53 protein-coding genes and 1 pseudogene (2 of these 54 running past the window's edge) are annotated in these 57671 nt (G+C 60.6%); 26 read left to right on the top strand and 28 right to left on the bottom strand.

From position 1 onward, the window contains the following. On the bottom strand, positions 1-9 hold the 5' end (the start) of the coding sequence (locus Q8X48_RS01340; protein ID WP_407799221.1) for an iron-sulfur-binding ferredoxin reductase. It extends 927 nt beyond the left edge of the window; the window shows 9 of its 936 coding nt (coding positions 1-9); the start codon lies at positions 7-9; the stop codon falls past the left edge of the window. Further along, complete coding sequence (locus Q8X48_RS01335; protein WP_407799220.1) at positions 2-1108, bottom strand: GGDEF domain-containing protein; 1107 nt, start codon at positions 1106-1108, stop codon at positions 2-4. The genes Q8X48_RS01340 and Q8X48_RS01335 overlap by 8 nt, the downstream gene beginning before the upstream one ends. Positions 1109-1617: 509 nt before the next feature. Between Q8X48_RS01335 and Q8X48_RS01330 the strand changes: the two genes are divergently transcribed. From Q8X48_RS01330 to Q8X48_RS01305, 6 genes are all read left to right on the top strand, one after another. Then, on the top strand, positions 1618-3141 hold the full coding sequence (locus Q8X48_RS01330) for a fumarate hydratase (protein WP_015096634.1): 1524 nt from the start codon (positions 1618-1620) through the stop codon (positions 3139-3141). A gap of 144 nt (positions 3142-3285) precedes the next feature. Continuing rightward, positions 3286-5052: a sensor histidine kinase gene (locus Q8X48_RS01325; protein ID WP_407799219.1), complete on the top strand. Its 1767-nt coding sequence runs from the start codon at positions 3286-3288 to the stop codon at positions 5050-5052. Beyond that, entirely contained in the window at positions 5046-6380 is a 1335-nt protein-coding gene (locus Q8X48_RS01320; protein WP_407799218.1) for a sigma-54-dependent transcriptional regulator, read from the top strand. The genes Q8X48_RS01325 and Q8X48_RS01320 overlap by 7 nt, the downstream gene beginning before the upstream one ends. Before the next feature lie 298 nt (positions 6381-6678). Continuing rightward, entirely contained in the window at positions 6679-7998 is a 1320-nt protein-coding gene (locus Q8X48_RS01315) for an MFS transporter (protein WP_007978480.1), read from the top strand. Between the two features lie 223 nt (positions 7999-8221). Further along, positions 8222-8413 carry a hypothetical protein gene (locus Q8X48_RS01310; RefSeq protein WP_218482116.1) on the top strand — a complete coding sequence of 64 codons (192 nt, stop codon included), beginning with the start codon at positions 8222-8224 and terminating at the stop codon, positions 8411-8413. A gap of 263 nt (positions 8414-8676) precedes the next feature. Beyond that, entirely contained in the window at positions 8677-9306 is a 630-nt protein-coding gene (locus Q8X48_RS01305; RefSeq protein ID WP_095965424.1) for a flavin reductase family protein, read from the top strand. On the opposite strand, the gene Q8X48_RS01300 is transcribed toward Q8X48_RS01305, so the two are convergent. Both Q8X48_RS01300 and Q8X48_RS01295 read right to left on the bottom strand, forming a co-directional pair. After that, a complete protein-coding gene (locus Q8X48_RS01300) occupies positions 9307-9537 on the bottom strand; it encodes a hypothetical protein (protein WP_015096640.1) in 231 nt (76 codons plus the stop codon). It lies immediately after the preceding gene. A gap of 41 nt (positions 9538-9578) precedes the next feature. Beyond that, a complete protein-coding gene (locus tag Q8X48_RS01295) occupies positions 9579-9932 on the bottom strand; it encodes a putative quinol monooxygenase (RefSeq protein WP_218482114.1) in 354 nt (117 codons plus the stop codon). 338 nt (positions 9933-10270) lie between these two features. Here Q8X48_RS01295 and Q8X48_RS01290 point away from each other — a divergent pair, with 338 nt between their 5' ends. Next, positions 10271-11200 carry an AraC family transcriptional regulator gene (locus Q8X48_RS01290; RefSeq protein ID WP_007978490.1) on the top strand — a complete coding sequence of 310 codons (930 nt, stop codon included), beginning with the start codon at positions 10271-10273 and terminating at the stop codon, positions 11198-11200. Positions 11201-11330: 130 nt separating this feature from the next. Here Q8X48_RS01290 and Q8X48_RS01285 read toward each other — a convergent pair whose 3' ends face one another. From Q8X48_RS01285 to Q8X48_RS01260, 6 genes are all read right to left on the bottom strand, one after another. Continuing rightward, entirely contained in the window at positions 11331-12386 is a 1056-nt protein-coding gene (locus Q8X48_RS01285; RefSeq protein WP_102675244.1) for an ABC transporter ATP-binding protein, read from the bottom strand. A gap of 18 nt (positions 12387-12404) precedes the next feature. Then, positions 12405-13253, bottom strand: coding sequence for an ABC transporter permease (locus Q8X48_RS01280; RefSeq protein WP_007978496.1), 849 nt, complete (start codon positions 13251-13253; stop codon positions 12405-12407). Beyond that, positions 13250-14158 carry an ABC transporter permease gene (locus tag Q8X48_RS01275; protein WP_095965428.1) on the bottom strand — a complete coding sequence of 303 codons (909 nt, stop codon included), beginning with the start codon at positions 14156-14158 and terminating at the stop codon, positions 13250-13252. The genes Q8X48_RS01280 and Q8X48_RS01275 overlap by 4 nt, the downstream gene beginning before the upstream one ends. A 166-nt stretch (positions 14159-14324) precedes the next feature. Then, a complete protein-coding gene (locus tag Q8X48_RS01270; protein ID WP_007978499.1) occupies positions 14325-15428 on the bottom strand; it encodes an extracellular solute-binding protein in 1104 nt (367 codons plus the stop codon). A gap of 320 nt (positions 15429-15748) precedes the next feature. After that, on the bottom strand, positions 15749-17197 hold the full coding sequence (locus Q8X48_RS01265; protein ID WP_407799216.1) for an aldehyde dehydrogenase family protein: 1449 nt from the start codon (positions 17195-17197) through the stop codon (positions 15749-15751). Then, entirely contained in the window at positions 17194-18831 is a 1638-nt protein-coding gene (locus tag Q8X48_RS01260; RefSeq protein ID WP_407799215.1) for a 5-guanidino-2-oxopentanoate decarboxylase, read from the bottom strand. The genes Q8X48_RS01265 and Q8X48_RS01260 overlap by 4 nt, the downstream gene beginning before the upstream one ends. 159 nt (positions 18832-18990) lie before the next feature. On the opposite strand from Q8X48_RS01260, the gene Q8X48_RS01255 reads away from it, so the two are divergent. Next, positions 18991-19872, top strand: coding sequence for a LysR substrate-binding domain-containing protein (locus Q8X48_RS01255; RefSeq protein ID WP_407799214.1), 882 nt, complete (start codon positions 18991-18993; stop codon positions 19870-19872). Between the two features lie 110 nt (positions 19873-19982). Here the strand turns inward: Q8X48_RS01255 and Q8X48_RS01250 are convergent, their stop codons facing one another. Further along, positions 19983-20597 carry an NAD(P)-dependent oxidoreductase gene (locus Q8X48_RS01250; protein WP_407799213.1) on the bottom strand — a complete coding sequence of 205 codons (615 nt, stop codon included), beginning with the start codon at positions 20595-20597 and terminating at the stop codon, positions 19983-19985. 195 nt (positions 20598-20792) lie between these two features. Next, on the bottom strand, positions 20793-21677 hold the full coding sequence (locus Q8X48_RS01245) for an MBL fold metallo-hydrolase (protein WP_407799212.1): 885 nt from the start codon (positions 21675-21677) through the stop codon (positions 20793-20795). A 227-nt stretch (positions 21678-21904) separates the two neighbouring features. On the opposite strand from Q8X48_RS01245, the gene Q8X48_RS01240 reads away from it, so the two are divergent. Beyond that, a complete protein-coding gene (locus Q8X48_RS01240) occupies positions 21905-22810 on the top strand; it encodes a LysR family transcriptional regulator (RefSeq protein ID WP_407799211.1) in 906 nt (301 codons plus the stop codon). A gap of 218 nt (positions 22811-23028) precedes the next feature. Continuing rightward, positions 23029-23205: a hypothetical protein gene (locus tag Q8X48_RS01235; RefSeq protein ID WP_007978514.1), complete on the top strand. Its 177-nt coding sequence runs from the start codon at positions 23029-23031 to the stop codon at positions 23203-23205. A 10-nt stretch (positions 23206-23215) separates the two neighbouring features. Here the strand turns inward: Q8X48_RS01235 and Q8X48_RS01230 are convergent, their stop codons facing one another. Next, entirely contained in the window at positions 23216-24112 is an 897-nt protein-coding gene (locus Q8X48_RS01230; RefSeq protein ID WP_407799210.1) for a helix-turn-helix domain-containing protein, read from the bottom strand. 191 nt (positions 24113-24303) lie between these two features. Here Q8X48_RS01230 and pobA point away from each other — a divergent pair, with 191 nt between their 5' ends. Next, a complete protein-coding gene (pobA, locus tag Q8X48_RS01225) occupies positions 24304-25488 on the top strand; it encodes a 4-hydroxybenzoate 3-monooxygenase (protein ID WP_407799585.1) in 1185 nt (394 codons plus the stop codon). 78 nt (positions 25489-25566) lie between these two features. Beyond that, complete coding sequence (locus Q8X48_RS01220; RefSeq protein WP_407799209.1) at positions 25567-27084, top strand: MDR family MFS transporter; 1518 nt, start codon at positions 25567-25569, stop codon at positions 27082-27084. A gap of 123 nt (positions 27085-27207) precedes the next feature. Here Q8X48_RS01220 and Q8X48_RS01215 read toward each other — a convergent pair. The 4 genes and pseudogenes from Q8X48_RS01215 to Q8X48_RS01200 all read right to left on the bottom strand — a co-directional run bounded on the left by Q8X48_RS01215 (position 27208) and on the right by Q8X48_RS01200 (position 31283). Continuing rightward, positions 27208-28056 (bottom strand): annotated as a pseudogene (locus Q8X48_RS01215) (cache domain-containing protein). A gap of 249 nt (positions 28057-28305) precedes the next feature. Beyond that, positions 28306-29178 carry an ATPase gene (locus Q8X48_RS01210; protein WP_126047341.1) on the bottom strand — a complete coding sequence of 291 codons (873 nt, stop codon included), beginning with the start codon at positions 29176-29178 and terminating at the stop codon, positions 28306-28308. Positions 29179-29294: 116 nt separating this feature from the next. After that, positions 29295-30287, bottom strand: coding sequence for an NAD-dependent epimerase/dehydratase family protein (locus Q8X48_RS01205; protein ID WP_102675253.1), 993 nt, complete (start codon positions 30285-30287; stop codon positions 29295-29297). 96 nt (positions 30288-30383) lie between these two features. Further along, positions 30384-31283 carry a LysR family transcriptional regulator ArgP gene (locus Q8X48_RS01200; protein ID WP_116581099.1) on the bottom strand — a complete coding sequence of 300 codons (900 nt, stop codon included), beginning with the start codon at positions 31281-31283 and terminating at the stop codon, positions 30384-30386. Between the two features lie 96 nt (positions 31284-31379). On the opposite strand from Q8X48_RS01200, the gene Q8X48_RS01195 reads away from it, so the two are divergent. From Q8X48_RS01195 to Q8X48_RS01185, 3 genes are all read left to right on the top strand, one after another. Continuing rightward, complete coding sequence (locus tag Q8X48_RS01195; RefSeq protein ID WP_407799207.1) at positions 31380-31781, top strand: ACT domain-containing protein; 402 nt, start codon at positions 31380-31382, stop codon at positions 31779-31781. Positions 31782-31787: 6 nt separating this feature from the next. After that, positions 31788-32390: a LysE/ArgO family amino acid transporter gene (locus Q8X48_RS01190; RefSeq protein ID WP_015096661.1), complete on the top strand. Its 603-nt coding sequence runs from the start codon at positions 31788-31790 to the stop codon at positions 32388-32390. A gap of 164 nt (positions 32391-32554) precedes the next feature. Continuing rightward, positions 32555-33151, top strand: coding sequence for a superoxide dismutase (locus Q8X48_RS01185; RefSeq protein ID WP_008022038.1), 597 nt, complete (start codon positions 32555-32557; stop codon positions 33149-33151). Positions 33152-33328: 177 nt separating this feature from the next. Here the strand turns inward: Q8X48_RS01185 and Q8X48_RS01180 are convergent, their stop codons facing one another. Next, a complete protein-coding gene (locus Q8X48_RS01180) occupies positions 33329-33592 on the bottom strand; it encodes a DUF6124 family protein (protein ID WP_407799206.1) in 264 nt (87 codons plus the stop codon). A gap of 876 nt (positions 33593-34468) precedes the next feature. Between Q8X48_RS01180 and Q8X48_RS01175 the strand changes: the two genes are divergently transcribed. The 8 genes from Q8X48_RS01175 to Q8X48_RS01140 all read left to right on the top strand — a co-directional run bounded on the left by Q8X48_RS01175 (position 34469) and on the right by Q8X48_RS01140 (position 46712). Next, complete coding sequence (locus Q8X48_RS01175) at positions 34469-34780, top strand: hypothetical protein (RefSeq protein WP_407799205.1); 312 nt, start codon at positions 34469-34471, stop codon at positions 34778-34780. A 4-nt stretch (positions 34781-34784) separates the two neighbouring features. After that, on the top strand, positions 34785-36836 hold the full coding sequence (locus Q8X48_RS01170) for a putative bifunctional diguanylate cyclase/phosphodiesterase (protein WP_095965447.1): 2052 nt from the start codon (positions 34785-34787) through the stop codon (positions 36834-36836). A gap of 232 nt (positions 36837-37068) precedes the next feature. Then, entirely contained in the window at positions 37069-38412 is a 1344-nt protein-coding gene (locus Q8X48_RS01165) for an imelysin family protein (protein ID WP_102673344.1), read from the top strand. Between the two features lie 277 nt (positions 38413-38689). After that, entirely contained in the window at positions 38690-40117 is a 1428-nt protein-coding gene (locus Q8X48_RS01160) for a di-heme oxidoreductase family protein (protein WP_407799204.1), read from the top strand. Positions 40118-40144: 27 nt separating this feature from the next. Further along, on the top strand, positions 40145-41209 hold the full coding sequence (locus tag Q8X48_RS01155) for an imelysin family protein (RefSeq protein WP_407799203.1): 1065 nt from the start codon (positions 40145-40147) through the stop codon (positions 41207-41209). Positions 41210-41223: 14 nt separating this feature from the next. Continuing rightward, the gene (locus Q8X48_RS01150) at positions 41224-42324 is read left to right on the top strand and encodes a DUF1513 domain-containing protein (RefSeq protein ID WP_015096667.1); all 1101 of its coding nucleotides are present in this window, start codon (positions 41224-41226) and stop codon (positions 42322-42324) included. A 199-nt stretch (positions 42325-42523) separates the two neighbouring features. After that, positions 42524-43672, top strand: coding sequence for an efflux RND transporter periplasmic adaptor subunit (locus Q8X48_RS01145; RefSeq protein ID WP_407799202.1), 1149 nt, complete (start codon positions 42524-42526; stop codon positions 43670-43672). 13 nt (positions 43673-43685) lie between these two features. After that, complete coding sequence (locus Q8X48_RS01140; protein ID WP_407799201.1) at positions 43686-46712, top strand: multidrug efflux RND transporter permease subunit; 3027 nt, start codon at positions 43686-43688, stop codon at positions 46710-46712. Positions 46713-46893: 181 nt separating this feature from the next. Here the strand turns inward: Q8X48_RS01140 and Q8X48_RS01135 are convergent, their stop codons facing one another. The 5 genes from Q8X48_RS01135 to colR all read right to left on the bottom strand — a co-directional run bounded on the left by Q8X48_RS01135 (position 46894) and on the right by colR (position 50611). Continuing rightward, positions 46894-47121, bottom strand: coding sequence for a hypothetical protein (locus Q8X48_RS01135; RefSeq protein ID WP_407799199.1), 228 nt, complete (start codon positions 47119-47121; stop codon positions 46894-46896). 2 nt (positions 47122-47123) lie between these two features. Then, the gene (locus Q8X48_RS01130; protein ID WP_407799198.1) at positions 47124-47837 is read right to left on the bottom strand and encodes a lipopolysaccharide kinase InaA family protein; all 714 of its coding nucleotides are present in this window, start codon (positions 47835-47837) and stop codon (positions 47124-47126) included. Between the two features lie 4 nt (positions 47838-47841). After that, a complete protein-coding gene (locus tag Q8X48_RS01125; RefSeq protein WP_407799584.1) occupies positions 47842-48510 on the bottom strand; it encodes a class I SAM-dependent methyltransferase in 669 nt (222 codons plus the stop codon). 153 nt (positions 48511-48663) lie between these two features. After that, positions 48664-49938: a sensor histidine kinase gene (locus Q8X48_RS01120; protein WP_015096673.1), complete on the bottom strand. Its 1275-nt coding sequence runs from the start codon at positions 49936-49938 to the stop codon at positions 48664-48666. Beyond that, on the bottom strand, positions 49928-50611 hold the full coding sequence (colR, locus tag Q8X48_RS01115) for a two-component system response regulator ColR (RefSeq protein WP_007985839.1): 684 nt from the start codon (positions 50609-50611) through the stop codon (positions 49928-49930). Before colR ends, Q8X48_RS01120 begins: the two co-directional genes overlap by 11 nt. 217 nt (positions 50612-50828) lie before the next feature. On the opposite strand from colR, the gene Q8X48_RS01110 reads away from it, so the two are divergent. Further along, a complete protein-coding gene (locus tag Q8X48_RS01110; protein ID WP_407799197.1) occupies positions 50829-51572 on the top strand; it encodes a phosphatase PAP2 family protein in 744 nt (247 codons plus the stop codon). Positions 51573-51762: 190 nt separating this feature from the next. On the opposite strand, the gene groL is transcribed toward Q8X48_RS01110, so the two are convergent. The 4 genes from groL to Q8X48_RS01090 all read right to left on the bottom strand — a co-directional run bounded on the left by groL (position 51763) and on the right by Q8X48_RS01090 (position 55275). Further along, positions 51763-53409 (bottom strand): chaperonin GroEL, encoded by a 1647-nt coding sequence (gene groL / locus Q8X48_RS01105; RefSeq protein ID WP_015096675.1) that lies wholly within the window; start codon positions 53407-53409, stop codon positions 51763-51765. 49 nt (positions 53410-53458) lie between these two features. Continuing rightward, positions 53459-53752 (bottom strand): co-chaperone GroES, encoded by a 294-nt coding sequence (locus tag Q8X48_RS01100; RefSeq protein WP_007985847.1) that lies wholly within the window; start codon positions 53750-53752, stop codon positions 53459-53461. Between the two features lie 248 nt (positions 53753-54000). Next, positions 54001-54477 carry an FxsA family protein gene (locus Q8X48_RS01095; RefSeq protein WP_015096676.1) on the bottom strand — a complete coding sequence of 159 codons (477 nt, stop codon included), beginning with the start codon at positions 54475-54477 and terminating at the stop codon, positions 54001-54003. A 66-nt stretch (positions 54478-54543) separates the two neighbouring features. Then, positions 54544-55275, bottom strand: coding sequence for a HugZ family pyridoxamine 5'-phosphate oxidase (locus Q8X48_RS01090; RefSeq protein ID WP_015096677.1), 732 nt, complete (start codon positions 55273-55275; stop codon positions 54544-54546). 166 nt (positions 55276-55441) lie between these two features. Here Q8X48_RS01090 and Q8X48_RS01085 point away from each other — a divergent pair, with 166 nt between their 5' ends. Next, positions 55442-56200: an SDR family oxidoreductase gene (locus Q8X48_RS01085; RefSeq protein ID WP_407799196.1), complete on the top strand. Its 759-nt coding sequence runs from the start codon at positions 55442-55444 to the stop codon at positions 56198-56200. A gap of 137 nt (positions 56201-56337) precedes the next feature. Here the strand turns inward: Q8X48_RS01085 and apbC are convergent, their stop codons facing one another. Then, positions 56338-57432, bottom strand: coding sequence for an iron-sulfur cluster carrier protein ApbC (apbC, locus tag Q8X48_RS01080; RefSeq protein ID WP_407799195.1), 1095 nt, complete (start codon positions 57430-57432; stop codon positions 56338-56340). A 213-nt stretch (positions 57433-57645) separates the two neighbouring features. Between apbC and metG the strand changes: the two genes are divergently transcribed. Then, a protein-coding gene (gene metG, locus Q8X48_RS01075; protein ID WP_095965459.1) for a methionine--tRNA ligase crosses the window boundary here: on the top strand, positions 57646-57671 show its beginning. The gene runs 2026 nt beyond the window's last position; only the first 26 of its 2052 coding nucleotides appear in the window; it begins with the start codon at positions 57646-57648; its stop codon lies beyond the right edge, outside the window.

The raw sequence follows: 57671 nt of genomic DNA, 5'->3' as shown, positions 1-57671 counted from the left end.
CTCAGGCATCGACGTTCTCCCACGCCGCCGCGCATCGGTTGCGGCCGTCACGCTTGGCACGATAGAGCGCCTGATCGGCCCGTTGCAGCGCGTCATCGAGATCGTCGCCCAGCTCCAGCAGGGTCATGCCGGCGGACAGGCTGAGATTGCGCACATTCAGACCGATCAACTCGACATCGGTGAAGGCGATGCGCAGCCGTTCGCAGCACGAAATCAGACTGTCGGCATCGCAATCGGGCAGCAGCACCACGAATTCTTCGCCGCCGTAGCGAGCCAGAACATCGCTGTCACGCAGGCACGCGGTGGCAACGCCAGCAAAGGCTTGCAGCACCTGATCGCCGGCGGCATGCCCGTGCAGATCGTTGATGCGTTTGAAATGGTCGAGGTCGATCAACGCCAGGCCATGCACGACTCCGGCTTCCATGGCGTTCAACTCGCGGGAAGCCAGGCGCAGGAAATGCCGGCGATTGAACAGGCCTGTGAGTTCGTCGGTGGCCACCAGGTCTTCGAGCTGGCGCATCATCCCGCGCAAGGTGTCCTGGTGCGCCTGCAAGGCAAAACGCCGCTGACGCATGCGTTGTCGTGAAGCCTGGACGTAGCGGGCATACAACACCAGCCACACCAGCACGATGAACAGCACGCATACCTGCAACACCGCCATGGCCGGGTCGGGCAACTGGAAGTGGTAGCCCTCCCACAGAGTGATCGTGCTGAAGCTGAAGAACACCAGCAATGCACATCGCACAAAGGATCGGCGTGACAGATGGAACAGGCCGAACAGCAGAATCAGCACGTAAAACACCAGGAACGCACCCCGGGCTTCGTCCAGATGGGCGATCAGCCAGGTTTGCCAGCCAAGCCCCAACAACACTTGCGCCTCGGTCAGGCTGGGGTCGGCGAAACGCAGGTTGCAGCCGCTGTAGAACACCGCGAACAGGATGGCCTGGCTGGTCACGACCAGTGCGCTGCCGATGGCGACACTGGTCAGCGGCGCGTCGTAGTGACCGGTAAAAAACGCCAGCCACAGCAACAGCAATACCAGGGCATAGGTGCCGGCCGCGAGGGCGAAACGTTTGAGCAACAGGCGCTGGATGGCGTTATGGGTCAATCGTTGACTCACCAATTGAAAGGAGACTGACAGAGCGTCCTACTCTACAGACCGCATGTCACTTTAGTGGCGTGGCCGATAAATGACCATTCAATTTTCGGGATCGACGGTCTGAGCCTTGCGCGACTCTGTGGCGAGGGGGCTTGCCCCCGTTGGACTGCACAGCAGTCCCGGTAACAGACAGGTCGTTGTGTCAGGCGGATTGTTTTCACCGGTTTTGCGGCTGCTTAGCAACCGAACGGGGTGGTGCGGCGGTCCGACAAGCCCCCTCGCCACAAAAGCCACTTACTCCTCTTGCAGCTTCAAACTTACAGCTTGTAGCAGCGCCTATGCGACCAACGATTGACTACCGGCGCGTGTGCCGGCCTTTGATGCGCGGTATACTGCCGCGCCTTTTTAGCGTCGCGCCAGCATGCCCGGCGTGCCTTGAAAGGTGCTTGCAACCGACCGATGCACCCAAGCTGCAAGCACCTTATTGTATGTTCCCGTCTTTTAGAGGAGCGCGACTCATGACCGTGATCAAGCAAGACGACCTGATTCAGAGCGTTGCCGACGCCCTGCAGTTCATTTCCTACTACCACCCCGTGGATTTCATCCAGGCGATGCACGAAGCCTACCTGCGCGAAGAATCGCCAGCGGCCCGTGACTCCATGGCGCAGATCCTGATCAACTCGCGCATGTGCGCCACCGGCCACCGCCCGATCTGCCAGGACACCGGCATCGTCACCGTGTTTGTCCGTGTCGGCATGGACGTGCGCTGGGATGGCGCCACCATGGGCCTGGACGACATGATCAACGAAGGCGTGCGTCGTGCCTACAACCTGCCGGAAAACGTCCTGCGCGCTTCGATCCTCGCCGACCCGGCGGGCGCTCGCAAGAACACCAAGGACAACACCCCGGCAGTCATCCACTACTCCATCGTTCCGGGTAACACCGTGGAAGTGGACGTGGCGGCCAAGGGCGGCGGTTCCGAGAACAAGTCGAAAATGGCCATGCTCAACCCGTCCGACTCGATCGTCGACTGGGTGCTGAAAACCGTCCCGGAAATGGGCGCCGGCTGGTGCCCACCGGGCATGCTCGGCATCGGCATCGGCGGTACCGCCGAGAAAGCCGCCGTCATGGCCAAGGAAGTGTTGATGGAATCCATCGACATTCACGAACTCAAAGCCCGTGGCCCACAGAACCGCATCGAAGAAATGCGCTTGGAGCTGTTCGAGAAGGTCAACCAGTTGGGTATCGGCGCCCAGGGCCTCGGTGGCCTGACCACCGTGCTCGACGTGAAGATCATGGACTACCCGACCCACGCCGCTTCACTGCCGGTGTGCATGATCCCGAACTGCGCCGCCACCCGTCACGCACACTTCGTGCTTGACGGTTCCGGCCCGGCCTCGCTGGAAGCGCCACCGCTGGACGCCTACCCGGAAATCGTCTGGGAAGCCGGCCCGTCGGCCCGTCGCGTCAACCTCGACACCCTGACCCCGGAAGACGTGCAGAGCTGGAAGCCGGGCGAAACCGTCCTGCTCAACGGCAAGATGCTCACCGGTCGCGACGCTGCGCACAAACGCATGGTCGAGATGCTGAACAAGGGCGAAACCCTGCCGGTGGACCTCAAGGGTCGCTTCATCTACTACGTCGGCCCGGTCGATCCGGTCGGTGACGAAGTGGTTGGCCCGGCAGGTCCTACCACCGCGACGCGGATGGACAAGTTCACCCGTCAGATCCTCGAGCAGACCGGCCTGCTGGGCATGATCGGCAAGTCCGAGCGAGGTCCGACCGCAATCGACGCGATCAAGGACAGCAAGGCCGTGTACCTGATGGCCGTCGGCGGCGCCGCTTACCTGGTCGCCCAGGCGATCAAGAAGTCCAAGGTGCTGGCGTTTGCCGAACTGGGCATGGAAGCGATCTACGAGTTCGAGGTCAAGGACATGCCGGTGACTGTTGCCGTCGACAGCAAGGGCGAGTCCGTACACATCACCGGTCCTGCCATCTGGCAGAAAAAGATCAGTGAAAGCCTGGCGGTGGAAGTGCAATAAACGGCACTGATGTCTGCTGAAAAAACCGGTTTGTCGGCGACGACAGGCCGGTTTTTTTTCGGCTGGATATCGATACTCCGGCGAGAGCAGAGCGCCCTTCGCATGCTATGGTGCCTTCCCCTATTTTGGCCTGTTGCTCACTGCATGTTGCCGACCTCCCGAACCCTGCGCCTGGCGCTCTACACCCTGCTCATCATCGCCGGCGCCGCCATCGCCGCGACCCTGGCCATGCGCCACGCCGTGCGCCAGTCAATGGTCGAAGACGCCGCCCGAGCCAATCAGCAACTGGCGCTCTATGCCTCGTCGCTGCATACCCTGATCGAACGTTACCGCGCCCTGCCCGCCGTGCTGGCGCTGGACCCGGAGTTGCGCTCGGCACTCAAGGGGACGGTGAGCCCCGGGCAGCAGGATGCGTTGAACCGCAAACTGGAAAAGATCAACGGCGCCGCCGAGTCCTCGACCCTGGAATTGCTCGATCGCACCGGTCTGGCCGTGGCGGCGAGCAACTGGCGTTTGCCCAGCAGTTATGTCGGCCACAACTACGGTTTCCGTCCCTATTTCAACCAGACCCGCACCCAGGGCACCGGGCGTTTTTACGCGGTAGGCGTGACCAGCGGGATTCCCGGCTACTTCCTCTCCAGCGCGGTCAGCGATGACGACGGGCAGTTCCTCGGCGCCATGGTGGTGAAACTGGAATTTCCCGAACTGGAACGCGAGTGGCGCCAGGGCAGCGACACGCTGTTGGTCAGCGACGCGCGCGGGATCATCTTCATCGCCAACCAGCCGGGCTGGCGCTATCGCCTGCTCAAGCCGCTCGGCGACAGCGATCACGCCGAACTCAAGGCCACCCGCCAGTACGACAAGCAGCCCCTGACGCCACTGGAGTTTCAATCATTGCGGCGCTTCGACGACAACAGTGACCTGGTCCGGGTCAATGGCCCGGACGGCAAGGCGGACTACCTGTGGGAGTCCCTGCCGCTGACAGCCGAGGGCTGGACCCTGCATCTGCTGCGGCGCCCGCAAGTCGCCTTCGAAGACAGCCGCAATGCCGCCCTCGCTGCTGCCGGCTTGTGGCTGACCCTGGTGTTCCTGCTGCTGTTTCTCAATCAGCGCTGGCGTCTGGCCAGACTGCGTCAGCGCAGTCGCGAAGAACTCGAACGACTTGTAGAAGAACGCACCCGCGACCTGCGCACCGCCCAGGAGGGCCTGGTGCAGTCGGCCAAACTCGCGGCGCTGGGGCAGATGTCCGCTGCCCTGGCCCATGAGATCAACCAGCCGCTCACCGCCCAGCGCATGCAGTTGGCGACCTTGCGCCTGCTGCTCGACCACGGCCGGGTCGACGACGCCTACAAAGCGCTCAAACCGGTGGATGAAATGCTCACGCGCATGGCCGCCCTCACCGGCCACCTGAAAACCTTCGCCCGCAAAAGCCCCAGCGGTTTGCGCGAACGCCTGGACCTGGCGACGGTGGTGGACCAGTCGCTGCAACTGCTCGACACCCGGCTGCGCGACGAACAGGTCAGCACTGTGTTGCACCTGACCCGCCCGGCCTGGGTGCGCGGCGATGCGATTCGCCTGGAACAGGTGCTGATCAACCTGCTGCGCAACGCCCTCGATGCGATGCAGGACAAACCCTGCAAACGCCTGGAAATCCGCCTCGAAGCCGACGAACAATTGTGGCGCCTGAGCGTGATCGACAACGGTGGCGGTATCGCCGAAGAGAACCTGTCCAAGGTGTTCGATCCGTTCTTCACCACCAAACCGGTGGGCGATGGCCTGGGCATCGGTTTGGCCGTATCGTTTGCCATCGTTCACGAATCCGGCGGGCGCCTGACTGCCGACAATCATGACAAAGGTGCCGTGTTTACCCTGACCTTGCCCATCGACCAGGAGGTGCATGAACCATGCTGAACTCAGTGATGGTGGTGGACGACGAAAGCAGCATCCGCAGTGCCGTCGAGCAATGGTTGAGCCTGTCGGGTTTCGAGGTGCAGCTGTTCAGCCGCGCCGACGAGTGTCTGGCGCAGCTACCGAAGCACTTTGCCGGGGTGATTCTCAGCGATGTGCGCATGCCCGGCATGACCGGCCTGGAACTGCTGGCCGAGGTGCAACGCCGGGATGCCGATTTGCCGGTGATCCTGTTGACCGGCCATGGCGACGTACCGATGGCCGTCGAGGCCATGCGCGACGGCGCCTACGATTTCCTCGAAAAGCCCTTCAGCCCGGAAACCCTGCTCGGCAGCCTGCGCCGCGCCCTCGACAAGCGCCGGCTGGTGCTGGAAAACCGCGCACTGCACGAGCAGGCGGACAACCGCGCCAAACTCGATGCCACGCTGCTCGGCGTGTCCCGTGGCCTGCAAACCCTGCGCCGGCAGGTGCTGGACCTGGCAGCCCTGCCGGTGAACGTGCTGATTCGCGGGGAAACCGGTAGCGGCAAGGAGCTGGTCGCACGCTGCCTGCATGACTTCGGGCCGCGAGCCGACAAGCCCTTTGTCGCACTCAATTGCGCGGCCATCCCGGAGCAACTGTTCGAGGCCGAACTGTTCGGTCACGAGAGCGGTGCATTCACCGGGGCGTCTGGCAAGCGCATCGGCAAACTCGAATACGCCGACGGTGGCACGCTGTTTCTCGATGAAATCGAAAGTATGCCGCTGGCCCAGCAGGTGAAATTGCTGCGGGTGTTGCAAGAGCAAAAGCTTGAGCGACTGGGCTCGAACCAGAGCATTCGCGTGGATTTGCGCATCATTGCCGCGACCAAACCGGACCTGCTCGACGAAGCGCGGGCCGGACGTTTTCGCGAAGACCTGGCCTATCGCTTGAACGTCGCAGAACTACGCCTGCCGCCCTTGCGCGAACGCCGTGAAGACATCCCGCTGCTGTTCGAATCCTTCGCCCAAAACGCCGCCGAACGGCTGGGACGTAAATTTCCACCATTGAGCGGTGCGCAGTTGAGTCACCTGCTGAGCCACGACTGGCCAGGCAATGTGCGCGAACTGGCGAATGTCGCCGAGCGTCAGGTGTTGGGGCTCGGTGAGCCTGTACCGGCGGGGATCGAGCCCGGCCAGTCACTGGCGGCGCAGCAGGAAGCCTTTGAAGCACAGTGCCTGCGCGCGGCGTTGACCCGGCACAAGGGTGATGTCAAGGCGGTGCTTGAAGAGCTGCAACTGCCGCGGCGGACCTTCAATGAAAAGATGCAGCGGCATGGGTTGAGCAGGGAGATGTTCCTGCAAGAGACCTGAGTTTGCAGTGTCTGTCCTGGCCCCATCGCGAGCAAGCTCGCTCCCACAGTGGATCTGTGTACGCCGAACATTGTGGGAGCGAGCTTGCTCGCGATGAGGCCGGCAAAGGCAGTACAAACACACCGCCAGATGAGCAACTTTCCGCTCACCACCACCCACAGATAAGCGGATTTCCGCTCACCAAACCTTCTTCCCCCCTCTAGACCGGCCCTCTCCCCCTTGGCACAGCTCCTGCTATAGCCCCTGCAGGCTGCGTTTAAACGCGCTCCACAAAAACAATTAAACGAAGGATCCTTCAATGGATAACTCCAACTCCCTGCCGCTTGGGTCGGCTGCCGTGCCGGCCAAAGAAAGAACCACGTCCAGCCGCATCAAATCGATCTTCAGCGGTTCCGTCGGCAACATGGTCGAGTGGTACGACTGGTACGTCTACGCCGCCTTCTCCCTGTACTTCGCCAAGACCTTCTTCCCCAAAGGCGACACCACCGCCCAACTGCTCAACACCGCCGCGATCTTCGCCGTGGGCTTCCTGATGCGTCCGATCGGTGGCTGGCTGATGGGGCTGTATGCCGACAAGGTCGGGCGCAAAAAGGCCCTGATGGCCTCGGTGTACCTGATGTGCTTCGGCTCGCTGCTGATCGCCCTGAGCCCGAGTTATGAAGTCATTGGCATCGGTGCGCCGATCCTGCTGGTGTTCGCGCGCTTGCTGCAAGGCCTGTCGGTGGGCGGCGAATACGGCACCTCCGCCACTTACCTCAGCGAAATGGCGACCAAGGAACGTCGCGGCTTCTACTCCAGCTTCCAGTACGTGACCCTGATCTCCGGCCAACTCATCGCCCTGGCGGTGTTGATCGTGCTGCAACAACTGCTGACCACCGAAGAGCTGTACGCCTGGGGCTGGCGCATCCCGTTCGCCATCGGCGCGCTGTGTGCCGTGGTGGCGTTGTACCTGCGTCGCGGCATGGAAGAGACCGAGTCCTTCACCAAGAAGGAAAAAGCCAAGGAAAGCGCCATGCGCACCTTGATGCGTCACCCCAAGGAACTGATGACCGTGGTCGGCCTGACCATGGGCGGTACCCTGGCGTTCTACACCTACACCACGTACATGCAGAAATACCTGGTGAACACTGTCGGCATGAGCATTTCCGACTCCACCACCATTTCCGCCGCCACGCTGTTCCTGTTCATGTGCCTGCAACCGATCGTCGGCGGGCTGTCGGATAAAATCGGTCGCCGGCCGATCCTGATTGCCTTCGGCATCCTGGGAACCCTGTTCACCGTGCCGATCCTCACCACCCTGCACACCATCACGACCTGGTGGGGTGCGTTCTTCCTGATCATGGCGGCGCTGATCATCGTCAGCGGCTACACCTCGATCAACGCCGTGGTGAAAGCCGAACTGTTCCCGACCGAAATCCGCGCCCTGGGCGTGGGCCTGCCATACGCACTGACCGTTTCGATCTTCGGCGGCACCGCTGAATACATCGCGCTGTGGTTCAAGAGCATCGGCATGGAGACGGGTTACTACTGGTACGTTACCGCCTGTATTGCCGTGTCGTTGCTGGTGTACATCACCATGAAAGACACCCGCAAACATTCGCGGATCGTCACCGACTGATCACCGACCGGCGCTCACCGCAACGGTGAGCGCCAGGCCCTTCGCGGACGGTTTCGCGAAGGGCACCATTCGTCTCCCCCTCCACCAGGATAATCATCGGTTAATGCACCGGCAGCAGCCTGCAGCTGAGTGCATCCAGATCGACAGGACGCACGTATATCCGTTACAGGCCTCGAATGAGTGCCTGAACGTATCCATAGCGAACGTACCTGGAGTACCTGCCATGAAAACCCGATTGATCCTTGCCCTGACCCTTTCCGTGCTGGCTGCCAATGCCTTTGCTGCCGACGGTTACGACAAGACCGGTTCGGCCTCCTACGGCTCCGGCACCAGCGCGGCCATTGAACACGCCCATTCGGGCACCTATGCCGCCGATGGCTTCGACAAAACCGGCAGCGCAGAAGCTATCGGCTGAATGTGGAGGGAAATTCACAGCCCGGCTTCGGTCGGGCCTGGTCAATTTGGGGGGAACACAAAGTCTGGCAATCACATAAAACCTGTGGGAGCGACGGTGCGACGATTCGACTTGCTCGCGATTGCGAACTGATATTCAACATAAATGTCGACTGAAAGTCAGTCATCGCGAGCAAGCTCGCTCCCACAGGGTTCTGCATGACTGGAAATCTGCGCCGCGTGCTTGCACCATGAGCGTCTCCCGCAAGTTCCGGTACTCACTCCATGCCCGACGACATCCACTTCTACGAACCCGCCAACGGCCACGGCCTGCCCCACGATCCGTTCAACGCCATCGTCGGCCCGCGCCCTATCGGCTGGATCTCTTCACAGGATGCCGAAGGCCGCTTGAACCTGGCGCCCTATAGCTTCTTCAACGCCTTCAACTACATTCCGCCGATCATTGGTTTTTCCAGCGTCGGACGCAAAGACAGCCTGAACAACATCGAACAGACCGGCGAGTTCGCCTGGAACCTGGCCACGCGGCCGCTGGCCGAGCAGATGAACCAGAGCAGTGCCATGGTCAGGCCTGAGGTCAACGAGTTCGAACTGGCCGGCCTGACGACCGTTGCCTCGAAAGTCATTCAGGTGCCACGGGTGGCCGAAAGTCCGGTGTCCTTCGAGTGCAAGGTCACGCAGATCATTCAGTTGCAGCGAGCGGACGGCAATGTGGTGCCGAGCTGGCTGATCCTCGGCGAAGTGGTCGCCGTGCATATCGCCAAATGGCTGTTGAAGGATGGGGTATACGACACCGCCGCGGCAGAACCGATTCTGCGCGGCGGCGGGCCGGCGGATTATTTCCAGCTGGGGCCTGAGGCGTTGTTCAAGATGTACCGCCCGGGGGCGGTGAAGTGATCACCAGAGCAGGTCGGCGTCTTCTTTGACGTCCTTGAGGTGGGTCAGCTCTTTGGCCGCTGCCAGGTCGGCGTCATGGGCGGTCTTGAAGATCTGGCCTTCCAGCACTTTGTGAAAACGCGGAGCGCCGGAACCACCCAGCGCCTTGACGGCGATAGCGGCGTGGTAACCACCCTCGCCCGGTACTACAGCGGAAACAGCTTCGAAGTGATCAAAGGCTTTACGTGCCATGTCGCGCATCCTGGCTGATTGAGAATGCCGTCATTAAACCCTCAACCGGCCAGTTTGTGTACCTCCAGTGCGGACTGTCCCAGGGCCTGCGCCGCCGACACCTCCTTGAAGGTGTGGAAATCCAGACTGTTGACCACCAGTTCCTGCACCAGCTCGGCAAAAATCTCCATCGCCGGCGTGTTGAAGTAGGCGGTCATGGCCTGTTGATCACTCCAGAAACCGGACACCAGCCACAACTCCGGATCGCATTGCGAATGCTGCAAGCTAAAGCTCAGGCAGCCTGGCGCTGCGCGGGACGGTTCGATCAGGGCGCTGAGACGCACACCGAGTTCCGCAGAGCGCCCGGCGCGCGCTCGAACGAAGGCCATATGACTGACGGGGATTTGCGTGGACATGTTCAACCCTCCCGGGGAGTCGCGTGGCAGCCGGGGGACGGGCTGCGACAGGATCAAAGGTTAAGGGCCGCGACGCCTGTCTCGTTAGTCGATTCCTGCCGGTGCGTTGCACAATCCTGCGAAACTGCATGACAAGCCTGTAACAAGCTGTAAAACCCTGTCACGGTTCTGCCCTACGAGTTTCAAGCAAGTTCTTGCGGCTCAAGGCTCTAGTGGCTACACCGCCAGTCGCCACCAGGCAGAATCAGGCAAGCATCCGGCAGGATGTGTCTACCGCTGCCACTTGCACAAACTTATGCTCTGCTCCATTCCCTCCATGCCTGCCGAGGATGCCGCGCATGACGTCACTCGATCACTTTCAAGCCCCGCTGGACACCGACATGGAAAAGCAGCGCGCGGAACTGGCGGCGATCATCCGCCGCAACACCGCCGAAGATGGCAGTTATGCCACGGCCATCGGCTCGCTGTTCATGTCCCGCCACAGCCAGTCCCACGAGTTTGCCCCGGTGCTCGCGCAACCGGCACTGTGCATCATGGCCCAGGGGCGCAAGGAAGTTCAGTTGGCCAACGAGTATTTCAACTACGACCCGTTGAACTACCTGGTGGTCTCGGTCTCGATGCCGCTCAGTGGACGGGTGGTGGATGTCTCGGCCGAGGAGCCTATCCTGGCCCTGCGCCTGGACATCGATCCGGCGGAAATCACCGCGCTGATCGCCGACGCCGGCCCCCTCGGCGTGCCCTCCCGGCCGACCGGGCGCGGGCTGTATGTCGAGCGGCTCGACACGGCCATGCTGGATGCCGTACTGCGCCTGGCAAGGCTACTGGACACGCCGAAGGACATCGCCATGCTCGCGCCGCTGATTCGCCGCGAGATCCTCTATCGACTGCTGCGCAGCAAACAGGGACATCGGCTGTACGAAATCGCCATCGCCAACAGTCAGAGCCATCGCGTCAGCCAGGCGATCAAATGGCTCAATGGCAACTTTGAACAGCCGTTGCGCATCGATGATCTGGCGAAGGAAGTGAACCTGAGCGTATCGACCCTGCATCACCGCTTCAAGGCGATGACGGCGATGAGTCCGTTGCAGTATCAGAAGCAGTTGCGCCTTCAGGAAGCGCGGCGGTTGATGCTGGCCGAAGGGCTGGAGGCTTCGGCGGCGGGGTATCGCGTCGGGTATGAAAGCCCTTCGCAGTTCAGCCGGGAATACAGCCGGTTGTTCGGCGCGCCGCCGTTAAGGGATCTGGCGCGGTTGCGGTTGTCAGTCTGAACTTGTTTCTTTGCAAGCAGTACTGGCCTCATCGCGAGCAAGCTCGCTCCCACAGGGTCCAGCGTACACCGTCCAATGTGGGAGCGAGCTTGCTCGCGATGAGGCCAGTACAAACAACATCAAACCGGGATCAGGCCCCAAGTACCCGGCAAGCCTCCGCCGGCAAGGTCACCGACACCGGGTGACCGACGCTCAGGCCAAAGCCCTGGCACGGCGTACTCAGCGCGGTGAATGACACCCCGGAACACTCAACCGTGGTCTCGATGGTCGCGCCGATATCGCGCACGAAGGTCACCTTGCCCAGCAAGCGGTTGCCCGCCGTCGCCTGCGGCGCCGACAGTTGCAGGTCTTCCGGACGAATCAGCATCTTCACCTTTTCCCCTGCCGCAACGCTCGTACAGATCGGCACTTGCAGCGCATCGCCACCCGGCAGGCTGACCTTGCCGTTGCCCAGCGCCGTGGCCGGGAAGATGTTGCCCGAACCGATGAAGTCCGCGACGAATTCGTTGGCCGGGTGCCGGTAGATTTCAATCGGCGTACCCACTTGCTGAACCCGGTGTTCACCCAGCACGACCACGATATCGGCCATGGTCATGGCCTCGCGCTGGTCGTGGGTCACCATGATGGTGGTGATGTTCAGGCGCTGTTGCAGTTGACGGATTTCCACCTGCATCGATTCACGCAGCTTGGCGTCCAGCGCCGACAACGGTTCGTCGAGCAGGAGGATTTTCGGGTGATTGGCAATCGCCCGGGCAATCGCCACGCGCTGGCGTTGCCCGCCGGAGAGCTTGGCCACCGGACGATCAATCATTTGCTGCAACTGGATCAACTCCAGCAACTCCACAACCCGCGCCTGCTGGTCGGCCTTGCTGACTCCGCGCAGTTTCAGCGGATAGGCGATGTTCTCACCCACGGTCATGTGCGGGAACAGCGCCAGGGACTGGAACACCATGCCGAAGTTGCGCAGGTGCGCCGGGGTGTGGCCGATGTCTTCACCGTCCAGGCGGATCTCGCCGCCGGTCAGGGTTTCAAGGCCGGCAATCATGCGCAGCAGCGTGGTTTTGCCACAGCCCGAAGGGCCGAGGAAACACACCAGTTTGCCCTCAGGCAAATGCAGGTTCACATCGGTTACCGCGCAGGCCGAGCCGTAATGTTTCTCGACGTTTTCCAGAATCAGACCAGACATTTGAAGTACCTCAAGAAATCAGAACGAAACGCCACCTTCACCAACCAGCTTCTCCAGCGCCCAGATCAGGACGAAGTCGATCAGCACGATCAGCACGGCAAACGAAAATACAGTTGGGTCGAGTGAAGACACGGTGCGGCTGTACATCCAGATCGGCACGGTCATCACATCAATGGTGTAGAGGAAGTAAGTCACGGTGAATTCGTTGAACGAGACGATGAACGCCAGCAGCATGCCCGCCAGGATCCCCGACTTCATCAACGGCACCACCACATCGACAATCGCCCGCAGCGGTGAAGCACCGAGCATCTGCGCGGCCTCCTCGACTTCGCTGCCGATGGAGAGCATCGCTGCCGTGCAGTTCTTCACCACGAACGGCAGCGCCAGGATCACGTGGGCAATCACCAGGCGCGAGGTGGTCATGTGGAACGGCAGGCTGTCGAACACCAGCAGCAATGCCAGACCCAACACCACCATCGGGAACACCAGCGGCAACGACATCAGTTGCAAGGCCACGGCCTTGCCGCGGAACTCGCAACGGGTCAGCGCGTAGGCCGCCGGCACTGCGATGATCGTGGCGAAAATCATGGTCAGGCACGACACCAGCAGGCTGGTGCTCATGGCCTGGCCGAGGCTCAGCACATCGCTGGCGTCCGGCGACACGAAGGTGTGCCAGGCGGCCTTGTACCATTGCAGACTGTAGCTGCTCGGCGGGAAGTCGAGGTTCGACGCGCCGCTGAACGACATCACGATCATGGTCAGGATCGGCAGCACCGCCAACAGCAGGATGAAGCCCGAGAGGATGCCGGCGAACTTGCCGGTCTCGCCGGGCAACAGCCCATAACGTTTCTTGGTCAGGGTACTCATTGGGAAGCCTCCAGCATGCGCCGACGACGGCCAGTGACGTATTCGGACAGGGTCATGATCGCGAGGGTGGTGACGATCAGCACCACGCCGGCAGCGGATGCGGCAGGCCAGTTCATCAACGGCGCGATCTGGTCATGCACCATCACCGCCAGCATCGGCACGCGCCGGCCACCGAGCAGCAAGGGCACCACGAAACTGCTGGCGTTGTAGGCGAACACCAGGGTCGCACCGGTAATGATCCCCGGCAGACTCATCGGCAACACCACCTGGCGGAACACCTGGAAGCGACTGGCGCCGAGGGTGGCAGCGGCTTCTTCGTAGCTGCGGGCGACGCCGCGCATGGCGCTGGCGATCGGCAACACGGCCAGCGGGAAGGCGGTTTGCACCAGGCCCATCAACACACCGTTCTGGTTGTACAACAGCATGATCGGGCGCTTGATCAGGCCCAGGCCCATCAGGGTCTGGTTGAGCATGCCGCCTGGGCCGAGGATCACCAGCCAGCCGTAGCTTTGCAGCAGCAGGTTGACCAGCAACGGCAGCAACACCGCCGCCAGGAAGATCCGTCGCACGAACGGCGAGGTCAGGCGCGACATGGTGTAGGCCACCGGGATCGCCAGAATCACTGCGATCACCGCGCTGATCAGCGCCAGGCGCAGGGTCAGCATCAGGGATTTGAGGTAATAGGGTTCCAGCAACTGGGCGTAGCTGGCCAGGCTGAACCCGGACCATTCCGCGCCTTTGGTGCCCACGCTCATGCGCAGTACCAAGAGGCTGGCGGCAATCAGTACGCCAAGAAACAGCATCGACGGCGAGAGGAAAAGCCAGGCGCGCGTCGTTGGCGAAACACCCCGAGCGGCGCGCACGGGAGCGGCACTCACCGGATGGGTCAGAGGTTGGTGTTCCATAGCAAAGGGTCTCGTCAATGGAGGATCAATGGCACACGGAAGCGGGGTGTCAACCCCGGCCCCCTGTAGGAGCGAGCTTGCTCGCGAAGGACGTGAAGGCGCCGCGCTCATTCAGGCAGCCCTCGTCATCGTTAACGTCCATCGCGAGCTAGCTCGCTCCTACAGATCAGGAAGAAAAGATTTCCGTGTAACGACGAATCCATTGGTCATGCACAGTCGCCAGGAAGGCGTTGTCGTGCATGATCGCCTTCTCGGCAATCTGCTCCGGCGTGAGGATGTACGGGCTCTTGCGCGCTTCGGCGGAGATGATCGCCTTGGCGTTGACCGGGCCGTTGTAGATGTCTTCAGCCATCTTGCCCTGCACCAATGGGTCCAGAGAGTGGTTGATGAAGGCATAGGCCATGTCGGTATCGCCCGGACGGTTCTTCGGCATCACCGAGAGCATCAGGTCGGTGTAGAAACCTTCCTTCATGCCAAAGGTCGCGCCCAGACCGTAGTTCGGATCGCGGATCTGTTTCGGAAAGAACGCCGGTGCGTACAGGCCGCCCATGTCCAGGGAACCGGTGCGGAACAGCTCGGCGATCTGGTTCGGGTTTTCACCCAGGGTCACCACACGATCTTTCAGCTCGGCGAGTTTCTTGAAGCCAGGTTCGATGTTGTGCTCGTCACCACCGGCCAGTTTGGCGGCGATGATGATCAGGTCCATGGCCTCGGTCCAGTTCGGCGGCGGCAGGAAGATGTTCGGCGCCGCGTCGGCATCCCACAGGGAGGCGTAGCTGGTCGGGGCTTCTTTCTGGGTGCGGGTGCTGTAGACCAGACTGTTGCACCACAGCAGGTAACCGATACCGTGGCCATTGGCGCCGGTGCGGTACTTCTCCGGTACATCGACCAGGTTGGGAATGCGGTTGAGGTCGGGTTTTTCCAGCAGGTTGGCGGCGGCCAGACCTTCGGCGCCAACGCCTGCCAGGGTGATGATGTCGTACTGCGGACGATCACCGCCGGCCTTGAGTTTGGCAACCATTTCCGAGGTACTGCCGGTGCGGTCAGCGATGACCTTGCAGCCGTACTTGTCTTCGAACGTCGCGGCGATGTTGCGCAGTGCAGCCAAGCCGGTGTCATCGGACCAGGTCAGCAAACGCAGGGTCTTGCCGGCAAAACGTGTGTCGCTGGCATTGGCCTTGATGAACGGCATGCTCATGGCTGCCGCTGCAACCGAGGCTACGCCCACGGTCTTGATAAATTGACGTCTGTTCAGATCATGCTCGCCCATTACGGACTCCCTTTGTTTTTGTAGGTATAAGGCAGGTCGAAACTGTTGCATCCGCGCGACCGGACCAGCGTTGGCCCCTCTATTTTCGGGGGTTGGCTGAGCCAGCGATTTCATCCTGAGGTCGTGTAAAACAGCTGACTATCGATAAAAACTCATTGAAGCCATGACGCCAGCGCATGCCTACTTTCGGGGCATGCGGATGGGTTTTCTGTAGGAGCGAGCCTGCTCGCGATGGACGCAAAGGCACCGCGCTCATTCAGGTACCCCGCGTTATCGTTGACGTCCATCGCGAGCAGGCTCGCTCCTACAGGTGATCGGTGTCAGACAGCCCGGATCACGTGTTTGATTTCCTGGAAAGCCTGCAAGCCCCAAGGCCCCAATTCGCGGCCTATGCTGCTCTGCTTATAGCCGCCCCAGGCGGTCTGCGGGAAGATCACCTGCGGTGCGTTGATCCACACAAGCCCCGCCTGCAGAGCGTTGGCGACGCGGTCAGCGGTCTCGGCATTGCGCGTGACCACACTGGCGACCAGGCCGAACTGGCTGTCGTTGGCCAGGGCAATCGCCTCGGCTTCAGAGGCAAAACTGCGCACGCAGATCACCGGGCCGAATATCTCTTCACACCACAGCGCACTGTCGAGGGGCACTTCGGTGAAAACCGTCGGCTGCAAAAAATATCCGCGCGGCAAGTCCGCCGGGCGATTGCCACCGCAAACCAGTTTGGCACCGGCGCTCAAACCACGATCGATGTGGCCCAGGACACGCTGGTATTGCGCCTGATTGACCAGCGCGCCCATTTCCACGTTCGGGTCGAACGGGTCGGCCACGCGAATCGCTTCGGCACGGGCCTTCACGCGGCTGAGGAATTCATCGGCCAGTTCATCGGCGACCAGCACGCGGCTGGTGGCGGAGCACATCTGCCCGGCGTTGAAGAAACCACCGCCGCAAGCCACTTCCACCGCAAGGTCGAGATCGGCATCGGCCAGCACCAGCAGCGATGATTTGCCTCCCAGTTCCAGGCTCACGCCTTTGACGGTTTCCGCCGCCCGCTGCATGACCTGCACGCCAACGGCGTTGCTGCCAGTGAAGGAAATTTTCGCGATACGCGGATCCGCCGACAATGGCGCGCCAACAGCCAGGCCAGTGCCACACACCAGGTTGAACACGCCCGCCGGCAAGCCTGCTTCAGCGATGATCGTTGCCAGTTCCAACTCTGGCAGCGGCGTCACTTCCGAAGGCTTGAGCACCACGCAGCAACCGGCGGCCAGGGCCGGGGCGAGTTTCCAGGCGGTGGTGACCATCGGGAAGTTCCATGGCACGATCAGGCCGACTACGCCGCACGGCTCGCGGCGCAAACGCGCACTGAAGTCGTCGCTCGGCAGTTCGATGGCGCTATCCTGCTTCGCGTCCAGCCCTTCGGCCAGACCGGCGTAATACTCGAACGTGGCGATTACGTCATCGACGTCGATCGCGGCTTCGAATTGCGGCTTGCCGTTGTTGCTCGACTGCAAGTGCATCAGTTTTTCACGGTTGGCCTGCACGCCCGCGGCGATTTTGCGCAGGATGGCAGCGCGTTCGGCACCGGTGGTTTTCGACCAGCCGGCGAACGCCTGGGTCGCCGCGCTCACCGCTTGATCAACCGCACGCTCATCGCCGCCATTGACCGTGGTCAACAGGGCTTCGGTCGCCGGGTTGATCACGCGCAGGTGTTCATTGCCGGCCGACCATTGGCCGTTGATGTACAGGCCATCCAGGGTAGTCGGGAACGTCATTTCGACACCGCCTTCATCCACTCGGCCTGGTCGATTTCAATCAGGGTCGGGCCCTGGCGATCGTGGGCCACACGCAATGCGCCGCGCAATTGCTCGACACTGCTGACGGCTTCGGCCGCGCAGCCCAAGGCCTTGGCCACACCGATGAAGTCCGGGGTATAGATGTCCACACCGACCGGCTCGATGGCACGGTTAACCATGTATTTCTTGATCTCTTCGTAGCCCTGGTTATTCCACAGCAGCACGATGACCGGAGTGCGCGCTTCAACGGCGCTGGCCAGTTCCGGCAGGGTGAACTGCAGACCGCCGTCACCGATCAGGCACACCACTGGCGGGCGAATACCGTTTTTAGCGCTGCCGCCGAGCCAGGCACCAATCGCCGCCGGCAAGGCGTAACCGAGGGTGCCGTAACCGGTGGACGAGTTGAACCACCGACGTGGACGCTCCGGGTTGAACGTCAGGTTGCCGGTGTATACCGGTTGGGTCGAATCACCGACGAATACCGCGTCCGGCAGCTCGTGCAGGACGGTTTCGAGGAAACAGGTCTGGGCCAGAGTCGGTGCGTCCCAGGTCGCGGCCAGGTTTTCACGCAGACGAGCGGCCCGTACCTGGCCCCAATCGTTGCGGCGTTCGGCCAGGGATTTGTGCGACAAGGCGCTGAGCAAGGCCTGGGCAGCGTTGCGCGAGTCGGCCACCAGCGCCACGTGCGGCGGGTAGTTGCGCACGGTCTGGTCCGGGTCGATATCGACGCGCAGCAACTTGCCAGGAATCTCGAAGCCACCGGCGAAGGTCACGTCGTAGTCGGTCTCGGCCAGTTCGGTGCCGATAGCCAGGACCACGTCGGCCTCGGCGACCAGCGCACGGGTGGCGACCAGGCTCTGGGTCGAACCGATCAGCAACGGGTGGTTGGAGGCAAGCATGCCCTTGGCATTGATGGTCAGGGCGACCGGCGCGTCCAGCAGCTCGGCCAGCGCAGTCAGTTCGGCCGCCGCGTCGATGGCACCACCACCGGCGAGAATCAGCGGACGCTTGGCGTTGGCCAGCAATTCGGTCATGCGCGACACGGCACTCGGCGAAGCACCGGCGCGGTCGATGTTGACCGGCAGGCTGCTGAGCAGCTCGTCAGCGTCTTCGACCAACACATCCAATGGAATTTCAATGTGCACCGGACGCGGACGGCCCGCCTGGAACAGCGCAAAGGCTCGAGCCAGCACACCCGGCAATTCCGACGCCGACATCAGGGTGTGGGAGAACGCCGCGACACCGGCACACAGTGCGCCCTGGTTCGGCAGTTCATGCAGCTTGCCGCGACCGCCGCCCAACTGGCTGCGCGATTGCACGCTGGAGATCACCAGCATCGGGATCGAATCGGCGTAGGCCTGGCCCATGGCGGTGGTGATGTTGGTCATGCCAGGGCCGGTGATGATGAAGCACACGCCCGGTTTGCCGCTGGTGCGGGCGTAGCCGTCGGCCATGAAGCCGGCGCCCTGCTCATGGCGCGGCGTCACGTGGTTGATGCTCGAACGGGCCAGCCCGCGATACAGCTCCACGGTATGAACCCCCGGAATGCCGAACACCTGCTCGACTCCGTAGTTTTCGAGTAACTTGACCAATACTTCGCCGCACGTCGCCATGTCTTTGCCCTTTTTGTTCGTTTGAGACGCCGGGCATGCGCTGTGTTTATGATGGATTGGCAGGCCCGGGAATGGCCTCATTGGAACGGGCGACACGTAGCCGCAACAATGGATAAAAAGTCATACTAGCCATGTCCTCACGTCATACCTTGGATCCCAATGAAACGACTGCCTCCCCTGCCGGCGCTGCACACTTTTCTGATTACCGCGCAGTGCTGCAATTTCACCCGGGCCGCCGAACAACTACACATTACCCAGGGCGCAGTCAGCCGGCAGATCGCCGGGCTGGAAGATCACCTGGGTTATGAGCTGTTCATTCGCCAGGCCCGAGGCCTGGACCTGACTGCCGAAGGACGGGAGTGGTTGCCCCGGGTGCAGCAGATTTTCGGCCTGATCGATGAGGCCGTGGAACAGATCGGCGAGAAGCGCGAAACCCTGCAACTCAAGGCACCGACCTGCGTCATGCGCTGGTTGCTGCCGCGCCTGCTGCAATGGCAAAGGGAACGCCCGGACGTGCCGGTGGAGCTGACCACCACGGTCAAGCACGGCGTGGATTTTCATCTCGAACAGTTCGATGCGGCGGTGATGTACGGCGCACCGCCGGACCATTCATTGATGTCGCAAAAACTCTTCGATGAACAACTCACGCCGGTGTGTTCCAGACCGATGCTCGAAGGCCCCATACCCCTGCAGGCACCTGCCGATCTGCAACAACACCTGCTGCTGCACCCGACCCGCGATGAACGGGACTGGAAGGCCTGGTTGAAGGCCGCGGATGTGAATTTGACCAATGTCGGCAAGGGCCAGCATTTCGAAACACTGGACCTGGCGATGTCGATGGCGTCCCAGGGAACGGGGGTGGCGATTGGCGACTGGTCGCTGATCGGCGATGACCTGAATGCCGGGCGGCTGGTCATGCCATTCGAATTGAAGGTCACAACAGGGTTGGCGTATTACCTGGTATTCCCCGAAAAACCCGGACCTTCGCCGAAGTTACGTGAATTGATGGGGTGGCTGGTGGCACAGGCGCAGAGCCGCTGAAAAGCTTCGCGAGCAAGTCGGATCGCCGCACCGCCGCTCCCACAGTAGATATCTTGTGAACGCAGTATTTGTGGGAGCGGGCTTGCTCGCGAATGGTTTAAGCCACGCCCTCAATACCCAACTGTAAACCGTTGACGCGAATGCTTTGGCGCCTCGACTTCATCGAGCATTGCAATCGCATAGTCGGCGAACGTGATCCAGCTGCGCCCTTCGCTGCTCACCAGCAAATCATCCTGGCCGAGGCGGAATGTCCCGGTGCGCTCGCCCTCGACAAATTCGGCCGAAGGCGACAGGAAGCTCCAGTCCAGATCCCGCTCTTCACGCAAGTTTGCGAGGAACTCGGCACCGGCGCTGGCCTCTGCCTTGTAGGCCTCAGGGAAACCTTCGCTATCGATCACCCGAGTACCATCGGGCAACAAGAGCGACCCGGCGCCACCCACTACCAGCAAGCGTTTGACCCCGGCCTTCTTCACCGGCCCGATGACGGCACTTGCAGGCAGCGTTGCGAAATGTGCCGCGCTGATGACTGCGTCATGCCCCTCGATGGCTGCTTGCAATGCACTGGCATCCAGAGCGTCGACGTTGCGTGTGACCACACCCGCACGCTGGCCGATTTTCGATGTGTCGCGGGCAATGGCGGTAACGCTATGACCGCGACGCAGGGCTTCTTCCAGCAGTTGGCTACCGGCACGACCGGTGGCACCGATGATTGCGATGTTGCTCATGACGTACTCCAGTTGGTTTGAAAGTATCGGTATGTTGCATAGGAGCTTTTGTGGCGAGGGAGCTTGCTCCCGCTCGGCTGCGCAGCAGTCGTAAAACCTGTGTCTATGGGGAGCCTGAAGGAATGCAGGGGGAGTGCTTCGCACTCCAGCGGGAGCAAGCTCCCTCGCCACAGGAATTCCCATTAACCCTTAAATTTATTCCCCCCACTTCATCTCGCCCTTGGCGACTTTAGCGCTCAGCTCCAGGGAGCTTTCATCGCCCAGTGCCGGGAAGCGTTTCTTCATTGCCGCAATCAGTTCAGCGGAATCCCTGGCCTTGGCGGTTTCTTCGTCGAAGGCCTTGATGTAAGTGGCGGTGAACTGCACGGCTGCCAGGGAGCGACCGCTATCGCCGAGGTAATGGCCCGGCACCACGACCTGCGGTTTCAGGGTTTCAATGGAATGCAGCGTAGCCAACCAATCGGCATGGGACTGTGCCGTTTGCGTATCAGCCATCCACACGTGGATGTTTTGCGCCACCACGACACCGCCGACTACAGCCTTGATCGACGGAATCCACACAAAGCTGCGATCCGGCTGCGGCCCCTCAAGTCCAAGCACCTGCAACTTCTGTCCTTCAAGGACCAGGCTGTCGCCCTTGAGCACGTCCGGCACGATGGTTTTGGCCGGCACATCGGCCCCCATTTTCGGGCCCCAGAAGGCCAGTTTGCCGTCGACGGTTTGCTTGATGTGATCAACGGTCGGCTGCGAGGCGAGGACCCTGGCCTTGGGGAACGCGGCTGTCAGGGTGTCGAGGCCGAAGTAGTAGTCCGGGTCGCCGTGACTGATGTAGATGGTGGTCAGTTGCTTGCCGCTGGCGCGGATTTTTTCCACCACCTGCTCGGCCTGGAACTTGCCGAACTGGGCATCCACCAGAATCGCTTCCTTTTCGCCGCTGACCAGCACCGAGGTCACCGGGAAGATGGCTTTTTCGCCGGGGTTGTAGGCATCCAGCGTCAGGTTCGAGGCGGCTGCATGGGCGGCGAAACCGAAGGCGGCACTTGCCAGTAAAACGCGCTTGAGGGTGGTGAAACCGATCATTTGTTGCTCCGTTGTCCGAATGCCGTGTTTGGCGGATGCCCTTTTTTGTAGGAGCGAGCTTGCTCGCGATGGTCGCAAACGATGACGCGTATTTATCGGGGGATACGCGGTGTATTTGAATTCATCGCGAGCAAGCTCGCTCCTACAGGGGAACAGAGCTTAGTTGCCTGACTCGGTACAAAAAATGCGATGCTTGAACATAGTTTGTTTCTGAAAGCGGGCAAATCATGGATCGTCTTCAAGCAATGCGTGTGTTCGTCACCGTGGTCGACCTCGGCAGCCAGTCGGCCGCCGCCGATCACCTGGAGCTGTCACGGCCGGTGGTGTCGCGGTATCTGGCGGAACTGGAAGATTGGGTTGGCGCGCGCCTGATGCATCGCACCACACGCAAGTTGAGCCTGACCGCCGCCGGCAACGAGATCCTGCCCCGCTGCCGGCAAATGCTCGACTTGTCCAGCGACATGCAAGCCGCCGTCAGCGAACCGGACGACGCACCGCGCGGCCTGCTGCGGATCAGCGTCAGCACCTCGTTCGGCCAGGCGCAACTGGCCGATGCCATGGCCGCGTACGTCAAGCGCTACCCCGGCGTCAGCGTCGACATGCAGATGCTCGATCGCACCGTGAACCTGGTGGATGAGCGCATCGACCTGGCGATCCGCACCAGCAACGACCTGGACCCGAACCTGATCGCCCGCCGCCTGACGGTTTGCCGCTCGGTGATCTGCGCTTCCCCTGCTTACTTAAGCGAACATCCGGCGCCGCAACGGGTCGAGGACCTGAGCCTGCACAACTGCCTGACCCATTCCTATTTCGGCAAAAGCCTCTGGCATTTCGAGCAGGACGGCGAGCAGGTTTCAGTACCGGTGCAGGGCAACATCAGCGCCAACGAGGCCAGCACGCTGTTGCGCGCAACGATCGCCGGCGCCGGGGTGGCGATGCTGCCTACCTACCAGGCCGGCGTGCACATTCACAGCGGCGAATTGATTCGCCTGCTGCCAGTGGCCGAACCCCGGCAAATGAACGTGTATGCGGTGTATGCCTCGCGCAAGCACATGCCAGCGGCGCTGCGCAGCCTGCTGGATTTTCTGGTTGTGAGGTTTCCGGAAGAACCGACGTGGGATATCGGGTTGTAAATGAAAGCCCTGTGGGAGCGAGCTTGCTCGCGATGGCTACCGAACATTCACCAATGATGTCGACTGATCCACCGCTATCGCGAGCAAGCTCGCTCCCACAGGAGGCATCAGCGTTCTGAATGTCGCGGTACATCCATGACGCGCTATTGCTAGCAACTCACCAGCGCTGACCTATGCTCAAAGTAGTACCGAAAGGTATTCGTTCAGAGGTCAACGCCATGAACATCAGAACAAGAAGATACCTCGCGATCTTCATCACCTGCGCGGTCACGCTCGGGCTGTATGGCGCTGCCGCCTGGCGCGTCGAGCAACTGCGCAACCTGCCCCGTGAAGCCGCGAGCTGCAACTTCGAGCGCTGCATCCCCCACAACGCCACCCTCAACGCCCTCCGGTAACGAAGGGGGGTCAGGCTTCGTTGTCCTGATCGGCCTTCAAGCGGTCGCGGAAGGCCTTGGGCGAAATCCCCACACGACGCCGGAACAGGCGCGTGAAGTTGGTCGGATCGGAAAACCCCAACACGTCGGACATTTCATAAATGGTCATGCTGGTGTAGGTCAGCAAGCGCTTGGCCTCCAGCAATTGTCGTTCGTGCATGATCTGCAACGCCGGTTGCCCCGCCAGCTCACGACAGGTGCCGTTGAGGTGCGACACGGAAATCCCCAGCCGGTGCGCCAGATCCTCGACCTTGACGTGCTGGCGATAAGTCTCTTCCACCAGTTGAATAAAACCGTTGAGGTATTCCCGGGCCCGCTGCGGTCGCGCCATGGCGGTGCGACGCTGGATCACCTGGCGGCTGACCCACACCACGATCACGCTGACCAGCGAATGCATGAGCATTTCCCTCGCCGGTTGATGACTGTTGTATTCGCTCTGCAAGGCACTGAACAGGCTGTTGAGGTACTCGGCGTCCTTGCCTGCCGGGTAACTTTCGGCCTGGGCCAGGGCATTGACCGAGTGTCCCAACTGCATCTGCAGGTGGGCGATCAGCGGCGCAGCCAGGGTCACGACAAACCCTTCCACGTCCTCGGAAAAGCGAAAGCCATGCACCGACAGCGGTGGCAGGATCTGGATCGCCGGTTCCAGCAGCTGTGTACGTTGGCCTTCGATTTCAAGCTCTGCCTGACCTTTGAATACGAAGAGCAGTTGGCATAAATCAGCGTGGCGGTGGGGTTTGATTTCCCAATGATGTTCGCGGCTGCGTTTGGAAATGGTTTCACAGTGCAGCAAGTCCGGGGTCGGCCAATCCAGGCTTTCACCGTAGAGCTTGAACACCGGAATCGAAGGCAGGTCAGGCTTGTTCATCACTTCAATCCAGGCCTCGGAGTTTGATGGCGGGCGATAATCGCACCGATTGGCAGAATGTACAGCTATCGGCTCAGTTTTCACCTTCAATTGACAGACCCGCAAGGGAAAAATGCAAGCACTCGATCCATAAAAATCATTCACCGACCCTGGTCGCGTGAAGCTTGCGAGTCATAAAAACAATGAAAACGCTGAAAACCCAGGTCGCCATCATTGGTGCCGGCCCTGCAGGCTTGTTGCTCGGCCAATTGCTGCACAACGCCGGTATCGACACCCTCATTCTCGAACGTCAGACCCCGGACTATGTACTGGGCAGAATCCGCGCCGGCGTGCTTGAACAAGGCATGGTAGAGCTGTTGCGCCAGGCCGGCGTGAGTCAGCGCATGGACACCGAGGGGCTGGTGCATGGCGGCTTCGAACTGGCCCTCGACGGGCGCCAGGTGCACATCGATCTGCACACCCTCACGGGTGGCAAAACCGTGATGATCTACGGCCAGACCGAGGTCACCCGCGACCTGATGGCCGCCCGTCGGGAGGCCGGCGCGCAAACGATTTACCAGGCAGCCAAGGTCGTTCCCCACGGTATGAAAACCGATGAAGCCTTTGTCACTTTTGAGAAGGATGGTGAGACCTGGCGACTCGATTGCGACTACATCGCCGGTTGCGACGGCTTCCATGGCGTGGCGCGGCAATCGATTCCCGCCGAGAGCCTGAAAGTCTTCGAACGGATCTACCCCTTCGGCTGGCTCGGGATCCTGGCCGATACCCCACCGGTCCACGACGAACTGGTCTACGCCCGCCATGAGCGTGGTTTTGCCCTGTGCAGCATGCGCTCGCCGACACGCACCCGTTACTACCTTCAAGTGCCCACCAGCGATCATGTCGATAACTGGTCGGATCAACGCTTCTGGGATGAACTCAAGACGCGGTTGCCACAAGCGTTGGCAGACAAACTGGTGACCGGCCCGTCCATCGAAAAAAGCATCGCGCCGCTGCGCAGCTTCGTGGTCGAACCGATGCAATACGGGCGGATGTTCCTGGTCGGCGATGCCGCGCACATCGTTCCGCCCACCGGCGCCAAGGGCCTGAACCTGGCAGCCAGCGATGTGAGTACTCTGTTCAATATCCTGCTCAAGGTTTACCGTGAAAACCGCGTTGATCTGCTGGAGAAATACTCGCAAATCTGCCTGCGCCGGGTGTGGAAGGCCGAGCGGTTTTCCTGGTGGATGACCTCGATGCTGCACCGTTTCGATGAGCACGATGCCTTCAGCCAGCGCATTGCCGAGTCGGAACTGGAGTATTTCATCGACTCCGAGGCGGGTCGAAAAACCATCGCGGAAAACTACGTCGGGCTTCCTTATGAGGCTATCGAATAGCCTGCTATCGACTTACACTGGCGAGCATCCCCGCTCGCCTTGCCTCGTGCGGGTCAATCAATGCCCGCAGGTTTTCCCGTGACCAATCTCCATCAACCTGAAACGCCCAAACCCGCCATCCGCAGCGTGCTGATCGCGCTGATGCTGGCGATCTTTCTCGGGGCGCTGGACCAGACCATCGTCGCCGTGTCGATGCCGGCCATCTCCGCACAGTTCAAGGACGTCAGCCTGCTGGCCTGGGTGATTTCCGGCTACATGGTGGCCATGACCGTGGCGGTGCCGATCTACGGCAAACTGGGCGACCTGTACGGGCGGCGCAAGTTGATGCTGTTCGGCATGGGCCTGTTCACCCTGGCGTCGGTGTTCTGCGGCATGGCCCAGAGCATGGAGCAACTGGTTCTGGCGCGGATCATCCAGGGCATCGGGGCCGGCGGGATGATTTCGGTGAGCCAGGCGATCATCGGTGACATCGTGCCGCCACGGGAACGCGGTCGTTATCAGGGCTATTTCAGCAGCATGTACGCGGTGGCCAGCGTGGCGGGCCCGGTGCTCGGCGGTTACATGACCGAATACCTGTCATGGCGCTGGGTGTTCCTGATCAATCTGCCGCTGGGGCTGGGTGCCTGGCTGGTGGCCCATCGCACGCTGGTGGGCCTGCCGGTTCCGCAACGCAAACCGGTCATTGATTACCTGGGCACCGTGTTGATGATCATCGGGCTGACGGCATTGTTGCTGGGCATCACGCAGGTCGGTCAGGGTCATTCCTGGCGCAGTGCCGAGGTGCTGGCGCTGCTCGCTTGTTCGATACTGGTACTTGGGCTGTTCGTGGTGCATGAGCGGCGGGCACGGGAGCCATTGCTGCCTATGCATCTGTTCGCCAACCGCCCTGCGATCCTGTGCTGGTGCACGATTTTCTTCACCAGTTTCCAGGCCATCTCGCTGATCGTATTGATGCCGCTGCGCTTCCAGAGCGTCACCGGCGCCGGGGCCGACAGCGCCGCCCTGCATCTGCTGCCGCTGGCCATGGGCTTGCCGATTGGCGCGTACTTCGCCGGCCGCCGCACCTCGGTGACCGGGCGCTACAAACCAATGATCCTCACCGGTGCCGCGCTGATGCCCATCGCGATTACCGGCATGGCGTTCAGCCCACCGCAGGCCTTCGTCGTGAGCAGCTTTTTCATGCTGCTGTGCGGGATTGCCTCGGGCATGCAGTTCCCGACATCGTTGGTCGGCACGCAGAACTCGGTGGACCAGCGGGACATCGGCGTCGCCACCAGCACCACCAACCTGTTCCGTTCGCTGGGCGGTGCCGTGGGTGTGGCATTGATGTCGGCGCTGCTGCTGGCTTTGTTGCAGGATTCAAGCTTCGCGCACCTGGCCGGCTCGTCGCTGATTGCCGAAGGCAGTTCGGGGAATGTGTTGCTCGACGGATTGAACGCCGCACCGGGTGAGGCGCAGAACGCCTTGCGTGCTGAATTGCTGCTGACGTTCCGGTACTTGCTGACGGTCAGTGCGGTGGTGTCGTTACTGGGGCTGGCGGCGGCGATTGCCATGCCGAACATGTTGTTGCGCGGGCGCGAGGACAAGGTTCGATAGGTAGACCGCGTTGTCTGTATTCGCGAGCAAGCCCGCTCCCACAGTTGACCGCGTGCTGATGAAGAACTCGGTCTAATGTGGGAGCGGGCTTGCTCGCGAAGGCGATCTGACAGTCACTACCATTCAAGGACTGTAATACCCCACAGCCACCAGAAAATGCCCGACCTTCTTCAGGTAGGCATGCTTGTTCTCGACCTTGCCAGTCACCGGATTTTTCCAGCGGTATTCGTATTCGCCGTAATCCTGTTTGGCCATCAACGCCAGAATCGGCTCGCCCACCGGCTTGCCTTCCGGGTCTTCGATCTTGCTGAAATCGGTATTGATCAGCCGCAGGTTGGTGCCGTGGGCCACATAACGCCGGGTGTCCAGGTCGACGACAAACACATACAGGTCATCCTGCAGGTAACCGCCCTTGAGGGAATTGATCGCCGTCAGGGTGCCCTTTTCGTCCCTGGCCAGATCGGTTGCCGCTTTGTTCAGCAAGGCCATTGCCTGTTCAGCTGAGGCTCGGGGCAGGTAATAACCGACCGCCAGAATCCTCTGGCCGATGCGCTGGTAGTAGACATGCTTGCGCTCGACCTTGCCGTCGCTCCAGTTCTACCAGCGATACTCCGCCTGCTGAATGCCATTGCCCTCCGGCACCTTCAGGGCGTCCTTGAAGGTTTTCTGCAAGTCCGGACCCAGCACCTGCGACACGTCCCGGCCAATCAACGCCGACGACGGTCCGCCGCTGGCAAGCATCACGCCCTTGGTGTCGAGCACAAAGACGTAACGGTCCTTGTCAACAAACTCGCCCTGGCGACTGAACGCCGCAAAGGCCTTGTCACCGTTCTCGTGGTAGTAGGCCAAGGCTTTTTCCAGCAGGGCGATGGCCGCCTTGCTGTCGTCCTTTTCCGTCCCGGCAGCTTGTGCCTGGCCCAGGCACAGTAAAAACATGCCGCATAACAAGGCGGACTTATGCAGAAACCCCATTGCGTATCCCTCGTTCCTGATGGTGTTTCAAGAGCGTAGACGGCAATGGGGGGAGGCATGGATATTCGGGAAAACACACCGCGGGGGCTTTTGTGGCGAGGGGGCTTGCCCCCGTTGCGCTGCGAAGCGGCGCTAAAACCTGCGACCGGTGATGGCCTGACACACCGCGGTTACCGGTTTTACGACTGCTGCGCAGCCGAACGGGGTGGCGCGGCATTCCGACAAGCCCCCTCGCCACAAGTGCTCGTATTACTGCCGGGCGCGCAACTGCTGTTGCAGGTTCTGGATCTGCGCCTGAAGGGTATTGATGTTGCGGGTGACCTGGCTGCGGAAGGCATCGAACTCGGCGGTATTGGTCGCGCCCGGTGCGGCGGCCGGACGGTTGTCCTGCACGCTCTTGAGCACGACGATGTCTTGCTCGAGACGCTCGATGGCAGCGCTCGGGTTGCCTTGCTTCTTCAGGGCGACGATGTCGGCACCCAGGCTTTTCAACTGTGCATCGAATTTTTCCGAGTCGGACGGAGCACTTTTCAGGGCGGCCACTTCAGCACTCAAGGCTTTGACCTCGGCCTGCAACTGCGTATTGACCGCCTGATGTTCGGTGCCCTGGGCAGTCATCAGTGCAAGGCGCTTGTCCACTTCGCTGGTTTGCGCGGACATTTGCGCCAGTCGCTTGTCCAGGTCCGAGGCCTGGCCGGCCACACCTTGCTGCTGGGTGCTCTGATCCTGGAGCTTGCCTTCCAGCTGGCGGATTTGCAGCTTCAAGGCCTCGCTGTCGGTGGTGACACTGGTCTGGCTGGCCACGACCTTTCCGGAAATGTCCTGCAGGCGCCCTGCCGCTTCCTCGCTGATTCGCGCGAAACTTTCCTGGGTCGCCACCAGTTGCTGTTCCATCAGGGAGATCTGCTGAAAGCTCCACCAGGCCAGGCCCGCGAACGCAAAGAACAACGCCCCGACCAACGCCCACAGGGGACCGGTACTCGCCGCCTTGACCTTCACCACCGGCGCCGTGCGCGAATGCACGACCGTGCGAGCAGTGGGCGGATAATCGTCATCGAGAACGTCTGCACGCAAGCTCGGTACATCGTCGAAGTCGTCGTTGGCATCGTTTCGCATGGACATTGAATCAACCTTTGTGAATCACATAATGGCTTTATGCCGCGCAGTATAAACCCCACTGCCGCAACCATTGACCCCCAAGCCCGTATCCGGTTCAGAAATGGCGCGCTGTTCGAGCCTCAGCGAATATCCTGCGCCTTCCACCAGCCACAGAATTCATCGAGCGCCGTCCAGAGGCTGACCTTGGGATCGTAATCCAGATAATGCCGGGCGCGGCTGATGTCCAGGGTGAAATTTTTGTTCATGACTTGCATGCCCAGACGCGACAGCGTCGGTTCGGGACGCCCCGGCCACACCTTGCACACGCCCTCGTTGAGCGCCGCCACGCTGTAGCCCAGGCCGTAGGAACGGTAGCGGGTGACCTGTGGGACGTCCATTTTGCGCATGACGTAATTGACCACGTCCCACAAAGGAATCGGCGTGCCGTTGCTGATGTTGTAAGCCTTGCCCAGCGCGGAACCGCTGGCCAGCAAACTGCTGAGCAACGCCTCGTTGAGGTTTTGCACGCTGGTGAAGTCAACTTTGTTCAGACCGTTGCCGATGATTGCCAGGCGCCCCTTGCGCTGCATGTTCAACAGGCGCGGGAAAATGCTCATGTCGCCGGCCCCGGTCACGAAACGCGGGCGCAGGGCCAGGGTTTCGAGACCGAACTCCTGGGCGCCGAAGACTTTTTGCTCGGCCAGGTACTTGGTGGCGGCATAAGGGTGTTTGAAGCGCTTGGGCACCTGCTCTTCGGTCAGGCCCAGGTGGTCTCGACCATCGAAATAGATCGACGGCGACGACAAATGCACCAGTCGGCGTACCCGTTGCTTCAGGCAGGCTTCGACCACGTTCTCGGTAACCTGGACGTTGCCCTGATGGAAATCCTGATAACGCCCCCATAAACCGACGGCACCGGCGCAATGCACCACGGCCTCGACGTCCGAACACAGTTCGCGCGCCAGTTCCGGGTCGCTCAAGTCGCCCTGGATGAATTCGGCCCCGCGACGTACCAGATGCTCCACACTCTCGGCCCGGCGACCGTTGACCCGCACGTCCAGGCCCTGCTCCAGGGCAAAACGCGCAAAGCGTCCGCCGATGAAGCCGCTTGCGCCGGTAACCAGAATCTTCATGAATTGCTCCAACAAATGCAGCCACGAGCTTCAAGCGGCAAGCTGCAAGTTAAAAACGGTCCGCAAGCGCTTCACTTGCAGCTTGCAGCTTGACGCTTAAGGCTGCTTCCAAGGCACCAGCCATTGCTTCGATGCGCTGACCAATTGATCGGTGAGCAGCCCCAGCAACTGACCGCCATTACGCCAATGATGCCAGTACAGCGGCACATCGATCGGCTTATCTGGCAATAACTCCCGCAACACGCCCCTTTCAAGTTGCTCGCGTACCTGCAGTTCCGGAACCAGGCCCCAGCCCAGACCGGCTTCGGTCAATCGAATGAAGCCTTCGGACGACGGGCATAAATGGTGTTCGAAACCACCCTCGACGCCGAGGGACGCAAGATACCGGTGCTGCAGGAAATCGTCCGGGCCAAACACCAGCGCCGGAGTGCGGGCCAATTGATCGGCGCGTACGCCTTGCGGAAAATGCCGGGCAATAAAGGCCGGGCTGGCCAGCGCACGGTAACGCATGGCCCCCAGCAGCACGCTGCGCGCGCCAGCCACCGGACGCTCGCTGGCGCAGACACAGGCTGCCACCTCGCCAGCGCGCATGCGCTTGAGGCCGACGGTCTGGTCTTCGACCACCAGATCCATCAACAGATGCTGTTGCGCGCAAAACTCCCCCACCGCCTGCGCCCACCAGGTGGCCAGGCTGTCGGCGTTCAGGGCGATCCGCAGCCGCTCCGGCAGGCCCTCTTCATCCAGTGCCGGCACCAGGCTTTGCAAATCCCGTTCAAGCAAGCGCACCTGTTGCACGTGGTTGAGCAACCGCCGACCGATTTCCGTCGGCGTCGGCGGTGTGGCCCGCACCAGCACCGGCTGGCCAACCCGCGCTTCCAGCAGCTTTATGCGCTGGGATATCGCTGACTGCGACAGGCCCAGCACCTGGGCTGCCCGTTCAAAACCAGCCTGTTCGACCACGGCGGCCAGGGCAGAAAGCAATTTATAGTCGAACATCAGTTTTCCTAATGAGCGATCAGCAAGATTGGTTTTTCTTATACAGCCTTCGCAGGGACAATGACCAGCAAGAACTCTTGAACAAGGATCACCCACATGGCTGGCGAAACTTCATTGGCAACGTTGCTGCGCAGCATGAGCCCGCAACTCAATGCCGGCGAATACGTGTTCTGCACCCTGCGCGACGGCCAGTTGCCTGCGGGCCTGGAGATTGTCGGCAGCTTCCGCGAGCAGGAAGGCCTGACCGTGATTCTCGAACGCTCCCACGCCGAAAAAGCCGGGCTGCACTTCGACTACATCGCCGCCTGGATCACCTTGAACGTGCATTCGGCACTCGAAGCGGTTGGCCTGACCGCCGCATTCGCCACGGCATTGGGCAAGGCCGGCATCAGTTGCAACGTGATTGCCGGCTACTACCACGACCATTTGTTTGTCGGCCAGGCCGACGCCGACCGTGCCCTGCAGGTGCTGCGGGATCTGGCAGCCAACGCGGAGTAAAAAATCATGTGGCAAAGTTATATGAACGGCCTGTTGGTGGCCTTTGGCCTGATCATGGCGATCGGCACCCAGAATGCGTTTGTCCTCGCGCAAAGCCTGCGGCGTGAACATCACCTGCCGGTCGCGGCACTCTGCGTGGCCTGCGACGCCCTGCTGGTGGCGGCCGGGGTGTTCGGCCTGGCGACGGTATTGGCACAGAACCCGACATTGCTGGCCATCGCCCGCTGGGGCGGTGCAGCGTTTCTGTTGTGGTATGGCACCCAGGCACTGCGCCGGGCCTTTTCGAAACAGAGCCTTGAGCAGGGCGAGGGTCAGACCGTACGCTCGCTGCGGGCGGTCATGCTCAGCGCGTTGGCGGTGACCTTGCTCAACCCGCACGTCTATCTGGACACCGTTTTGCTGATCGGCTCTCTGGGCGCACAACAAACCGAGCCTGGCGCTTATGTAGTCGGCGCGGCCAGTGCCTCGCTGCTGTGGTTCTTCACCCTGGCGCTGGGCGCGGCCTGGCTGGCACCCTGGCTCGCCCGCCCCGGTACCTGGCGAATTCTCGATCTGTTGGTGGCGGTGATGATGTTTGCCGTAGCGCTGCAGTTGATCGCGGCCATCTGATTCGCGGAACCTCTATTCCACACAGTTGTTGCGTGGTTATGCCGCCCCCCCGGTGCTATGATCCGTCTCCCTGCGCCGCAAAGAGTACAAACTCCCCGGCGCTTGTCTGGCCGCCCGTGATCGGCCTTGCGCTCACCGCAACTGACCTGATTAGGAGAATCATCATGGCTTTCGAATTGCCGCCACTGCCGTACGCACACGATGCCCTGCAGCCGCACATTTCCAAGGAAACTCTGGAATTCCACCACGACAAGCACCACAACACCTACGTCGTGAACCTGAACAACCTGGTGCCAGGCACCGAGTTCGAAGGCAAGACCCTGGAAGAAATCGTCAAGACTTCCTCGGGCGGTATCTTCAACAACGCCGCACAGGTCTGGAACCACACTTTCTACTGGAACTGCCTGGCGCCAAACGCCGGCGGTCAACCAACCGGCGCACTGGCTGAGGCCATCAACGCAGCTTTCGGTTCGTTCGACAAGTTCAAGGAAGAGTTCAGCAAGACTTCCATCGGCACCTTCGGTTCCGGCTGGGGCTGGCTGGTGAAGAAGGCTGACGGTTCCCTGGCCCTGGCCAGCACCATCGGCGCCGGCAACCCGCTGACCAACGGCGACACCCCGCTGCTGACCTGCGACGTCTGGGAACACGCTTACTACATCGACTACCGCAACCTGCGTCCGAAGTACGTCGAAGCGTTCTGGAACCTGGTCAACTGGAAATTCGTGGCTGAGCAGTTCGAAGGCAAAACCTTCACCGCTTAAGCTCGACGCCAGTCAAAAAACCCGGCTTTTCAGCCGGGTTTTTTATTGCCCGGGATTTTTCAGCGTTCGACAGGGCCCCTTCGCGAGCAGGCTCGCTCCCACATTGGGTCGGTCTACACCCGACCACTGTGGGAGCGAGCCTGCTCGCGAAGAACGATGACGCGGTTAGCCTGCCAACTACTGCGGATCGAGGTTATCCAACGCGCGACTCACTGCTAGCTCCGCCAACATGACAATCTGCGAAATGGCCAGCGCTGTGTTGCGCTGGGGGCCATTCAGGTAGGTGGCGAAATCACTCGCCAGGACATTGGCTGAAGCCAGTGACTCACAGGCGTGGGCAAGAAGGGTTTCAGTGTCCATGTCGGGAACGATCATGAACATGGTGTGGGGGCTGTAGGGTTTGGTGGTGCTGCTGGGGGGATCGGGGATTAATTTATCCACTGAAATATTCCTATGCGGTGGGTGCCACCCATTGCCGTTCTCACACGGCAAAGAGGTGGCAGCTATGTGCGAGGTGAGAAAACCGGTCATAGGCACCCGGCCAAACAAAAGTCTGCCCGCACACAGCCGCCATAACGCATTTACAGACAGCGGAAAAGCTGGCGGCAATTATGCGGATACTGGCACTGGATGACTATGACTTGCCGGGTTCTCACACCCGATCGCTGAGTTTTCAGCGACAGCCAAAGGCTATTCAGCCCGCTTCCGACGGGCAACCTGAAAACTGCGTGGGAAACTTCTGGCGCTTTCCTACACCGCGCCATCTCGCAGAAACGTAACGCGGAGCGTCCCTGGCAGCACTCCCGCGCGGGAGCGTGGGAATGATCAGCTTGGAGGCGTGGGAGATTGGTCGGCTGTCAGGCCGCCATCGCTGGCAAGCCAGCTCCCACAGGGTCAAAGTACATCCGCCAGATTCAGGTCGGCTGGCAGGCCGCCTTCGCGAGCAAGCCCGCTCCCACAGAAGAGCAAAGGCAGAGCGGCGTACACAGAGGCTCTTCACCACTCATCAGGCCGAGCGTTAGCTCGCCTGCAGCTCTTGATCTTGATCCACCCGCCCCCTCGGCAGGCTGAGCGGAGGTGTTCATCCGGGGATGGGCGCGCAGCGCCGTTCGACGCAGTCGAACTCATTGCATGTAGGTCGAAGCGAAGCCGACCGGAGGGCAATGCCCCCGGATGAATGCCGGAGCGAAGGAACCCCGAGCCTCAGCGAGGGGCCGTACGTAAGGGGCGAGACCTTTTGGTTACTTTTGGGGCGTTTGCCAAAAGTGACCCGCTGTAAGAGCGGAACCGTAAGTCGCCGTTACCAAAGAAATGGATATGTACTCCGTCAAAACCCCAAACCACCCCACAGAATCCAAGGCATTTTCCAACGATGAAACAAGCCTTGAGTCCCTTGCCCCACCGCCACAGACGGCTAACATCAAACAAAAGGAAAATATCTCCACCCTCTCCCCTAAAGTTGAAGGACTCGACAACCGACACAGTGCTAATAGGCTAACTCGTCAAGACAACTGCAAATCAGCCAAGCTGCAGGCAAAATCCCCCAAGGATGATTGTCCCTTTGACTGCCATCACGGGATTGCCAATACTCATGGCAACTTGATGCTACCCGCACGGAACAAGGAATAACCCTTTGAAGCTGGAACTCAAGAACAGCTTGTCGGTGAAGTTGCTCCGGGTCGTGCTCCTGTCGGCATTGATCGTCGGCGTGGTCTTGAGCTGCGCACAAATCGTGTTCGATGCCTATAAAACACGCCAGGCCGTCGCCAACGATGCAGAACGCATCCTCGACATGTTTCGCGACCCCTCGACCCAGGCCGTCTACAGCCTGGACCGGGAAATGGGCATGCAGGTGATCGAAGGCCTGTTTCAGGACGCCGCCGTGCGCAAGGCCTCCATCGGCCATCCCAACGAAGCCATGCTCGCGCAAAAAACCCGCGAATTGCAGCACTCCCACAGCCGCTGGCTGACTGACCTGATTCTCGGCAAGGAACGCACCTTCACCACCCAGCTGGTCGGTCGCGGGCCTTACAGCGAGTATTACGGCGACCTGAGCATCACCCTCGATACCGCCACCTACGGCCAAGGGTTCATTGTCAGCTCGGTGATCATTTTCATCTCCGGCGTACTGCGCGCGCTCGCCATGGGGCTGGTGTTGTATCTGGTCTACCATTGGCTGCTGACCAAGCCACTGTCGCGGATCATCGAGCACCTCACGGAAATCAATCCGGATCGTCCCAGCGAACACAAAATTCCGCTGCTCAAGGGCCACGAGAAAAACGAACTGGGCATCTGGATCAACACCGCCAACCAGTTGCTCGAGTCCATCGAACGCAACACCCATCTGCGCCACGAGGCGGAAAACAGCCTGTTGCGCATGTCCCAGTACGATTTCCTGACGGGACTGCCGAACCGGCAGCAATTGCAGCAGCAACTGGACAAGATCCTCATCGACGCCGGCAGATTGCAGCGCCGGGTCGCGGTGTTGTGTGTCGGCCTCGACGATTTCAAGGGCATCAACGAACAGTTCAGCTACCAGACCGGCGACCAGTTGCTGCTGGCGCTGGCCGATCGCCTGCGTGGCCATAGCGGTCGCCTGGGTGCCCTCGCCCGCCTCGGTGGCGACCAGTTCGCCCTGGTCCAGGCCGATATCGAACAACCCTACGAAGCCGCCGAGCTGGCACAAAGCATTCTCGATGATCTCGAAGCGGCGTTTGCCCTCGACCATCAGGAGATCCGCCTGCGTGCCACCATCGGCATCACCCTGTTCCCCGAGGACGGTGACAGCACCGAGAAATTGCTGCAAAAGGCCGAGCAGACCATGACGCTGGCCAAGACCCGCTCGCGCAACCGCTATCAGTTCTATATCGCCAGCGTCGACACCGAAATGCGCCGCCGCCGCGAGCTGGAAAAAGACCTGCGCGATGCCCTGATCCGCAATCAGTTCTACCTCGTCTACCAGCCGCAGATCAGTTACCGCGACAACCGCGTGGTGGGCGTCGAAGCCCTGATTCGCTGGCAGCACCCCGAACACGGCATGGTGCCACCGGACCTGTTCATCCCGCTGGCCGAGCAGAACGGCACCATCATCGCCATCGGCGAATGGGTGCTGGACCAGGCCTGCAAACAATTACGCGAGTGGCATGACCAGGGCTTCAGTGACCTGCGCATGGCGGTCAACCTGTCCACGGTTCAATTGCACCACGCCGAACTGCCACGGGTGGTCAACAATCTGCTGCAAATGTACCGCCTGCCGCCACGCAGCCTGGAACTGGAAGTCACCGAAACCGGCCTGATGGAAGACATCAGCACCGCGGCCCAGCATCTGCTCAGCCTGCGCCGCTCCGGTGCGCTGATCGCCATCGATGACTTTGGAACCGGCTATTCATCCTTGAGCTATCTCAAGAGCCTGCCACTGGACAAGATCAAGATCGACAAGAGCTTCGTTCAGGACCTGCTCGATGACGACGACGATGCAACCATCGTTCGCGCCATCATCCAGCTGGGCAAGAGCCTGGGCATGCAGGTGATTGCCGAAGGTGTGGAAACCGCCGAACAAGAGGCCTACATCATTTCCGAAGGCTGCCACGAAGGTCAGGGTTATCACTACAGCAAGCCATTGCCGGCGCGGGAACTGGGCCTCTATTTGAAACAGGCCCAGCGCAGCAACGCCGCTATTTTGTAACCCCCCCTGTAGGAGCGAGCCTGCTCGCGATGAACTTGAGAACACCGCGGGGTATCAGGTTCCCGGCGTTATCGTTGACGTCCATCGCGAGCAAGCTCGCTCCTACAGGGATCCGTGAATAAGAAATATTTCCACCTACAACCCTTTACACATAATGCGAAAGATTTGCATTATGTCGCAGTTTTGCGTGCGCATAGCGCCACTCCACCCCTATCGAAGCAGGATGTTCGCCATGATTCGTATGCCTCTGGCTACCGCCAGTCTGTTGGCCATCGCTATTTCCCTCGCCGGTTGCGGCGAAGGTGACAAAGAAAAAGCTGCCGCGCCTGCGCCAGCTGCCAGCACCGCGGCCACCCCGGCTGCTGCGCCTGCCGCTGCCGGTAAAGTCGACGAAGCCGCCGCCAAAGCCGTTGTCGCTCACTACGCCGACATCGTTTTCGCCGTTTACAGCGATGCCGAATCCACCGCGAAGACCCTGCAAACCGCCGTAGATGCCTTCCTCGCCAAACCGAACGCCGACACCCTGAAAGCCGCCAAGGCTGCCTGGGTTGCCGCTCGCGTGCCTTACCTGCAGAGCGAAGTGTTCCGCTTCGGCAACACCATCGTTGACGACTGGGAAGGTCAGCTGAACGCCTGGCCGCTGGACGAAGGCCTGATCGACTACGTCGACAAGTCCTACGAGCACGCCCTGGGCAACCCGGGCGCCACCGCCAACATCATCGCCAACACTCAAGTGCAGATCGGCGAAGACAAGGTCGACGTCAAAGACATCACCCCGGAAAAACTCGCCAGCCTGAACGAGCTGGGCGGCTCCGAGGCCAACGTCGCCACCGGTTACCACGCCATCGAATTCCTGCTCTGGGGCCAGGACCTCAACGGCACCGGCCCTGGCGCCGGCAACCGTCCTGCTTCGGACTACCTGGAAGGCAAAGGCGCTACCGGCGGTCACAACGATCGTCGTCGTGCCTACCTGAAGTCCGTGACTCAGCTGCTGGTCAGCGACCTGGAAGAAATGGTCGGCAACTGGAAGCCGAACGTGGCCGACAACTACCGCGCCACCCTGGAAGCGGAACCGGCTGAAACCGGCCTGCGCAAAATGCTGTTCGGCATGGGCAGTCTGTCCCTGGGCGAACTGGCGGGCGAGCGCATGAAGGTTTCCCTGGAAGCCAATTCCCCTGAAGACGAACAGGATTGCTTCAGCGACAACACCCACAACTCGCACTTCTACGATGCCAAGGGCATTCGTAACGTGTACCTGGGCGAATACACCCGTGTCGACGGCACCAAAATGACCGGCGCCAGCCTGTCGTCCCTGGTGGCCAAGGCCGACCCGGCTGCCGACACCGCGCTCAAAGACGACCTGGCCGCTACCGAAGCCAAGCTTCAAGTCATGGTCGACCACGCCAACAAGGGCGAGCACTACGACCAGTTGATTGCTGCCGGCAACACCGCAGGCAATCAGATCGTCCGTGACGCCATCGCTGCGCTGGTCAAGCAGACCGGTTCGATCGAAGCCGCCGCTGGCAAACTGGGCATCAACGACCTGAACCCGGACAACGCTGATCACGAATTCTGATCAACGCTGGCTGAATGAAAGAGGCGACCTTCGGGTCGCCTTTTTCATATCTGCCACATCCGGGTCCTTGTGGGAGCGAGCCTGCTCGCGAAGGCGGCTGCATATCCGACATCAATTTTGACCGTGACGCCCTCTTCGCGAGCAGGCTCGCTCCCACAGAGTTCCCTGTTACCCAAAAACCCTGCCCCACATCAAGCAAACGATAATTCCTCTTATTCAAATTCTTATCCCCTGTTAGACTTTGCGCCCTTGTTTTGCTCGTCTTGCAGGATCCCTGATGCCCTCGCTGCCTCTTCGCTTGTCCGCACTGTTTCTGGCCCTGGGCCTGAGTGCCTGCGATGACGCCCCGAAATTCACCCAGGCAGAACCCGGCGAAGCCCGCTCCGGCGGCAGTGCAACGGTGCGCAAGACCGATCAGAACGCGTTTTCCATGCCCTCGGCGAACCTGCCGCCGTCCCGGCGTGTGGATTTCAGCGTCGGCAACAGCTTCTTCCGCAGCCCTTGGGTGATCGCCCCTTCGACGACGACCGCGCGCGATGGTCTCGGCCCGCTGTTCAATACCAATGCCTGCCAGGGCTGTCACATCAAGGACGGCCGCGGCCATCCGCCGACTGCGGACGATGTGAACGCCGTGTCGATGCTGGTACGTCTGTCGATTCCCGACGCCCCGGCGTATGCCAAGGTCATCGAACAACTCGGCGTGGTGCCGGAGCCTGTCTACGGCGGTCAGTTCCAGGACATGGCCGTACCCGGCGTGGCCCCCGAAGGCAAAGTGCGGGTCGATTACACCGCCGTGCCGGTTCGCTTCGAGGACGGCACCGAAGTCGAGTTGCGCAAACCGAGACTGAATATCACCCAACTGGGCTACGGCCCGATGCACCCCGACACCCGCTTCTCGGCACGGGTTGCCCCGCCGATGATTGGCCTGGGCCTGCTCGAGGCGATCCCTGACGAGGCGATCCTGGCCAACGCCGAGGCACAGGCCAAGGCGAACAACGGCATCAGCGGACGACCGAACCGGGTCTGGGATGACGCCGGGCAAAAGACGGTGCTTGGACGATTTGGCTGGAAAGCCGGACAACCGAACCTCAATCAGCAAAATGTTCACGCGTTTTCGGGCGATATGGGCCTCACGACCAGCCTGAGACCCTTTGATGACTGCACGGACGCGCAAACGGCCTGCAAACAGGCACCCAGTGGCAACGGCCCTGATGGCGAGCCGGAAGTCAGCGATAACATCCTGCGCCTGGTGCTGTTCTACAGCCGTAACCTCGCCGTACCAGCCCGTCGTGACGTCAACGCACCTGAAGTGCTGGCCGGCAAAACCCTGTTCTATCAGGCCGGTTGCCAGTCCTGTCACACACCGAAATACACCACCGCCGCCAACGCCGCCGAACCTGAACTGGCCAATCAAGTGATTCGGCCCTACAGCGATCTGCTGCTGCATGACATGGGCGACGGCCTGGCCGACAACCGTAGCGAATTCCAGGCCAGTGGCCGCGAATGGCGCACCCCGCCGTTGTGGGGCATCGGCCTGACACAGGCGGTCAGCGGCCACACCCAGTTCCTGCACGACGGCCGCGCCCGCAACCTGCTCGAAGCCGTGCTCTGGCATGGCGGCGAGGCGACAGCGGCGCAGCAACAGGTTTTGTCTTTCAATGCCGAGCAGCGCGCCGCGTTGCTGGCGTTCCTGAATTCCCTTTAACACGCATTCCACTCGCGGGAGCCCGACATGTTCCGTCCCAAACTATTGTTCACCAGCCTTGCCGCCCTCGCCCTGGGCGCCTGCTCGCCCCAGGATCCGCAAGCGGTCACGTCGGCAGCCATCGCCAAGTCAGTGATCCTGCCGACCTACACCCGCTGGGTTGAAGCCGACCGTCAATTGGCAGTCAGCGCCCTCGCCTACTGCGAGGGCAAGGAAACCCTGGAAACCGCCCGTGCCGACTTTCTGCACGCGCAAAAAGCCTGGGCCGAGCTGCAACCGCTGCTGATCGGGCCGTTGGCCGAAGGCAACCGCTCGTGGCAAGTGCAGTTCTGGCCGGACAAGAAAAACCTGGTCGGCCGTCAGGTCGAGCAACTGGTCAGCGCCCAGCCGCAGATCGATGCCGCCGCCCTGGTCAAATCCAGCGTCGTGGTGCAAGGCCTCTCGGCCTACGAATACATTCTGTTCGACAGCAAGCCTGACGTGGCCAACGCTGAGCAGAAGAGCAAATACTGCCCGCTGCTGATCGCCATCGGCGAACGCCAGAAACAGTTGGCCGAAGAGATTCTGCAAACTTGGAACAACACTGACGGCATGCTCGCGCAGATGAGCAAATTCCCCAACCAGCGCTACGCCGACTCCCACGAAGCGATCGCCGATCTGCTGCGGGTTCAAGTCACCGCCATCGACACCCTGAAGAAAAAACTCGGCACGCCGATGGGTCGTCAGAGCAAGGGTGTGCCGCAACCGTTCCAGGCCGATGCCTGGCGCAGCCAGTCGTCCCTGACCAGCCTCGAAGCCAGCCTCGCGGCCGCCAAAACGGTCTGGGAAGGTGTGGATAACAAAGGCCTGCGCGGACTGTTGCCAAGCGAGCAGAAGCCGTTGGCCGACAAGATCGATGCCGCCTATGCCGCCTCGCTGAAACTGTTTGCCGGCAACCAGCGCTCGCTGACTGACATGCTCAATGACGAGGCCGGCCGCCAGCAACTCAACGAGCTGTATGACAGCCTCAACGTCGTCCATCGCCTGCACGAGGCCGATCTGGCCAAGGCATTGGGCATCCAGCTGGGCTTCAACGCCAACGACGGTGACTGATGAGGGCCAGTTCCATGCTGCGACGCCAGGTTCTGACATTAGGGAGTTTGCTGCTGGGTGCGGTGACGCTGGGCGGCTGGAAGCTGTTCAAGCAAAAGGACAAGAGTCCGTTGTTGCTTTCGGCACGGGACGATACCGATGGCCAGCATTACGCCGTCGGTTATCGGCTCGATGGTACCCAGGTGTTCGCCACCCGGGTCGGCCAGCGTTGCCACGACATCATCAACCACCCGACACAACCCATTGCACTGTTCGTCGCCCGCCGCCCGGGCACCGAGAGCTACCTGATCGACCTGCGCGACGGCGCCCTCCTGCAAACCGTGGTGTCGCAGCCAAACCGGCACTTCTACGGACACGCGGTCATTCACCACAGCGGCGACTGGCTGTACGCCACCGAAAATGACACCACCGATCCGGGCCGCGGCCTGCTCGGTGTGTATAAGTTCGAAGGCGAAAGGCTGGTACACAGCGGCGAGATTTCCACCCACGGCCTGGGTCCGCACCAGGTGTCGTGGATGCCCGATGGCGAAACCCTGGTGGTGGCCAACGGCGGGATTCGCACCGAGGCCGAAAGCCGGGTGGAGATGAACCTCAACGCCATGGAACCGAGCCTGGTCCTGATGCAACGTGACGGCACCCTGCTGAGCAAGGAAACCCTCGCCCAGCAGATGAACAGCGTGCGCCATCTGGCCATCGCCAGCGACGGCACCATCGTCGCCAGCCAACAGTTCATGGGCGCGGCCCACGAGTCGTCGGAGCTGTTGGCGATCAAGCGGCCCGGCCAGCCCTTCGTGGCGTTCCCGGTGCCCGAGCACCAGTTGCAGGCCATGGGGCACTACACCGCCAGCGTCGCGGTGCACAACGACTTGCGCCTGGTGGCGTTGACTGCGCCGCGGGGCAACCGCTTCTTCATCTGGGACCTGGACAGCGGTGAAGTACGCCTGGATGCCCCCCTGCCCGATTGCGCCGGGGTCGGCGCCGTGGCCGATGGTTTTGTCGTGACCTCGGGCCAGGGGCGCTGTCGTTACTACGACTGCCGCCAGACAAACCTGGTCGCCAAACCGCTGGAGCTACCCGCAGGGCTCTGGGACAACCATCTGCATCTGATGGCCTGAATCATTGAAAAGATCGCCGCCTTGGGCCGCGCCGGCATCGGGATGACGTACACCCCGCAGCGCGACCCGAGACGGCGAATCTTTTCAGGCTTTCCCCCCTCTAATACCTCACAACCTGTAAAAACGGCAGTTGGATTACCTCTAGACTCCCGGTAATGTGCCCTGCTGTCTCACCTGATTTTCTCCAAGGAACTGGAATATGCTGCGTCGCCGCATGCTGATCATGTTGGGTGTGGTTCTACTGATTGTGCTGGTCCTGGCCGCATACAAAGCCTTCTCGATCTACACGATGGTTCAAGGCTTCTCTGCGCCTAAACCGGCCATCAGCGTTGCCGTGGCCACCGCCACCGAGCGCCCGTGGCAAGCCCGCCTGCCTACCGTTGGCACGCTCAAGGCATTGCAGGGCGTGGACCTGAGCCTGGAGACCGATGGCACCGTCATCGATTTGCAATTTGAGTCAGGGCAAAAGGTCAAGGCCGGTCAACCACTCCTGCGCCTGGACAGCGCCGTTGAAAGTGCCCTGCTGGAAACGGCTCTGGCCGACCTCGGGCTGGCACAGCTCGATTACGGTCGCGGTAGCCAACTGGTCGGCAGCCAGGCCATTTCCAAAGGCGAATTCGACCGACTTTCGGCGGTGCTGAAGAAGAGCAGGGCCACGGTCAATCAACTCAAGGCTGCGCTCGGCAAAAAAAGCATCCTCGCGCCCTTCAGCGGGACCATCGGCATTCGTCAGGTAGACGTTGGCGACTATCTTGCCAGTGGCACCATGATCGCCACCCTGCAAGACCTCAGTAGCCTGTATGTGGACTTTTTTGTGCCCGAGCAGTCGGTGCCGAAGATTGCACTCGGCCAGCCAGTGCAGGTCATTGTCGCGGCGTATCCGAACCAGGAGTACCCGGGCACCATCAGTGCAATCAACCCCAAAGTCGAGAACAGCACCCGTAACGTGCAGGTCCGCGCCACCCTGGCCAACCCCGATGGCAAGTTGATGCCAGGCATGTTCGCCAACCTCCAGGTGCTCCTGCCCGACCCGCAACCGCGCATCGTGGTGCCGGAAAGCGCGATTACCTACACGCTCTACGGCAACTCGGTGTATGTGGCCGTACCAAAGAAGGCCGAAGATGGCAGCCTGGTAAAGGACGACAAGGGCCAGCCGGTGCTGATCGCCGAACGGCGTTTTGTCGAGACCGGCGAACGCCGCGATGGGCAAGTGATGATCACCAAAGGCGTGCAGAGCGGCGAGACAGTGGTGACCGCCGGCCAGCTCAAACTGGATAACGGCGCGCACATTGCCATCAGCGACGACAAGACCCTGGCCGGGCAGAACAGCCCGCCTCGCGCGGACTGATCAAGGAATCCCTATGGCTTTTACCGATCCGTTCATTCGCCGCCCGGTTCTCGCAACCGTTGTCAGCCTGCTGATTGTGCTGCTGGGCTTTCAGGCCTGGAGCAAGCTGCCGCTGCGCCAGTATCCACAAATGGAAAACGCCCTGATCACGGTGACCACCGCCTATCCCGGAGCCAACGCCGAGACCATCCAGGGCTACATTACCCAACCGATGCAGCAAAGCCTCGCCAGCGCCGAGGGTATCGACTACATGACCTCGGTGAGTCGCCAGAACTTTTCGGTGATCTCGATCTACGCGCGCGTCGGCTCCAACAGCGACCGTCTGTTTACCGAACTGCTGGCCAAGGCCAACGAGGTCAAGAACCAGCTGCCCCAGGACGCAGAAGACCCGGTGCTGAGCAAAGAATCTGCCAATGCGTCAGTGCTGATGTACATGAGTTTCTTCAGCAAGGAATTGAGCAACCCGCAGATTACCGATTACCTGTCGCGGGTGATCCAGCCCAAGCTGGCGACCTTGCCCGGCATGGCCGAGGCCGAAATCCTCGGCAACCAGGTATTTGCCATGCGCCTGTGGCTGGATCCGGTGAAGCTCGCGGGTTTCGGCCTCAGTGCCAGCGATGTGACCAACGCGGTGCGCCAGTACAACTTCCTCTCGGCCGCCGGCGAGGTGAAAGGCGAATACGTGGTCACCAGCATCAACGCCAATACCGAACTCAAGTCCGCCGAAGCCTTCGGGGCGATTCCGCTCAAGGTCGATGGCGACAGCCGTGTGCTGCTGCGCGATGTGGCGCGCGTGGAAATGGGTGCGGAAAACTACGACTCCATCAGCTCCTTCGGTGGCACCCCTTCGGTGTACATCGGCATCAAGGCGACACCTGCCGCCAACCCGCTGGATGTGATCAAGGAAGTGCGCAAGATCATGCCGGAACTTGAGGCCCAGCTACCGCCGAACCTCAAGGGTGAAATCGCCTACGACGCCACGCTGTTCATCCAGGCCTCGATCGACGAAGTGGTGAAAACGCTGTTCGAAGCGGTACTGATCGTGATCGTGGTGGTGTTCCTGTTCCTTGGCGCCCTGCGCTCGGTGGTGATCCCGGTGGTGACCATCCCGTTGTCGATGATCGGCGTCATGTTCTTCATGCAGATGATGGGGTACTCGATCAACCTGCTCACCCTGCTGGCGATGGTATTGGCCATCGGCCTGGTGGTGGACGACGCCATCGTGGTGGTGGAAAACATTCATCGCCACATCGAGGAAGGCAAGACGCCGTTCGATGCCGCCATTGAAGGCGCCCGGGAAATCGCCATGCCGGTGATCTCGATGACCATCACCCTGGCGGCGGTGTATGCGCCGATCGGTTTCCTGACCGGCCTGACCGGGGCGCTGTTCAAGGAGTTCGCCCTGACCCTGGCCGGCGCGGTGGTGATTTCCGGCATCGTCGCCCTCACCCTGTCGCCGATGATGTGTGCGTTTCTGCTGCGTCACGACGAGAACCCCAGTGGCCTGGCCCATCGCCTGGACATGATTTTCGAACGCCTCAAGCGCCGCTACCAGAAACTGCTTCACGGCACCCTCAACACCCGCCCGGTAGTGCTGGTGTTCGCCGTGATCGTGTTGTGCCTGATTCCGGTCCTTCTCAAGTTCACCAAATCGGAACTGGCGCCGGATGAGGACCAGGGCATCATTTTCATGATTGCCAACGCCCCGCAACCGACCAACCTCGACTACCTGAACACCTACACCGACGAGTTCGTCGCGATCTTCAAGTCGTTTCCCGAGTACTACTCGTCATTCCAGATCAACGGTTTCACCGGCGTGCAATCGGGCATCGGCGGTTTCCTGCTCAAGCCATGGGACGATCGCAGTCGCACGCAAATGGCGATCTTGCCCGAGGTTCAGGCCAAACTGGAAAGCATCCCGGGGTTGCAGATTTTCGGCTTCAACCTGCCGTCCCTGCCGGGCACCGGCGAAGGCTTGCCGTTTCAGTTCGTCATCAACTCCTCCAACGATTACGAACTGCTGCTGCAAGTGGTCGACCGGGTAAAAAAACGGGCGATGGAATCCGGCAAGTTTGCATTTGTCGACGTTGACCTGGCCTTCGATAAGCCGGAAGTGGTGGTGGATATCGACCGCGCCAAGGCAGCGCAGATGGGGGTTTCCATGCAGGATCTGGGGGGAACCCTGGCAACTCTGCTGGGTGAAGGCGAGATCAACCGATTCACCATCGAAGGTCGCAGCTACAAGGTCATTGCCCAGGTCGAGCGAACGTTCCGCGACAATCCGGACTGGCTGAACAATTACTACGTGAAAAACACCCAGGGCGAACTGTTGGCATTGTCGACCCTGATCACGGTCACCGACCGCGCTCGACCGAGACAGCTGAACCAGTTCCAGCAACTCAATTCCGCCATCCTGTCCGGCGTGCCGCTGGTGAGCATGGGGGAAGCCATCGACCTCGTGCGCCAGATCGCCCGCGAAGAAGCACCGGTCGGTTTTGCCTTCGACTACGCCGGCGCGTCGAGGCAGTACGTACAGGAAGGCAGCGCCCTGTGGGTCACCTTTGCCCTGGCACTGGCGATCATTTTCCTGGTGTTGGCGGCGCAGTTCGAAAGCTTCCGCGACCCGCTGGTGATCCTGGTCACCGTGCCCCTGTCCATCTGCGGCGCGTTGATTCCGCTGTTCCTGGGGTGGTCGAGCATGAACATCTACACCCAGGTCGGGCTGGTGACGTTGATCGGGCTGATCAGTAAGCACGGCATTCTGATCGTCGAGTTCGCCAACCAGCTACGCAAGGACAAGGGCCTGACGGCACGGGAAGCGGTGGAGGAAGCGGCGGCGATCCGCCTGCGTCCGGTGTTGATGACCACCGCGGCGATGGTGTTCGGCATGGTGCCCTTGATCATCGCCACCGGTGCTGGCGCGGTCAGCCGGTTCGACATCGGTACGGTCATCGCGACCGGCATGTCGATCGGCACGTTGTTCACCCTGTTTGTGTTGCCTTGCATTTACACGATGCTGGCCAAACCGGATAAACCCTGATGCAGAAAAACCTGTGGGAGCGGGCTTGCTCGCGAAAGCGGTGTGTCAGACAACATCGTTGTTGAATGTTGAGCCGCTTTCGCGAGCAAGCCCGCTCCCACATTGAATCGTGCAGGTTGAAAATCCGGGCAAAAAAAAGGCCTCGTTGGTGCGAGGCCTTTTCATTTTGGCTTCAATCGGTTCAACTTTGCGGCCTCAATCCCTGAGAAAGTCCGAACATGAAAAGCAATAGATCATGATCGGGTCGAGTGGTCACGGATGCCTTCGCAACCCGCGGCAACGGACAATGTTCTTCTGCGCTTATCGAGCTGAGAACCTGGGGGCGTGGTTGCTCCCAGGTTGCCATCGCGATCGATGCAACTGCCAAGGCTCCTACCAGAAACAAACCTCGTGCAATTTCGAGTTTCATCGCTATAAACCCTTGATAGCGCTGCCAAACGCCGTCTCATAAAAGTAGACGAGCTTTTTCCAGCCTGCGTCGCTGAACGACGAGTGGCGACGCAATTGCTTCAAGTCATGGACAGCTGCGCGATGGGCCGTCAAACGCTGTCGGCATTTCTCCAGATCGATCAGGGCCACTTCGACCTTGGCCGTCTCGCCCTCACCGGTCACGCGAACGAATACGTGCTTGTCGTAAAGGCAACCGTGCTGCCAGCGGCCCTTGTGCATGCGAGCCAGGTTTTCAGCCAGGTCCTTGAGCACTCGTTCGTGTATGGCTTCACCATGACGTTCGCGACCGCCACCGGCGTACCAGCGATCGATTTCCTCGAAGCCGTCCAGCGACTTGGTGACCAGCAAGGCACGCCACTTGTGCACAGGATCGCGCTGTGCCCCACAGAAAACGATTTCCGGAACCCGTACGCCAAGCGCGGTCACACCGGTGAGCGCGGCATGCTCGCGCATGACCGTAGGCCGCCCGAAAGGGTGCTGCAAGCTACGATGGATATGCCCGGTCTGGCGCTTGACGTAGAGCAGTTGACCATCGTTGCCCATCAGGCGTTGAACGCCGCTTTCCCCGCCGCGACGGACGTTGGGCTCTTCTACCCATTCACCGCGCTGACTCCAGAAGTAATCGAAGCGGTCCTGGGGAACGACTTCCGTTTCTGCTGCACACTGCACTGCCATCCTGTTACCTCTTGCGTAATACGTAAACTCGCCACATGGCATAGAGCGGCAAAAAGTCCAGTTGTTCCTGGATTCGGAAACCCGCCTGTTCAAACTCCGTCTCTACAGTAGCGGCCGGTAACACAAACCGGTTTTGGTAACCTTCCTGCCCACGGGTTTTCTCCGAACGCTTGCGTTTCCAGGCCTTGAAGTTGCCATCGACCCACAGCGAAAGGATCACGCTGTCGCGGGAAACCCGCTCGAATTCACGCAAAATAGCCATGCGATGCCCGGCTTCACCGATGTGGTGGAGCAAGCGCATGCAAAAAATGCTGTCGACGGCGTTGTCCGGCAAGGCGATGTCGAATGCAGACGTGTGCAAGGGTTGTACCCGCTTCACCACATCGGCCGGTTGCGCCTGTGTTGCGACCTTCAGCATGGACTTCGAGTTATCGGCACCGATGATCACACGGTTGGATTTTTCCGCCAACAAGGGCCAGAAACGCCCTGCACCACAAGGCAAATCGAGGACCAGACCAGGCTCGCCAGCCAAGGCCAGCGCCTTGCGCGCCACTTGCTCGTCACGCCAGTGAGACAATCGACGGCCGAGACCTTCCTGGTGTTTGCGCAAATAGCGTTGCGCGTGTTGATCGTCGTACTTTTCTGAAAAATCGAGCTTGATCGGGCCGTCCATCATCAGGGCTCCTGAACTTCTGATGCAACTACCTTAGATTTTGTGGTGTCGGTGACTGGTCATCCATTTGTGAAAATATCGTTATGGGAAACCCGGAATTATTACAAGGCTTTACTGAACTGATAGGGTTTTCTGGACGACGGACTCAACAGATCAAGTTCGGGAGAGCTCCACCTGAAAACGGCAGCCACTGGGCTCCATCGTAGTCAGGCTGACGCTCCAGCCCTGGTTTTCACAGATCCGCTGCACCAGTGAAAGCCCCAGGCCCAAGCCTTCCCCGCGTTTTTCAGTGCCCCGAACGAAGGGTTCGAACATCGCCTCGCGCTTTTCCTCGGGAATGCCCACTCCGCTGTCTTCGACCAGAAATCCCGTGCCCGTCAGGCTCAGGCGAATGAAGCCCCGTTCGGTGTAATGCAAGGCGTTGCGCAGCAAGTTACCCATCACCGCATGCAGGAGCGTCGCGTTGTAACTCCTGGCCTCAGGGCTGCCCGGTTCGAAGATCAGCTTCAACCCTTTGCTTTCAATGGGGCCGCGCCACAGACCGACCAGGCCCTCGGCCACCTGGCCCAGTGGCTGTTGCGGCGACATGCCGGCGTCTTCGCGCTGGGCACGGGCCAGCATCAGGAAGGTTTGCACCAGCTCACGCATTTCTTCACAGGCCCGGGCGATACGCTCGACCTGGGCGCGGCCACGCTGATCGAGACCGGGGTTTTCCAGCAACAACTCGCAGGAACTGGCCAATATCATCAGGGGCGTACGCAATTCGTGGCTGACGTCGCTGGTAAACAAGCGCTCACGGGTCAGGGCCTGACGCAAGCGCCCGAGGGTAGCGTCGAAGGCCACGGCCAATTCGCCCACTTCGTCGGCGGCATAGTCCGGGGCCAAAGGTGGGGCCAGGCCGAGCAGTTGATCGCGATGGCGTACCTGCCGGGCCAGCCGCACCACCGGTGCCATGACCTTGCGTGCCAGGACCCAGCCGAGAAACACCGCCAGCGCCAGGCTCAGCACGAAACCCACCAGCACCACGGCAAACAGCACCCGCTCGCGCTCTTCGAAGTCGCTCTGGTCCTGCAACAGCACGTAACGTCGGCCGTCGACGATTTCGACCATGGCGTGGTACGACAGGTTCTCACGGAAGACTTCGTGAAAACCCGGCTCCAGATGGCGCAAATCCTTGGGCAACCTGAAATCGCCTGGCCCGTTGCTGAAGTAGAACAATTGGTCCGGCTCGGGGCGATGTCTCCAGTCCGTGACATTGTCCATCAGCAGAAGGCGCTGCAAATCACCGCCCAGGCCTGCCGAAATCAGTTTTTCCTCCACCAGGTGCACCGTCGCGACGATGCCCATGGCAAAGGCACCCGCCACCAGTGCGCTCATCAGCGCAAAGGCAATGATGATTCGTTGGGAAAGGCTCTGCTTAAACTCCATCACGCCCCTCGGCCAGGCGATACCCCACGCCGTGAACGGTTTGCAGCAACGGTTTGGCGAACGGCTTGTCGATCACCTGGCGCAGTTGGTGGACATGACTGCGCAGGCTGTCGCTGTCCGGACAGTCGTCCCCCCACAGCGCCTCTTCAAGAATTTCACGACGCAACACATGCGGGCTTTTCTGCATCAACACGGCCAGCAATTTCAGGCCGACCGGGTTGAGTTTCAGCAATCGGCCTTCGCGAGTGACTTCCAGGGTGTCGAGGTCATAGCTCAGGTCGCCGACCTGCAGAGTCCGCCGCCCGCCGCCCTGGGTCCGGCGCATGACCGCTTCGATACGCGCCGCCAGTTCAGACAGGGCAAACGGCTTGATCAGGTAATCATCTGCGCCGGACTTGAAGCCCTGCAGACGGTCGTCCAGTTGATCGCGGGCCGTGAGCATGATCACCGGCGTTTCGCGCCGGGCATCTTCGCGCAGGCGCTTGCACAAGGTATAGCCATCGATGCCGGGCAACATGATATCGAGCACGATCAAGTCGTAATGCTCGGTGGCCGCCAGATGCAGGCCAGACAGACCATCCTGCGCGCAATCCACGGTATAGCCTTTGAGTCCCAGGTAATCGGCCAGGTTGGCCAGGATATCGCGGTTGTCTTCAACCAATAGAATTCGCATGGGCATCTCTCCGTCCACAGTAACGACCGTCATGGCCCGCGCAGCTTAAGGCCAAGTGTGGCTCAGGGCTAGGACTGCATGCTGCTGTAACCGTTGAAATCAAACGTTTGCGGCATTAACGATTTTTTCACTGTCGACTCACAGGTTGACGACACAATCGAGTTCAAACTCTGCGTGGCTGCGCCTTTCAGAACACTTTACCGACCAAGGAACTCGCATGGTTTCGACCCAAGCCCGCCCCGCTCCTCGCCCGCTCAATTTCTGGGTGTGCCTTGGAGTCCCTGCCGTTGTCGCGATCATTCTGGTGTTGCTCGAATTGACCAGTCTGGATATGGACCTGGCCAGGCTGTTTTTCGACCCGGTCGCCGGGGAATTCATAGGACGCCACAGTTACTTTCTCGAGGACATCCTGCACGATCGCGCCAAGCAAGTAGTCATCGCCTTCTCGGTGTTTGCCATCCTCGGCTTCATCGCCTCGTTTTTCATGGTCAGGCTCAAACCGTTCAAGCGCGAACTGGGTTGCCTGGTGCTCTCGCTGGGGCTGGCGACGTCGTTTGTTACGCCAATGAAAGCAGTGACGGCGGTGCAATGCCCATGGAGCCTGGAGCAGTTCGGCGGCCATGAGACGTACAGCGAACTGTTGAGCCCTCGCCCACATACCGATAAGCCTGGACGTTGCTGGCCCGGTGGCCATGCTGCGACCGGTTTCACCCTGTTTGCGTTGTTCTTCGTGCTGCGTGACCGCCGCCCGCGCATGGCCCGTACGGCATTTGTCTTTGCATTTGCCTTGGGTTCGGTGTTTTCCATCAGCCGGATGATGCAGGGCGCACACTTCTTCTCGCACAACGTGTGGACGGCGGTGTTCTGCTGGCTGATTTGCCTGGGGTCGTATTACTGGATTTTGTATCGGCCGGCATTGAAGGCTGAACGCGAGGCAAGCGCGGTACCTGTAGCCGTCTGAAACACAAATCAAATGTGGGAGCGAGCCTGCTCGCGATTGCAGTTCAACATTCAACAATGATGTTGACTGATACACCATCGCGAGCAGGCTCGCTCCCACAATGAACGGTTGTGGCCTTTAGAGAGTCCGGGCAATAAAAAACCCCGCCTGCTTTCGCAGGCGGGGTTTTTCGTACAGGGGTAAGGCTGGCTTACATCATGCCGCCCATGCCGCCCATACCGCCCATGTCTGGCATACCGCCGCCAGCACCGCCGTCTTTCTTCGGTGCTTCAGCAACAGCGGCTTCGGTGGTCAGGATCAGACCGCCGATCGACGATGCAGCTTGCAGAGCGGAACGGGTTACCTTGGTTGGGTCCAGGATACCCATTTCGATCATGTCGCCGTATTCGCCAGTCGCAGCGTTGTAACCGAAGTTACCTTTGCCGTTCTTGACTTCGTTGACCACAACGCTTGGCTCGTCACCGCTGTTGGCAGCGATCTGACGCAGCGGTGCTTCAATGGCACGACGCAGTACAGCGATACCTACGTCCTGGTCAGCGTTGTCGCCTTTCAGGTTCAGGATAGCTTCCAGGGCACGGATCAGTGCCACGCCACCGCCAGGTACCACGCCTTCTTCAACGGCTGCACGGGTAGCGTGCAGGGCGTCTTCAACGCGGGCTTTCTTCTCTTTCATTTCAACTTCGGAACCAGCGCCAACCTTGATCACTGCAACGCCGCCGGACAGCTTGGCCAGACGCTCTTGCAGTTTTTCACGGTCGTAGTCCGAGGAAGTCTCGGCAACCTGGGCACGGATCTGAGTGATGCGTGCTTCGATGTCGCCGTGTACGCCAGCACCGTCAACGATGATGGTGTTTTCCTTGGACAGGGTCACGCGCTTGGCGCTACCCAGGTTTTCCAGGGTTGCGCTTTCCAGGCTCAGGCCGATCTCTTCGGAGATCACGGTACCGCCGGTCAGAACGGCGATGTCCTGCAGCATGGCCTTGCGACGGTCGCCGAAGCCTGGAGCCTTGACGGCTGCGACTTTGACGATGCCACGCATGTTGTTCACAACCAGAGTCGCCAGGGCTTCGCCTTCAACGTCTTCGGCCACAATCAGCAGCGGACGGCCGGCTTTGGCAACGGCTTCCAGCACTGGCAGCATTTCGCGGATGTTCGAGATCTTCTTGTCGACCAGCAGGATCAGCGGGCCGTCCAGCTCAGCGACCATGGTCTCTGGCTTGTTGACGAAGTACGGGGACAGGTAGCCACGGTCGAACTGCATGCCTTCAACAACCGACAGTTCGTTTTCCAGGCCCGAGCCTTCTTCAACGGTGATCACGCCTTCTTTACCGACTTTTTCCATGGCTTCGGCAATGATGTCGCCGATGGAGTTGTCGGAGTTGGCGGAGATGGTGCCTACCTGAGCGATAGCCTTGGTGTCAGCGCATGGCTTGGACAGGGCTTTCAGTTCTTTGACGATCGCGATGGTCGCTTTGTCGATACCGCGCTTGAGGTCCATCGGGTTCATGCCGGCAGCGACGGCTTTCAGGCCTTCGTTGACGATCGACTGAGCCAGAACGGTAGCGGTGGTGGTGCCGTCGCCTGCGTCATCGTTGGCACGGGAGGCAACGTCTTTGACCAGCTGCGCGCCCATGTTTTCGAAACGGTCTTCCAGTTCGATTTCTTTTGCTACGGAAACGCCGTCCTTGGTGATGGTCGGAGCGCCGAAGCTCTTCTCGATGATCACGTTACGGCCTTTCGGGCCCAGGGTCGCTTTTACTGCGTCAGCCAGGACGTTGACACCGGTGAGCATTTTCTTGCGGGCGGAATCGCCGAATTTAACTTCTTTAGCAGCCATGATCGATATTCCTTAAATACTTTGAAGTAGCGGGAAAATGAGCGGGGAATCAGCCTTCGATAACAGCGAGGATTTCGTTCTCGCTCATTACCAGCAGGTCTTCGCCGTCGACTTTCACAGTGTTGCTGCCGGAGTAAGGACCGAACACAACCTTGTCGCCCACTTTCACGGACAGTGCACGCACTTCACCGTTTTCCAGTACGCGGCCGGTGCCTACAGCGAGGATTTCGCCGCTGTTGGCTTTTTCAGCAGCCGAACCTGGCAGGACGATACCGCCAGCGGTTTTCTTTTCTTCTTCGCTGCGACGGATGACGACGCGGTCATGCAGAGGACGAAGCTTCATTGTCGATCTCTCCTAATTGTGGTTTTCATCGGCCGGTGTAGTCCCGGCGGGTTTAACAAAGGCCGGCGGTGCCGGTTGCGGTTCGTCTAGCGAACCGCGGAAGTCTGCCTGGCGTGTTCGCCAGAAACCTTGCGGTGACCGTTACATAAGGGCGCATAAGCTTATTACAAGGGCGGGCAGCGAAAATTTTTCAGGTCGGTGCCCCGCAAACGAACACGGCACCCGAAGGTGCCGTGTCGATGGGCTTATTACTTGGTATCGCGGTGTTCGAACTCGCCTTCGATCACATTCGGTTCACGCCCCAACGGCTCGCGGGGGGCTGGGCCGCCACGTGCCTGCAGGTCGTCGGCGAACGCTCGCTGACGCATGGCCTGCTCTTCGGCGCGCTGGCGCATCTTGCCCGCCAGCAGACGGCGACTGAACGGCAGCAGCAGGAACAGGCCGATCACATCACTGATGAAACCCGGAAGAATCAGCAGGCCACCGGCCAATGCCAGCATCAGGCCTTCGAGCATGGTCTGGGCCGGCAACTCGCCGCGGTTCAGGCTTTCACGGGCACGCAGGGCCGTGGCCAGGCCGGCGATGCGCAGCACGAACACACCGAACATCGAACCGAGAATGATCAGCAGCAGGGCCGGGAAAAACCCGATGGACCCTGCCACCTTGACGAATACGAACAGCTCCAACACCGGGAACAGCAGAAAGAGCAACAAAAAAGGGCGCATCAAATGGTTCCTCAACGCAAGAATGCCTTGCCAGTTCACCCTAGATGACGTCGCCGTTTCGTGAATTCAAGCGTCGGCCACTTCATTTTTCGGCCAATGTTCGGCGTGAGCCAGAGAAACCAAGGCTTCGCGGACTTGTGTCGGCGTATTACAAGGCGCTTGAAACGGCAACCAGTACAGGCTCTGGCCGATACGCAGGTGCATGCCTTCGGTATCGATACCGGCCATTTGCGCCGGCACGTTGTTCGGCAGACCGGCCAGCTCGACGTAATGGGCGATGGCCTTGGCGTGATCCGCGTTCATGTGCTCGACCATGCTCAGTTCGGCCTTGCCGGCGAACGGGTTGGCCAGGGTCAGGTCGTTGACCCAATGAATCGCGCCAAAACCGCCGATGTAACGGTGGCGCACCGGCTTGAGCACCCAGAAGTCGAAATCGTGGGCCTTGTGATAACCCTGCGACTCCGGGAAATAGCGGTAGTAACGCTCGGAAGCGGCTTCGATGGCGGCTTCGTCTTCGAGTTGCTGCGCTTGCGCCAGATAGGTCAGGCGACCAACGGCCTGGACATCCTCAGCCCCACGTTCGCCCACGAACAGCGAGCATTTCGGATCTTTCTGCAGATTATGGGTGTGCTGGGCGATGCGGCTGATCAGGATCAGCGGCCGGCCCTGCTCGTCCAGGCAGTACGGAACCACGGAGCCGAACGGAAAACCGGGCATTGACTTGGAGTGCGTCGAGAGCACTCCACGGTATTCCTTGAGGAGCAATTCTCGTGCATGCTTAGCCGCTTCAACGCTCAATTTATGACTCCTTAAATAGAATCCGTCATAAAAACGGACAAGCTGCTGGTGAAAGTCCCAGCATGCCATCGGGGGCAGTTCTCATGTGTAGCCGGGTCACGTCAGGCGCAGATCGAGAGGCTCTCTACAAGGAAACCACTCAGACCTGCTACCGGGGGACATGCGAATGCAACTCACTGACAAAGTAATCATTATCACTGGCGGTTGCCAGGGTTTAGGTCGCTCCATGGCCGAGTATTTCGCCGGCAAGGGCGCGAAACTCGCCCTGGTCGACCTCAACCAGGAAAAACTCGACGCTGCCGTCGCGGCCTGCAAGGCCAAGGATGTCGAAGCCCGAGCTTACCTGTGCAACGTCGCCAACGAAGAGCAAGTGACCCACATGGTCGCCCAGGTCGCCGAAGATTTCGGCGCGATCCACGGCCTGATCAACAATGCCGGGATCCTGCGTGACGGCCTGTTGCTCAAGGTCAAGGATGGCGAAATGACCAAGATGAGCCTGGCCCAGTGGCAGTCGGTCATCGACGTCAACCTGACCGGCGTGTTCCTGTGCACCCGTGAAGTCGCGGCGAAAATGGTCGAGCTGAACAACAGCGGCGCGATCATCAATATCTCGTCGATTTCCCGTGCCGGCAACATCGGCCAGACCAACTACTCGGCGGCCAAGGCCGGTGTCGCTGCGGCGACCGTGACCTGGGCCAAGGAACTGGCGCGCTACGGCATTCGCGTGGCCGGCATTGCACCGGGCTTCATCGAAACCGAAATGACCCTGGGCATGAAGCCTGAAGCGCTGGAAAAGATGACCGCCGGCATTCCGCTCAAGCGTATGGGCAAGCCTGAGGAAATCGCCCATTCGGCGGCTTACATCTTCGAGAACGACTATTACACCGGTCGGATTCTGGAGATGGATGGCGGGTTGCGGATCTAAGTCCTGCGTAAATCAACTGTAGGAGCGAGCTTGCTCGCGATGTACTCGAAGGCGATGCATTTTTCCAGAAAGCCCGCGTCATCGTTTACGTCCATCGCGAGCAAGCTCGCTCCTACAGGGGATCGTATTTCTAAGCTTTAGTCGTCGCTGATGCTGATATTCGGCATCGCCGGCGTCAAAGCTTCCTGCAATACGATCCGCGCGCCGACATGACGCGCCAGCTCCTGGTAAACCATGGCGATCTGGCTGTCAGGCTCGGCGATCACCGTCGGCTTGCCGCCATCGGCCTGTTCGCGGATGACCATCGACAGCGGCAACGAGGCCAGCAACTCGACGCCATACTGGTTGGCCAGCTTCACGCCACCGCCCTCACCGAACAGATGCTCGGCATGTCCACAGTTGGAGCAGATGTGCACGGCCATGTTTTCCACCACGCCCAGCACCGGAATGTTGACCTTGCGGAACATCTCCACGCCCTTGCGCGCGTCCAGCAAGGCCAGGTCCTGCGGAGTGGTCACGATGACTGCACCGGCCACTGGCACTTTCTGCGCCAGGGTCAGCTGGATGTCACCGGTACCCGGCGGCATGTCGATGACCAGGTAATCCAGGTCGCCCCACGCAGTTTGGGTCACCAGTTGCAGCAAGGCGCCGGAGACCATCGGACCGCGCCAGACCATCGGTGTGTTGTCATCGGTGAGGAAGGCCATGGACATCACTTCGACGCCATGGGACTTGAGCGGAACGAACCATTTCTGATCCTTGACCTCAGGACGGGTGCGCTCCGGGATACCAAACATGATGCCCTGGCTCGGACCGTAGATGTCCGCATCGAGAATCCCGACCTTGGCGCCTTCGCGGGCCAGGGCCAGGGCCAGGTTGGCCGCGGTGGTGGATTTGCCCACGCCACCCTTGCCGGACGCCACGGCCACCACGTTCTTTACGTTGGCCAGCCCCGGGACCTGCGCCTGGGCCTTGTGCGCGGCAATCACGCTGGTGATATCGACTTTGGCACTCGACACGCCATCCAGACCTTGAATGGCCATTTCCAGCATCTGCGCCCAGCCGCTCTTGAACAGACCGGCGGCGTAACCCAATTCGAGCTGGACGCTGACGCGGTCACCCTGGATGTCGATGTTGCGCACGCACCCGGCGCTGACCGGGTCCTGGTTCAGGTAAGGGTCGGTGTATTGGCGAAGGACGGCTTCCACCGCTGCGCGATTGACGGCGCTCATGGGCAACTCCGAAAACAGGACTGGAAAAGATGATGGGTATCGTACCTCAAAAAATTGCAGCCTTCGGCAGCTCCTACGAGTGCCCCCTGTTGGAGCTGCCGCAGGCTGCGATCTTTTCTGGCTGCTCATCCAATGAAACAGGCTCACAGGGTGAAAAATATGCGCCGGCGCTTTATAGTGGCCGACCTCCGTTTCATCAAGTAGCCGAGCCCCATGTCCGAGCCACGCAAGATCCTCGT

The organism is Pseudomonas sp. QLc11A (assembly GCF_052112305.1).
GTDB classification, from domain to species: Bacteria; Pseudomonadota; Gammaproteobacteria; order Pseudomonadales; family Pseudomonadaceae; genus Aquipseudomonas; species Aquipseudomonas laurylsulfatiphila.
The sequence above is the reverse complement of the archived record's forward strand: the minus strand, read 5'-3'. Positions and strand labels throughout refer to the sequence as shown.

Excerpts from the sequence above, each read along its gene's own strand:
- Q8X48_RS01275 (WP_095965428.1), bottom strand. The coding sequence starts at position 14,158 with ATGGAACACCAACCTCTGACCCATCCGGTGAGTGCCGCTCCCGTGCGC.
- Q8X48_RS01205 (WP_102675253.1), bottom strand. The coding sequence starts at position 30,287 with ATGAAGATTCTGGTTACCGGCGCAAGCGGCTTCATCGGCGGACGCTTT.
- Q8X48_RS01135 (WP_407799199.1), bottom strand. The coding sequence starts at position 47,121 with ATGAAACTCGAAATTGCACGAGGTTTGTTTCTGGTAGGAGCCTTGGCA.
- Q8X48_RS01260 (WP_407799215.1), bottom strand. The coding sequence starts at position 18,831 with ATGGCGACGTGCGGCGAAGTATTGGTCAAGTTACTCGAAAACTACGGA.
- Q8X48_RS01295 (WP_218482114.1), bottom strand. The coding sequence starts at position 9,932 with ATGTCCACGCAAATCCCCGTCAGTCATATGGCCTTCGTTCGAGCGCGC.
- Q8X48_RS01160 (WP_407799204.1), top strand. The coding sequence starts at position 38,690 with ATGCCCTCGCTGCCTCTTCGCTTGTCCGCACTGTTTCTGGCCCTGGGC.
- Q8X48_RS01130 (WP_407799198.1), bottom strand. The coding sequence starts at position 47,837 with ATGGCAGTGCAGTGTGCAGCAGAAACGGAAGTCGTTCCCCAGGACCGC.
- colR (WP_007985839.1), bottom strand. The coding sequence starts at position 50,611 with ATGCGAATTCTATTGGTTGAAGACAACCGCGATATCCTGGCCAACCTG.
- Q8X48_RS01315 (WP_007978480.1), top strand. The coding sequence starts at position 6,679 with ATGGATAACTCCAACTCCCTGCCGCTTGGGTCGGCTGCCGTGCCGGCC.
- Q8X48_RS01195 (WP_407799207.1), top strand. The coding sequence starts at position 31,380 with ATGGCTGGCGAAACTTCATTGGCAACGTTGCTGCGCAGCATGAGCCCG.
- Q8X48_RS01150 (WP_015096667.1), top strand. The coding sequence starts at position 41,224 with ATGCTGCGACGCCAGGTTCTGACATTAGGGAGTTTGCTGCTGGGTGCG.
- Q8X48_RS01120 (WP_015096673.1), bottom strand. The coding sequence starts at position 49,938 with ATGGAGTTTAAGCAGAGCCTTTCCCAACGAATCATCATTGCCTTTGCG.
- Q8X48_RS01245 (WP_407799212.1), bottom strand. The coding sequence starts at position 21,677 with ATGATCGGTTTCACCACCCTCAAGCGCGTTTTACTGGCAAGTGCCGCC.
- Q8X48_RS01110 (WP_407799197.1), top strand. The coding sequence starts at position 50,829 with ATGGTTTCGACCCAAGCCCGCCCCGCTCCTCGCCCGCTCAATTTCTGG.
- Q8X48_RS01140 (WP_407799201.1), top strand. The coding sequence starts at position 43,686 with ATGGCTTTTACCGATCCGTTCATTCGCCGCCCGGTTCTCGCAACCGTT.
- Q8X48_RS01310 (WP_218482116.1), top strand. The coding sequence starts at position 8,222 with ATGAAAACCCGATTGATCCTTGCCCTGACCCTTTCCGTGCTGGCTGCC.
- Q8X48_RS01270 (WP_007978499.1), bottom strand. The coding sequence starts at position 15,428 with ATGGGCGAGCATGATCTGAACAGACGTCAATTTATCAAGACCGTGGGC.
- Q8X48_RS01255 (WP_407799214.1), top strand. The coding sequence starts at position 18,991 with ATGAAACGACTGCCTCCCCTGCCGGCGCTGCACACTTTTCTGATTACC.
- Q8X48_RS01155 (WP_407799203.1), top strand. The coding sequence starts at position 40,145 with ATGTTCCGTCCCAAACTATTGTTCACCAGCCTTGCCGCCCTCGCCCTG.
- Q8X48_RS01230 (WP_407799210.1), bottom strand. The coding sequence starts at position 24,112 with ATGAACAAGCCTGACCTGCCTTCGATTCCGGTGTTCAAGCTCTACGGT.
- Q8X48_RS01175 (WP_407799205.1), top strand. The coding sequence starts at position 34,469 with ATGTACTCCGTCAAAACCCCAAACCACCCCACAGAATCCAAGGCATTT.
- Q8X48_RS01240 (WP_407799211.1), top strand. The coding sequence starts at position 21,905 with ATGGATCGTCTTCAAGCAATGCGTGTGTTCGTCACCGTGGTCGACCTC.
- Q8X48_RS01100 (WP_007985847.1), bottom strand. The coding sequence starts at position 53,752 with ATGAAGCTTCGTCCTCTGCATGACCGCGTCGTCATCCGTCGCAGCGAA.
- Q8X48_RS01320 (WP_407799218.1), top strand. The coding sequence starts at position 5,046 with ATGCTGAACTCAGTGATGGTGGTGGACGACGAAAGCAGCATCCGCAGT.
- Q8X48_RS01085 (WP_407799196.1), top strand. The coding sequence starts at position 55,442 with ATGCAACTCACTGACAAAGTAATCATTATCACTGGCGGTTGCCAGGGT.
- Q8X48_RS01095 (WP_015096676.1), bottom strand. The coding sequence starts at position 54,477 with ATGCGCCCTTTTTTGTTGCTCTTTCTGCTGTTCCCGGTGTTGGAGCTG.
- Q8X48_RS01330 (WP_015096634.1), top strand. The coding sequence starts at position 1,618 with ATGACCGTGATCAAGCAAGACGACCTGATTCAGAGCGTTGCCGACGCC.
- Q8X48_RS01300 (WP_015096640.1), bottom strand. The coding sequence starts at position 9,537 with ATGGCACGTAAAGCCTTTGATCACTTCGAAGCTGTTTCCGCTGTAGTA.
- Q8X48_RS01190 (WP_015096661.1), top strand. The coding sequence starts at position 31,788 with ATGTGGCAAAGTTATATGAACGGCCTGTTGGTGGCCTTTGGCCTGATC.
- Q8X48_RS01235 (WP_007978514.1), top strand. The coding sequence starts at position 23,029 with ATGAACATCAGAACAAGAAGATACCTCGCGATCTTCATCACCTGCGCG.
- apbC (WP_407799195.1), bottom strand. The coding sequence starts at position 57,432 with ATGAGCGCCGTCAATCGCGCAGCGGTGGAAGCCGTCCTTCGCCAATAC.
- Q8X48_RS01325 (WP_407799219.1), top strand. The coding sequence starts at position 3,286 with ATGTTGCCGACCTCCCGAACCCTGCGCCTGGCGCTCTACACCCTGCTC.
- Q8X48_RS01305 (WP_095965424.1), top strand. The coding sequence starts at position 8,677 with ATGCCCGACGACATCCACTTCTACGAACCCGCCAACGGCCACGGCCTG.
- Q8X48_RS01290 (WP_007978490.1), top strand. The coding sequence starts at position 10,271 with ATGACGTCACTCGATCACTTTCAAGCCCCGCTGGACACCGACATGGAA.
- Q8X48_RS01125 (WP_407799584.1), bottom strand. The coding sequence starts at position 48,510 with ATGGACGGCCCGATCAAGCTCGATTTTTCAGAAAAGTACGACGATCAA.
- Q8X48_RS01165 (WP_102673344.1), top strand. The coding sequence starts at position 37,069 with ATGATTCGTATGCCTCTGGCTACCGCCAGTCTGTTGGCCATCGCTATT.
- Q8X48_RS01265 (WP_407799216.1), bottom strand. The coding sequence starts at position 17,197 with ATGACGTTCCCGACTACCCTGGATGGCCTGTACATCAACGGCCAATGG.
- Q8X48_RS01250 (WP_407799213.1), bottom strand. The coding sequence starts at position 20,597 with ATGAGCAACATCGCAATCATCGGTGCCACCGGTCGTGCCGGTAGCCAA.
- groL (WP_015096675.1), bottom strand. The coding sequence starts at position 53,409 with ATGGCTGCTAAAGAAGTTAAATTCGGCGATTCCGCCCGCAAGAAAATG.
- Q8X48_RS01210 (WP_126047341.1), bottom strand. The coding sequence starts at position 29,178 with ATGTCCATGCGAAACGATGCCAACGACGACTTCGACGATGTACCGAGC.
- Q8X48_RS01145 (WP_407799202.1), top strand. The coding sequence starts at position 42,524 with ATGCTGCGTCGCCGCATGCTGATCATGTTGGGTGTGGTTCTACTGATT.
- Q8X48_RS01285 (WP_102675244.1), bottom strand. The coding sequence starts at position 12,386 with ATGTCTGGTCTGATTCTGGAAAACGTCGAGAAACATTACGGCTCGGCC.
- Q8X48_RS01185 (WP_008022038.1), top strand. The coding sequence starts at position 32,555 with ATGGCTTTCGAATTGCCGCCACTGCCGTACGCACACGATGCCCTGCAG.
- Q8X48_RS01280 (WP_007978496.1), bottom strand. The coding sequence starts at position 13,253 with ATGAGTACCCTGACCAAGAAACGTTATGGGCTGTTGCCCGGCGAGACC.
- Q8X48_RS01200 (WP_116581099.1), bottom strand. The coding sequence starts at position 31,283 with ATGTTCGACTATAAATTGCTTTCTGCCCTGGCCGCCGTGGTCGAACAG.